The organism is Rhodanobacter sp. FW102-FHT14D06, assembly GCF_043950705.1.
GTDB lineage: Bacteria > Pseudomonadota > Gammaproteobacteria > Xanthomonadales > Rhodanobacteraceae > Rhodanobacter.
On the sequence record NZ_CP170722.1, the window covers coordinates 4,022,024 to 4,078,018 of the forward strand.

Annotated in this window: 56 protein-coding genes (2 of these 56 only partly in view); 22 read left to right on the forward strand and 34 right to left on the reverse strand. The window is 67.8% G+C overall.

Going from position 1 to position 55,995, the window contains the following annotated elements; genetic code table 11:
- The 11 genes from trpB to prmB all read right to left on the reverse strand — a co-directional run.
- Positions 1–747 carry the 5' portion of a tryptophan synthase subunit beta gene (gene trpB / locus ACFCQI_RS18270; protein ID WP_395119031.1) on the reverse strand. Its footprint begins 465 nt before the window's first position, so the window shows 747 of its 1,212 coding nt (coding positions 1–747); its start codon is at positions 745–747; the stop codon falls past the left edge of the window.
- A 58-nt stretch (positions 748–805) separates the two neighbouring features.
- Positions 806–1,810 (reverse strand): cupin-like domain-containing protein, encoded by a 1,005-nt coding sequence (locus ACFCQI_RS18275; RefSeq protein WP_395119033.1) that lies wholly within the window; start codon positions 1,808–1,810, stop codon positions 806–808.
- Positions 1,798–2,439, reverse strand: a complete 642-nt coding sequence (locus tag ACFCQI_RS18280) for a phosphoribosylanthranilate isomerase (protein WP_395119035.1) — start codon at positions 2,437–2,439, stop codon at positions 1,798–1,800. The genes ACFCQI_RS18275 and ACFCQI_RS18280 overlap by 13 nt, the downstream gene beginning before the upstream one ends.
- The gene (truA, locus tag ACFCQI_RS18285) at positions 2,436–3,218 is read right to left on the reverse strand and encodes a tRNA pseudouridine(38-40) synthase TruA (protein WP_395119037.1); all 783 of its coding nucleotides are present in this window, start codon (positions 3,216–3,218) and stop codon (positions 2,436–2,438) included. The genes ACFCQI_RS18280 and truA overlap by 4 nt, the downstream gene beginning before the upstream one ends.
- Before the next feature lie 120 nt (positions 3,219–3,338).
- On the reverse strand, positions 3,339–5,648 hold the full coding sequence (locus ACFCQI_RS18290; RefSeq protein WP_395119039.1) for a FimV/HubP family polar landmark protein: 2,310 nt from the start codon (positions 5,646–5,648) through the stop codon (positions 3,339–3,341).
- A gap of 171 nt (positions 5,649–5,819) precedes the next feature.
- Positions 5,820–6,116 carry a hypothetical protein gene (locus ACFCQI_RS18295; protein ID WP_395119041.1) on the reverse strand — a complete coding sequence of 99 codons (297 nt, stop codon included), beginning with the start codon at positions 6,114–6,116 and terminating at the stop codon, positions 5,820–5,822.
- A gap of 2 nt (positions 6,117–6,118) precedes the next feature.
- Positions 6,119–7,150 (reverse strand): aspartate-semialdehyde dehydrogenase, encoded by a 1,032-nt coding sequence (locus ACFCQI_RS18300; RefSeq protein WP_395119043.1) that lies wholly within the window; start codon positions 7,148–7,150, stop codon positions 6,119–6,121.
- Between the two features lie 34 nt (positions 7,151–7,184).
- On the reverse strand, positions 7,185–8,174 hold the full coding sequence (locus tag ACFCQI_RS18305; RefSeq protein WP_395119045.1) for a 2-hydroxyacid dehydrogenase: 990 nt from the start codon (positions 8,172–8,174) through the stop codon (positions 7,185–7,187).
- A 30-nt stretch (positions 8,175–8,204) separates the two neighbouring features.
- Positions 8,205–9,293, reverse strand: coding sequence for a chorismate synthase (gene aroC, locus ACFCQI_RS18310; protein WP_395119047.1), 1,089 nt, complete (start codon positions 9,291–9,293; stop codon positions 8,205–8,207).
- Between the two features lie 141 nt (positions 9,294–9,434).
- Positions 9,435–10,001 (reverse strand): GNAT family N-acetyltransferase, encoded by a 567-nt coding sequence (locus ACFCQI_RS18315; protein WP_395119049.1) that lies wholly within the window; start codon positions 9,999–10,001, stop codon positions 9,435–9,437.
- A gap of 1 nt (position 10,002) precedes the next feature.
- A complete protein-coding gene (prmB, locus tag ACFCQI_RS18320) occupies positions 10,003–10,929 on the reverse strand; it encodes a 50S ribosomal protein L3 N(5)-glutamine methyltransferase (protein WP_395119051.1) in 927 nt (308 codons plus the stop codon).
- A gap of 171 nt (positions 10,930–11,100) precedes the next feature.
- Between prmB and asd the strand changes: the two genes are divergently transcribed.
- Together asd and ACFCQI_RS18330 are read left to right on the forward strand one after the other, a co-directional pair.
- Entirely contained in the window at positions 11,101–11,970 is an 870-nt protein-coding gene (gene asd, locus ACFCQI_RS18325; RefSeq protein WP_395119053.1) for an archaetidylserine decarboxylase, read from the forward strand.
- 110 nt (positions 11,971–12,080) lie between these two features.
- Positions 12,081–12,527: a hypothetical protein gene (locus ACFCQI_RS18330; protein ID WP_395119055.1), complete on the forward strand. Its 447-nt coding sequence runs from the start codon at positions 12,081–12,083 to the stop codon at positions 12,525–12,527.
- 27 nt (positions 12,528–12,554) lie between these two features.
- Here the strand turns inward: ACFCQI_RS18330 and ACFCQI_RS18335 are convergent, their stop codons facing one another.
- Positions 12,555–14,039: a transglycosylase SLT domain-containing protein gene (locus ACFCQI_RS18335; protein WP_395119057.1), complete on the reverse strand. Its 1,485-nt coding sequence runs from the start codon at positions 14,037–14,039 to the stop codon at positions 12,555–12,557.
- A 128-nt stretch (positions 14,040–14,167) separates the two neighbouring features.
- On the opposite strand from ACFCQI_RS18335, the gene ACFCQI_RS18340 reads away from it, so the two are divergent.
- The 3 genes from ACFCQI_RS18340 to greB are packed head-to-tail and all read left to right on the forward strand — an operon-like array spanning position 14,168 to position 17,443.
- Positions 14,168–15,676, forward strand: a complete 1,509-nt coding sequence (locus tag ACFCQI_RS18340) for a helicase HerA-like domain-containing protein (RefSeq protein WP_395119059.1) — start codon at positions 14,168–14,170, stop codon at positions 15,674–15,676.
- Positions 15,677–15,686: 10 nt separating this feature from the next.
- The gene (locus tag ACFCQI_RS18345; RefSeq protein WP_395119061.1) at positions 15,687–16,937 is read left to right on the forward strand and encodes a hypothetical protein; all 1,251 of its coding nucleotides are present in this window, start codon (positions 15,687–15,689) and stop codon (positions 16,935–16,937) included.
- Positions 16,934–17,443 (forward strand): transcription elongation factor GreB, encoded by a 510-nt coding sequence (greB, locus tag ACFCQI_RS18350; RefSeq protein WP_395119063.1) that lies wholly within the window; start codon positions 16,934–16,936, stop codon positions 17,441–17,443. The genes ACFCQI_RS18345 and greB overlap by 4 nt, the downstream gene beginning before the upstream one ends.
- Positions 17,444–17,461: 18 nt before the next feature.
- Here the strand turns inward: greB and phnD are convergent, their stop codons facing one another.
- The 3 genes from phnD to rimO all read right to left on the reverse strand — a co-directional run bounded on the left by phnD (position 17,462) and on the right by rimO (position 20,806).
- Positions 17,462–18,457, reverse strand: coding sequence for a phosphate/phosphite/phosphonate ABC transporter substrate-binding protein (gene phnD / locus ACFCQI_RS18355; RefSeq protein ID WP_395119065.1), 996 nt, complete (start codon positions 18,455–18,457; stop codon positions 17,462–17,464).
- A 195-nt stretch (positions 18,458–18,652) separates the two neighbouring features.
- On the reverse strand, positions 18,653–19,462 hold the full coding sequence (locus ACFCQI_RS18360; protein ID WP_395119067.1) for a DUF3025 domain-containing protein: 810 nt from the start codon (positions 19,460–19,462) through the stop codon (positions 18,653–18,655).
- A 6-nt stretch (positions 19,463–19,468) separates the two neighbouring features.
- Positions 19,469–20,806 carry a 30S ribosomal protein S12 methylthiotransferase RimO gene (gene rimO / locus ACFCQI_RS18365; RefSeq protein WP_395119069.1) on the reverse strand — a complete coding sequence of 446 codons (1,338 nt, stop codon included), beginning with the start codon at positions 20,804–20,806 and terminating at the stop codon, positions 19,469–19,471.
- Positions 20,807–20,915: 109 nt separating this feature from the next.
- Here rimO and ACFCQI_RS18370 point away from each other — a divergent pair, with 109 nt between their 5' ends.
- From ACFCQI_RS18370 to pcp, 8 genes are read left to right on the forward strand one after another with little or no spacing between them, the layout of a single operon-like run.
- On the forward strand, positions 20,916–21,584 hold the full coding sequence (locus ACFCQI_RS18370; RefSeq protein WP_395119071.1) for a dienelactone hydrolase family protein: 669 nt from the start codon (positions 20,916–20,918) through the stop codon (positions 21,582–21,584).
- A complete protein-coding gene (locus tag ACFCQI_RS18375; RefSeq protein WP_395119073.1) occupies positions 21,581–22,000 on the forward strand; it encodes an HIT domain-containing protein in 420 nt (139 codons plus the stop codon). The genes ACFCQI_RS18370 and ACFCQI_RS18375 overlap by 4 nt, the downstream gene beginning before the upstream one ends.
- Position 22,001: 1 nt before the next feature.
- Positions 22,002–22,709, forward strand: coding sequence for a 5-oxoprolinase subunit PxpB (gene pxpB / locus ACFCQI_RS18380; RefSeq protein WP_395119075.1), 708 nt, complete (start codon positions 22,002–22,004; stop codon positions 22,707–22,709).
- Positions 22,706–23,686: a biotin-dependent carboxyltransferase family protein gene (locus ACFCQI_RS18385; protein ID WP_395119077.1), complete on the forward strand. Its 981-nt coding sequence runs from the start codon at positions 22,706–22,708 to the stop codon at positions 23,684–23,686. Before pxpB ends, ACFCQI_RS18385 begins: the two co-directional genes overlap by 4 nt.
- Before the next feature lie 10 nt (positions 23,687–23,696).
- Positions 23,697–24,461 (forward strand): LamB/YcsF family protein, encoded by a 765-nt coding sequence (locus tag ACFCQI_RS18390; protein WP_395119079.1) that lies wholly within the window; start codon positions 23,697–23,699, stop codon positions 24,459–24,461.
- Positions 24,458–25,147: a DUF969 domain-containing protein gene (locus ACFCQI_RS18395; RefSeq protein WP_395119081.1), complete on the forward strand. Its 690-nt coding sequence runs from the start codon at positions 24,458–24,460 to the stop codon at positions 25,145–25,147. Before ACFCQI_RS18390 ends, ACFCQI_RS18395 begins: the two co-directional genes overlap by 4 nt.
- Before the next feature lie 2 nt (positions 25,148–25,149).
- The gene (locus tag ACFCQI_RS18400) at positions 25,150–26,118 is read left to right on the forward strand and encodes a 5-oxoproline transporter, DUF979 family subunit (protein ID WP_395119083.1); all 969 of its coding nucleotides are present in this window, start codon (positions 25,150–25,152) and stop codon (positions 26,116–26,118) included.
- Between the two features lie 14 nt (positions 26,119–26,132).
- The gene (pcp, locus tag ACFCQI_RS18405; protein WP_395119085.1) at positions 26,133–26,789 is read left to right on the forward strand and encodes a pyroglutamyl-peptidase I; all 657 of its coding nucleotides are present in this window, start codon (positions 26,133–26,135) and stop codon (positions 26,787–26,789) included.
- Positions 26,790–26,855: 66 nt separating this feature from the next.
- Here the strand turns inward: pcp and ACFCQI_RS18410 are convergent, their stop codons facing one another.
- The 4 genes from ACFCQI_RS18410 to apbC form a co-directional block, all read right to left on the reverse strand.
- Positions 26,856–27,335, reverse strand: coding sequence for a hypothetical protein (locus ACFCQI_RS18410; protein WP_395119087.1), 480 nt, complete (start codon positions 27,333–27,335; stop codon positions 26,856–26,858).
- 94 nt (positions 27,336–27,429) lie between these two features.
- Positions 27,430–27,996, reverse strand: coding sequence for a dCTP deaminase (gene dcd / locus ACFCQI_RS18415; RefSeq protein WP_395119089.1), 567 nt, complete (start codon positions 27,994–27,996; stop codon positions 27,430–27,432).
- 177 nt (positions 27,997–28,173) lie between these two features.
- Complete coding sequence (locus ACFCQI_RS18420) at positions 28,174–28,716, reverse strand: NADPH-dependent FMN reductase (protein WP_395119091.1); 543 nt, start codon at positions 28,714–28,716, stop codon at positions 28,174–28,176.
- Positions 28,713–29,807: an iron-sulfur cluster carrier protein ApbC gene (gene apbC, locus ACFCQI_RS18425; protein ID WP_395119093.1), complete on the reverse strand. Its 1,095-nt coding sequence runs from the start codon at positions 29,805–29,807 to the stop codon at positions 28,713–28,715. The genes ACFCQI_RS18420 and apbC overlap by 4 nt, the downstream gene beginning before the upstream one ends.
- 171 nt (positions 29,808–29,978) lie before the next feature.
- Between apbC and ACFCQI_RS18430 the strand changes: the two genes are divergently transcribed.
- Positions 29,979–30,443 (forward strand): DUF2147 domain-containing protein, encoded by a 465-nt coding sequence (locus tag ACFCQI_RS18430; protein ID WP_395119095.1) that lies wholly within the window; start codon positions 29,979–29,981, stop codon positions 30,441–30,443.
- Between the two features lie 70 nt (positions 30,444–30,513).
- On the opposite strand, the gene ACFCQI_RS18435 is transcribed toward ACFCQI_RS18430, so the two are convergent.
- Genes ACFCQI_RS18435 through ACFCQI_RS18445 form a run of 3 tightly spaced genes read right to left on the reverse strand, consistent with a single transcriptional unit; the run spans position 30,514 to position 32,994 of the window.
- On the reverse strand, positions 30,514–31,305 hold the full coding sequence (locus ACFCQI_RS18435; protein ID WP_395119097.1) for a DeoR/GlpR family DNA-binding transcription regulator: 792 nt from the start codon (positions 31,303–31,305) through the stop codon (positions 30,514–30,516).
- Complete coding sequence (locus tag ACFCQI_RS18440; RefSeq protein WP_395119099.1) at positions 31,298–31,915, reverse strand: HAD family hydrolase; 618 nt, start codon at positions 31,913–31,915, stop codon at positions 31,298–31,300. Before ACFCQI_RS18440 ends, ACFCQI_RS18435 begins: the two co-directional genes overlap by 8 nt.
- Positions 31,912–32,994, reverse strand: a complete 1,083-nt coding sequence (locus ACFCQI_RS18445) for an MFS transporter (RefSeq protein WP_395121405.1) — start codon at positions 32,992–32,994, stop codon at positions 31,912–31,914. Before ACFCQI_RS18445 ends, ACFCQI_RS18440 begins: the two co-directional genes overlap by 4 nt.
- Positions 32,995–33,228: 234 nt before the next feature.
- Here ACFCQI_RS18445 and metG point away from each other — a divergent pair, with 234 nt between their 5' ends.
- A complete protein-coding gene (gene metG, locus ACFCQI_RS18450; RefSeq protein ID WP_395119102.1) occupies positions 33,229–35,355 on the forward strand; it encodes a methionine--tRNA ligase in 2,127 nt (708 codons plus the stop codon).
- An 86-nt stretch (positions 35,356–35,441) separates the two neighbouring features.
- Here the strand turns inward: metG and ACFCQI_RS18455 are convergent, their stop codons facing one another.
- On the reverse strand, positions 35,442–35,729 hold the full coding sequence (locus tag ACFCQI_RS18455; protein WP_395119104.1) for a hypothetical protein: 288 nt from the start codon (positions 35,727–35,729) through the stop codon (positions 35,442–35,444).
- Positions 35,730–35,800: 71 nt separating this feature from the next.
- On the opposite strand from ACFCQI_RS18455, the gene rsxB reads away from it, so the two are divergent.
- Both rsxB and nth read left to right on the forward strand, forming a co-directional pair.
- A complete protein-coding gene (rsxB, locus tag ACFCQI_RS18460) occupies positions 35,801–36,409 on the forward strand; it encodes an electron transport complex subunit RsxB (RefSeq protein WP_395119106.1) in 609 nt (202 codons plus the stop codon).
- Positions 36,406–37,044 (forward strand): endonuclease III, encoded by a 639-nt coding sequence (gene nth, locus ACFCQI_RS18465; protein WP_395119108.1) that lies wholly within the window; start codon positions 36,406–36,408, stop codon positions 37,042–37,044. Before rsxB ends, nth begins: the two co-directional genes overlap by 4 nt.
- A gap of 46 nt (positions 37,045–37,090) precedes the next feature.
- Here nth and ACFCQI_RS18470 read toward each other — a convergent pair whose 3' ends face one another.
- Entirely contained in the window at positions 37,091–37,984 is an 894-nt protein-coding gene (locus ACFCQI_RS18470) for a pseudouridine synthase (protein WP_395119110.1), read from the reverse strand.
- 83 nt (positions 37,985–38,067) lie between these two features.
- Between ACFCQI_RS18470 and ACFCQI_RS18475 the strand changes: the two genes are divergently transcribed.
- Both ACFCQI_RS18475 and ACFCQI_RS18480 read left to right on the forward strand, forming a co-directional pair.
- Positions 38,068–38,625: a YaeQ family protein gene (locus ACFCQI_RS18475; protein WP_395119112.1), complete on the forward strand. Its 558-nt coding sequence runs from the start codon at positions 38,068–38,070 to the stop codon at positions 38,623–38,625.
- A 209-nt stretch (positions 38,626–38,834) separates the two neighbouring features.
- A complete protein-coding gene (locus ACFCQI_RS18480) occupies positions 38,835–39,269 on the forward strand; it encodes an FKBP-type peptidyl-prolyl cis-trans isomerase (protein ID WP_395119114.1) in 435 nt (144 codons plus the stop codon).
- Positions 39,270–39,329: 60 nt separating this feature from the next.
- On the opposite strand, the gene ACFCQI_RS18485 is transcribed toward ACFCQI_RS18480, so the two are convergent.
- Together ACFCQI_RS18485 and ACFCQI_RS18490 are read right to left on the reverse strand one after the other, a co-directional pair.
- Positions 39,330–40,187: a PA4780 family RIO1-like protein kinase gene (locus ACFCQI_RS18485; protein WP_395119116.1), complete on the reverse strand. Its 858-nt coding sequence runs from the start codon at positions 40,185–40,187 to the stop codon at positions 39,330–39,332.
- 73 nt (positions 40,188–40,260) lie between these two features.
- Entirely contained in the window at positions 40,261–41,244 is a 984-nt protein-coding gene (locus tag ACFCQI_RS18490) for an LLM class flavin-dependent oxidoreductase (RefSeq protein WP_395119118.1), read from the reverse strand.
- A gap of 181 nt (positions 41,245–41,425) precedes the next feature.
- Between ACFCQI_RS18490 and ACFCQI_RS18495 the strand changes: the two genes are divergently transcribed.
- Positions 41,426–42,454, forward strand: a complete 1,029-nt coding sequence (locus ACFCQI_RS18495) for an HDOD domain-containing protein (RefSeq protein WP_395119120.1) — start codon at positions 41,426–41,428, stop codon at positions 42,452–42,454.
- Between the two features lie 194 nt (positions 42,455–42,648).
- Here the strand turns inward: ACFCQI_RS18495 and ACFCQI_RS18500 are convergent, their stop codons facing one another.
- The 8 genes from ACFCQI_RS18500 to ACFCQI_RS18535 form a co-directional block, all read right to left on the reverse strand.
- Positions 42,649–43,050: a hypothetical protein gene (locus ACFCQI_RS18500; RefSeq protein WP_395119122.1), complete on the reverse strand. Its 402-nt coding sequence runs from the start codon at positions 43,048–43,050 to the stop codon at positions 42,649–42,651.
- 36 nt (positions 43,051–43,086) lie between these two features.
- Entirely contained in the window at positions 43,087–43,857 is a 771-nt protein-coding gene (locus ACFCQI_RS18505; RefSeq protein ID WP_395119124.1) for a LytR/AlgR family response regulator transcription factor, read from the reverse strand.
- Positions 43,850–45,097 carry a sensor histidine kinase gene (locus ACFCQI_RS18510; RefSeq protein ID WP_395119126.1) on the reverse strand — a complete coding sequence of 416 codons (1,248 nt, stop codon included), beginning with the start codon at positions 45,095–45,097 and terminating at the stop codon, positions 43,850–43,852. Before ACFCQI_RS18510 ends, ACFCQI_RS18505 begins: the two co-directional genes overlap by 8 nt.
- Before the next feature lie 189 nt (positions 45,098–45,286).
- A complete protein-coding gene (locus ACFCQI_RS18515; protein ID WP_395119128.1) occupies positions 45,287–45,628 on the reverse strand; it encodes a hypothetical protein in 342 nt (113 codons plus the stop codon).
- 398 nt (positions 45,629–46,026) lie between these two features.
- Entirely contained in the window at positions 46,027–47,976 is a 1,950-nt protein-coding gene (locus tag ACFCQI_RS18520) for an RHS repeat-associated core domain-containing protein (RefSeq protein WP_395119130.1), read from the reverse strand.
- An 86-nt stretch (positions 47,977–48,062) separates the two neighbouring features.
- Positions 48,063–51,512, reverse strand: a complete 3,450-nt coding sequence (locus ACFCQI_RS18525) for a hypothetical protein (RefSeq protein WP_395119132.1) — start codon at positions 51,510–51,512, stop codon at positions 48,063–48,065.
- A 479-nt stretch (positions 51,513–51,991) separates the two neighbouring features.
- Positions 51,992–52,186: an oxidoreductase-like domain-containing protein gene (locus ACFCQI_RS18530; protein ID WP_395119134.1), complete on the reverse strand. Its 195-nt coding sequence runs from the start codon at positions 52,184–52,186 to the stop codon at positions 51,992–51,994.
- 117 nt (positions 52,187–52,303) lie between these two features.
- The gene (locus ACFCQI_RS18535) at positions 52,304–53,077 is read right to left on the reverse strand and encodes a class I SAM-dependent methyltransferase (RefSeq protein ID WP_395119136.1); all 774 of its coding nucleotides are present in this window, start codon (positions 53,075–53,077) and stop codon (positions 52,304–52,306) included.
- Between the two features lie 166 nt (positions 53,078–53,243).
- Here ACFCQI_RS18535 and ACFCQI_RS18540 point away from each other — a divergent pair, with 166 nt between their 5' ends.
- The gene (locus ACFCQI_RS18540; RefSeq protein WP_395119138.1) at positions 53,244–54,683 is read left to right on the forward strand and encodes a hypothetical protein; all 1,440 of its coding nucleotides are present in this window, start codon (positions 53,244–53,246) and stop codon (positions 54,681–54,683) included.
- A 4-nt stretch (positions 54,684–54,687) separates the two neighbouring features.
- Positions 54,688–55,995: the 5' portion of a transferrin receptor-like dimerization domain-containing protein gene (locus ACFCQI_RS18545; RefSeq protein ID WP_395119140.1), read on the forward strand. Its footprint extends 999 nt past the window's final position; the window shows 1,308 of its 2,307 coding nt (coding positions 1–1,308); it begins with the start codon at positions 54,688–54,690; the stop codon falls past the right edge of the window.

Consider the following 55,995-nt stretch of genomic DNA (forward strand, 5'->3'; position numbering starts at 1 on the left):
CAGGCCGATGGCATTGGAGCCGCCGCCGACGCAGGCGGTCAGCACGTCGGGCAGGCGGCCGTATTGCGCCAGCATCTGCGCGCGTGCCTCGCGCCCCACGACGGCATTGAAGTCGCGCACCATCTTCGGATACGGATGCGGACCGGCCACGGTGCCGATGATGTAGAAGGTGTCGGCCACGTTGGTGACCCAGTCGCGCATCGCCTCGTTCAACGCATCCTTCAACGTCTTCGAACCGGAAGTCACCGGCACCACCTCGGCGCCGAGCAGCTTCATGCGGTAGACGTTGATCTTCTGCCGCTCGATGTCGACCGCACCCATGTACACCACGCAGCGCATGCCGAAGCGCGCCGCCACCGTGGCCGTGGCCACGCCATGCTGGCCGGCGCCGGTTTCCGCGATGACGCGCTGCTTGCCCATGTGCCGCGCCACCAGCGCCTGGCCGATGGTGTTGTTGATCTTGTGCGCGCCGGTGTGGTTGAGGTCCTCGCGCTTGAACAGAATGCGCGCGCCGCCAACCTGCCGCGACAGCCGTTCGGCGTGGTAGATCGGGCTGGGCCGGCCGACGTAGTGCTGCAGGTCGCGATCCAGTTCCGCGAGGAAAGCCGGATCGGTGCTCAGCCGTTCGTAAGCCTCGCTCAACTCGGCCAACGGCGCCATCAGCGTCTCGGCGACATAGCTGCCGCCATACTCGCCGAAGCGGCCATGGGCGTCGGGGTAGAGGTTGAAGTCCGCAATCTTGCTCATGGGGTCACTCGGGGATGGACATGCCGCACTGCGGCAAGCGACCATCTTAGCGGATAGTTCACAGATAACGCCGGATGGTTTCCCGGAACTCGGCCAGTTGCCCCGGCGTGAGCGCGCCGAGTATCCCGCGCCGCTCGGCGGGGATGTGCGCGGCGGGGTCGTCGTCGCCGAAGACGTAGTGATCCAGCAGGCCTTTCCACGCCGCCCGCTCTGCCGGCGGCAACGCGCGGAACACGAGGATGCAGTGCATCAGGCAGCCCAGCGCCGTGGCCGGTGCGTCGCCCCCGGCCGGCACCGGTTTCCACCAGTAGTTCACCAGCGCATTGATCTGCTCCAGCGACTCGACGTGGTGCCACCACATCGGCGGGATGTAGATCGCGTCGCCGGGATGCAGTTCGGCCACCTGTGCCGCGGCCAGCGCATCTTTCAAGCGCGGATAACGCGGATCGTCGGGACGATCCAGCCGCGCCATGCCGATCGCTGCGCCGGTCGGCGCGAAATCCAGCGGGCCGACATAGAGATTGCGCACCTGCTCCGGGGCGAACAGGGTGAAGCGCCGCACCCCGCACGCCACACAGGCGACGTTGTGGTACTCGTCGAAATGCGCCGGCGTGGTGACCTTGTTGCCGATCCAGATGCGCGGCTGGATCGCCTTGTCGATGAAGGGAACCGCATGATCCTCCAGCAGTCCGGGCAGGCAGTCGGCGATCAGCGCGCTCTGCATCGCCAGCCCCGGCGGATTGTCCTGGCGACTGTAGGCCGCCAGCCGCTGCAGGCCCCGGGTGATCGAGACGCGGTGATGCGCGTAGTTGAAACCGTCGACATTCGCGTTGTAGCCGATCACGCCGCCCTCGCCTGCCGGCATCAGCAGCGCGTCGACCTCGCGGCCGTTGTCCAGCTTCGCCAGGCCTTGCGCAAAGGCGGTGTCCGACTGCCGCGACCACGCCACCATCGGCCAGTCGCGGCAGAGGCCGCGGATCACCAGCGGGCGGGCACGATCCACCAGGCCCGCGAGTTCGAGTGCTTGCCCGGCGCCGCGATATTCCTCGATCACTCCCGGCATGCCGCCTGCTCCGCGTCGGCCGCGCGCACCGCGCGGATGAAGGCTTCGAGCCGCGCCACGTCCTTGATCCCCGGTGCCGATTCCACTCCGCTGGCCACATCCACCGCCCACGGACGTGCCGCGCGCACCGCATCGCCCACGTTGCCGGCGTGCAGGCCACCGGCCAGGATCAGCGGCTGCGCCAGATTGCCGGGCAGCAACGACCAGTCGAACGCCTTGCCGCTGCCGCCCGCCTCGCCGGGTGCATGGCCGTCCAGCAACAGGCCGGCGGCGCGCGGGTAATCGAGCAGGCGCGGCAGCGCGGCAGCGCCATCGCCCATCGCGATCGCCTTGACGAAGGGGCGGTCGAACCGTGCGCACCAGTCGTCGCCCTCATCGCCATGGAACTGCAGCAGCGCGGGATCGACTTCATCGACCACCTGCCGCACCAGCGCCGCCGCGTCGTCCATGAACAGGGCCACCGTGGCGATGAACGGCGGCAGCGCCGCGACGATCTCGCGCGCACGCGCCAGCGTCACCTGCCGCTTGCTGCGCGCGGTGAACACCAGGCCGATCGCATCGGCGCCGAGCCGCGCGGCGAGCAGCGCATCCTCGACGCGGGTCATGCCACAGCATTTGATGCGGGTCACGGGCCGGCTCCCGTCAGGCAGACTTCGGTGGGCAGGCCCCAGTGCGCCTCGTAGCGCGGGCCGATGAAGGTCAGCCCCGAGGCCGGCGCAGTCGGTCCGGCCACCTGGCGGTCGCGGCCGGCGAGCAGTTCGGCCATCCATTCCACCGGCTGCTCGCCGCGACCGACCAGCAGCAGCGAACCCGCGATGTTGCGCACCATGTGGTGCAGGAAGGCATTGGCCTCGATCTCCAGCATGACGTGCTCGCCCTCGCGGCGAACGCTGATCTCGAGCACCGAGCGCCGCGGGTGCGGCGCCTGGCACGACAGCGCCCGGAATGCGCTGAAGTCGTGCTCGCCCAGCAAGGATTGCGCGGCTTCGTGCATGCGCTGCGCGTCCAGCGGCAGGCGCTCCCAGGTGACGTAGCGCGCGTCCAGCGCGGCGCGCACCGGCCGGTTGAGGATGTGGTAGCGATAACGGCGGCTGCGCGCGGAAAAGCGCGCGTGGAAGCTCTCCGGCACCGGTTGCGCCCACAACACGGCCACGCTGGCCGGCAGGTTCGAGCACGCGCCCAGCACCCAGCCGCGCAATTCGCGGCGTGCATCGGTATCGAAATGCACCACCTGGCAGCGGCCGTGGACGCCGGCGTCGGTGCGTCCTGCGCAACTGACCAGCACCGGATGGGCCGCCACTTTCGACAAGGCCTCCTCCACTGCGCCCTGCACGCTCGGCCCTTCGGTCAGGCGTTGCCAGCCGAAGAAATCGGTGCCGTCATACTCGATGCCGAGGGCGATGCGCATGGATGCCGCAGATCCGGAAGGAAGCGTCGAAGATTAGCAGGCAGGCACCGACGTCATGCCCGCCGAAAAGAAATCGGGCCGGCAAGGCCGGCCCGGTTCCGTCCCGTTCGCGATGCGATCTCAGCCCAGACCGTCGAGCAGCTTGCGCGCCACGTCGCGCTGCATCTGGCTGCCTTCCTTGAGCACTTCGCCCAGCATCGCGCGGGCGCCATCGGCATCGCCCATGTCGAGATAGGCGCGCGCCAGGTCGAGTTTGGTATCGACCGGATCGTCGCTGAACTCAGCCGACTCCGCGGCGGACGCGCCGGTTTCCGGCGCATCCCAGGAAGCCTTCGGCTCGGCGTGCGGCTTGACCACGGTAATGTCGTCCGCGGCCGCCGGCGGCGCCGTGCGCGAACCACCGGCTGCGGGCTGGGTCAGGTCGAAATCGAAGCTGTACTCGGTGACTTTCTTCGTGCCGGTCGGCAGCGCCGGCGGCAGCGGGGAAACCACGGTGGGTGCGTCGCTGTCGTCGGCGTAGTCGTCGATGTCGAACGCCTGCGTCGCCTCGGACTCGACGTCGGCAGGCTCCGCATGATGGTCGAACAACGGATGCCCCGGCGCGAGATCCTCGCCCATGTGCACCACGTCCTGCCACTCGTCCTGTTCCGGGTCGGTGATGTGGGCGTGCATCGCTTCGGCCGCGGCCTCGAAACGCTCCACGTCGCGGCGCGAGTAGTACAGCGTGACCAGTTCCAGATGCAGGTAGATGTCGTCCGGATGCTCGGCCAGCTGGTCGAGCAGTTGCTCCTGGTCGGTATCGCCATCGGCCAGCAGATCGTCGTCGCCCTCGCCTGCCGGCGGCGTGGCGCCGAAACGATCGGCCAGCGAGGCTCCCCCCGTCTTGGCGGCGGCCGCAGGCTTGCGGCGGCGACCGAGAACGGCAAGCAGAATCAACACGATGACCGCGCCGGCCGCTGCGGCCCAGGCCCAAGTCTGCATGTACCAGGGTTGCTCGACCACGCGTGCCGGGGCGGGCGCGGGCGCGGGTGCGGACGCAGGTTCGGCCGCAACCGTGGCCGCAGCAGCCGGTGTCGCACTGGCAGTAGCCAGCGAGGCCGAACCGGCCGGCGCGAACGCGGTGCCTGCCGCTGCCACCGATGCCGAGGTCGCCGCGCCGGAGGAGGCCGAGGCCACCGGGCTCTCGCTGGCCTCGGCGCTGCTGCCGGCGCTGGCCACCGCCGGCGCGAGCGCTGCGGGTTCCGCTACCGTGCTCGCAGCCACGGGAGCGGTTGCCGGCGCGCCGGTGCCCTTGCGTGCAGCGGCCAGCTTGGCCTGCAACTCGGCGATCTCGCTGTCCTTCAGCGACAGCAGGTGTTCGTTCTTGGCGTTGATGTCGGTGAGGTCTTTCAGCCGCGCCTTCAGGTCGCCGCTCTGCTGCTTCAGGCTGGCCACGCTTTCGCGGGAGCGCAGCAATTCCTCGCGCAGGCTGGCAGCCGACTGGTCGGTCTTGCCGGATGACTGCCCGCCGCCGACGGTGCCGGCCTGCGGAGGCACCAGCGCCAGCCGGTCCTCGTTGTCGGCCGCGCCGGTGGTGGGCGAGCCGGAGGAGGAAGCGCGCGTTGCCGCATCGGCCACCACCGCGGGCTTGCCCGGCGTGCCGGCGCGCCAGTCGCTGTTCTGCCGGCTCACCTCGGCGGCCGCCGCGGCCAGGCTCATGGCCTGCGCCTCGGAGGCGCTGGGCACGCGCAACACCGCGCCGCTCTTGAGCGCGTTGATGTTGTCGCGATAGAAGGCGTCCGGATTGGCCTGCTGCAGGGCCAGCATCATCTGGCGCACGTCGACGCCGGTCGGCGTCACGCTGCGGGCGATGCCCGACAGCGTCTGGCCGCTCTGCACCGGACCGAGACGGCCGTTCTCGACGGCAGCGGGAGCCGGTGTGCGGGTAGCCGCCGCCGCTTGCGGCGCCGGGGCGGGAGCGCGCTGCGCAGGGCGCGGCGCCGGGCTGGCCGGGCGCGGCGCCGCCACTGGCGCCGGCGCGGGGGTTGCCGCGACCGGGTGCGAGCCGGGTGGATCGAGCAGGATCGCGTACTCGCGCACGCTGGGGCCGTCCTTGCCGTCCACTTCAATGAGGAGGTCGAGATAGGGATCGTTCACCGGTTCGCTGCTGGTGATGCGGATCACCGGGTGCGCGCCGGTGGCAACGCTGAAGTGCAGCGGAATGTCGGTGCGCCCGCCGACGATGCCGGCCCGGGCAAACTGCTCGCTGGAGGCCAGTTTCACCTTGAGACCCTGCAACTCGGCCGGACTGGCCGGGTGCAGCGGAATCTCGGCCAGCAGCGGCTGTCCCAATGCCGATTTGACCTGGACCTGGCCCATGTCCACGGCCAGGAGCTGGCTGCTCCCCAGCGCCAGCGCCACCAGCATCGACAATTTCAACGAACGATTCATGCATGTTCCCCCGAGCGATCCCTGACGCTTTACTTGTTGAAAAGATGCCGCCACCAGGGCGGCGGCCGCGTCACCGTGCCGCCACTTTAGTTACAAGAAGCGCAATCAACAATAGCCGCGGCGAATACTTGCGACACATTGCTGCTGCCGGTTCTTGCCCCGGACACCCCGTCATGGGTGGTCATCGGGCGCCGCGGCCCGCACCTGCAACAACTGGCGGCGCAACTCGGCGATCTGCGCGTCCTGCTGCTCCAGGCGCCGGCTGGCGCGCTGGCTGGCCGATTCCTGACGGGCCACCTCCTGCTGCAGGCGCTTCACCTCGACCTGATTGCGTTGCATCCGCTGCCGTACGGCCGGCAGTGCCGGGACGGCCGTCGAGCCGGCGCGGGCCGGTCCGGCCGGCGGCGCGGCCCAGGCCGACGCGGTGAGCAGGATGCCGATGGCGGCAAGAGACGGCAGGACGCGCATGGTCAGAGATAATCCTCGATCAGCAACTCGGCAATCTGCACCGCATTCAAGGCCGCACCCTTGCGGATGTTGTCCGAGACGACCCACAGGTCCAGCCCGCGCTCATGCGAGATGTCCTCGCGGATGCGCCCGACGAACACGCCATCGGTCCCGGCCGCCTGCGCCACCGGGGTCGGGTAGCCGGCCGGCTTGCGCTCGTCCATCAGCACCACGCCCGGCGCCTGGCGCAGCAGTTCGCGCGCCTCCTCGGCGGTGATCTTGTCGCTGGTCTCGATGTGCACCGCCTCGGAATGGCCATAGAACACCGGCACGCGCACCGCGGTCGGGTTCACCTGGATCGACTCGTCCTCCAGGATCTTGCGGGTCTCCCACACCAGCTTCATCTCCTCCTTGGTGTAGCCGTTGGGCTGGAAGTCGTCGATCTGCGGGATCACATTGAACGCGATCTGGACCGGGAATTTCTTGCCCGGTTCCACGCTTTGGAAATTCAGCAGGGCCGCGGTCTGTCGACCCAGCTCCTCCATGCCGCTGCGGCCGGCACCGGAGACGGACTGGTAGGTGGCCACGTTGATCCGCTCGATCTGCGCCGCGCGGTGGATCGGCGCCAGCGCGACCAGCATCTGCATGGTCGAGCAATTCGGGTTGGCGATGATGCCGCGGTTGGTGTACTGGGCGATCGCGTGCGGGTTGACCTCGCTGATCACCAGCGGGATGTCGTCCTGATAGCGGAACTCGGAAGTGTTGTCGATCACCACCGCGCCGGCCGCTGCCGCGCGCGGCGCGTGTTCGCGGCTGACCGAGCCGCCGGCGGAGAAGAACGCGATGTCGACGCCGGCGAAGTCGTAGGTATCCAGCAACTGCACGGTGACCTGCTTCCCGCCGAAGCTGACCTTGCCACCGGCTGATCGCTCGCTGGCCAGCGGCACCAGCTCGCTGACCGGAAACTCGCGCTCGGCGAGGATGGCCAGCAGGGCTTCGCCGACGGCACCGGTGGCGCCGACCATGGCGACCTTGTAACTGCTCTTGTGACTCATGGAATGGGTTGCTCTGGAAGTGGAGGCGTGCCGGTCACAGCACGTTCGGGTTGAGGAGGTTGGGTGGTCGTCCTGCGTGCGGACCATGGCCGAACAACGCGAGCACATTGTCCACCGCCACCGATGTCATCGCGCGGCGGGTATCGGTCGTGGCGCTGGCGATATGGGGGCTGAGCACCACGTTGTCGAGCGTGAGCAGCGCCGGATGCAGCTTCGGTTCGCCCTCGAACACGTCCAGCGCCGCGCCGGCCAGGCGCCGGTCGCGCAACGCCGCGGCCAGCGCGGCGTCGTCGACAATGCCGCCGCGGGCGATGTTGACCAGCATCGCGGTCGGCTTCATCAGGGCCAGCTCGGCCGCGCCGATGGCGTGTCGGGTGCGCGGCGTCAGCGGCAAGGCCAGCACCAGGAAATCGGACTCGCCCAGCAACTGCGCCTTGTCCACGTGGCGTGCGTTGCAGGCGCGCTCGACCGCCTCGGGCAGCGGCGAGCGGTTGTGGTAGATCACCGGCATGCCGAAGCCGACCGCGCGATGGGCGATGGCCTGGCCGATGCGGCCCATGCCGAGGATGCCCAGGGTGCGACCGCGCACGTCGCTGCCCAGCCACGCCTTGAACTCGGTGGCATGCCAGTGGCCGGCACGCAGCCAGCGCTCGGCCGCAGTCATGCGCCGGGCCGCGCCCAGCAGCAGCGCCCAGGCGAAGTCGGCCACGCTCTCGTTGAGCACGTCGGCGGTGTTGGACACCGCGATGCCGGCAGCGCTCATCGCGTCGACGTCGATGTTGTCGTAGCCCACTGCAAGGTTGGCCACGATACGCAGGCGCTCGGCCGCACCGATTTCGGCCGCGCCGATGCGGTCCTTGAGGCCGACGATCACCGCATCCTGCCCTGCCAGCCGGGCGGCCAGTTCGGCAGGACTGAACTTGCGTTCGGTCTCCTCCACGGTCACCTGGAAATGCGGCTCCAGCCGGGCGATGACACCGGGGAAAGTGGGGCGGGACACCCAGACGCGCGGCTTGTCGGTCATCGAACGGGTTCCGGTGGCGGTGGCTCGGCCTCAGGCGATGCGTGGCGCGACCGGCCCCACGTCGCCGCATTGCGCCCGATGGCGCAAGGCGTGATCCATCAGCACCAGCGCCATCATCGCCTCGGCGATGGGCGTGGCACGGATGCCGACGCAGGGGTCGTGACGCCCCTTGGTGACCACGTCCACCGGCTCGCCGGCCAGGTTCACGCTGCGGCCGGGGATCAGGATGCTGGAGGTGGGCTTCAACGCGATCGAGGCGGTCACCGCCTGTCCCGTGCTGATGCCACCGAGAATGCCACCGGCGTGATTGGACGTAAAGCCGTCCAAACGCATTTCATCGCGATGTACGCTCCCGCGTTGGGCGACGGCGGCGAAACCATCGCCGACCTCCACGCCCTTGACTGCGTTGATCGACATCAGCGCACTGGCCAGGTCGCCGTCCAGCTTGCCGTAGACCGGCTCGCCCCAGCCAGGAGGCACGCCCTCGGCGACCACGTTGACGCGCGCGCCGACCGAATCGCCGGACTTGCGCAGCTTGTTGATGTAGTCCTCCAGCGCCGGCACCTGCGATGCATCGGGCCAGAAGAACGGGTTCTGCTCCACCGCGCTCCAGTCGAACGCACCGGGCACGACCTCGCCGATCTGCGCCAGGTAGCCGCGCACGTGCACGCCATGGCGTTCGGCCAGCCATTTCTTAGCCACGACGGCAGCGGCCACGCGCATGGTGGTCTCGCGCGCCGAGGAGCGCCCGCCGCCGCGCGGGTCGCGGATGCCGTACTTCTGCCAGTAGGTGTAGTCGGCGTGGCCGGGGCGGAAGGTCTGCTCGATCTCGCCGTAGTCTTTGCTGCGCTGGTCGGTGTTGCGGATCAGCAGCGCGACCGGCGTGCCGGTGGTCTTGCCCTGGTACACGCCGGAAAGAATCTCCACCTCGTCCGCCTCGTGCCGCTGCGAGGTGTAGCGGCTGCGGCCGGTGGCGCGGCGCTCGAGGTCGGTGCGGAACTCTTCCGAGGCGATGGCCAGCCCCGGAGGGCAGCCGTCGATCACGCAGCCGATCGCCGGCCCGTGGCTTTCGCCGAAGGTGGTGACGGTGAACAGCTTGCCGAAGGAATTGCTTGACATCGCGCGTCCGGGATCAAAGCCCAGAGCATACCGGCACCACCCCTCTTGTAGGAGCCCGCTCGTGGGCGATGCCTTTTTAATCTTGCGAATCCCGAATCCCCAATCCCGGCTCTCGACAGACGAATGTCTGGTCATCCCGGTTCAAGAACATCGTCCGCGAGCGGGCTCCTGCCGTGGCGCCGCTGGCCACTCGCGGGAGAGCATGGCGAAGATCATGTCGTCCACCCATTCGCTGTGCAGCCACAGGCTTTCGCAGTGATGGGCTTCCTGGCGCATGCCCAGCGAACGCAGCAGGGCGAGGCAGGCCTGGTTGCGCGGGTCGACCGAGGCGTGGATGCGGTGCCGACGCCACGGGCCGAATACCTGCCCGAACAGGGCGCGCACGGCCTCGCCGGCGTAGCCACGGCCCTGCCCGGCCGGCGCGAGGCTGATGCCGAACTCGACCGATTCCATCGCATCCTCGGGCAGGTTCACGCCAAGATCGCCGATCAGCCGGCCGTCCTCGCGCAGGCGGATCGCGCGCTGGAACCAGCCGGCGGGAGTGGCTGCGGGCGATTGTCGCTCGATGAAGGCACGCGCGGCGGCGAGATCGGCTGGCCGCCAACCCTGGTAGCGCGCCACCACGGGGTCGCTGCGCAGGGCGAACAGCGCCGCGGCGTCTTCAGCGCGCAACGGGTCGATCCGCAGTCGCGCCGTGACCAGTTCCATGTCAGCCCGGGCGGCGTGCGACAGCCGCGGCGTGAATCGCCGCCGCGTGCTCGACCAGGTCGCGCCGCTCCAGCGCGAACACGCCCATCGGGCCAACCTTGAACTCGATCCACACGAACGGGACCTCGGGCAGCAGCGCGGACAGCGCGTGCTCGCTCTCGCCCACCTCGACGATCAGCAGGCCGTCCTCGGTCAAATGACCAGCCGCCTCGTCCAGCATGCGCAGGCACAGGTCCAGGCCGTCTGCGCCGGAGGTCAGGCCCAGCTTGGGCTCGTGCGCGTATTCGCCCGGCAGCGCCGCGTACTCGTCCTCGGTGACGTAGGGCGGGTTGGAGACGATCAGGTCGTACTTGCGCCCGGCCACGCCGGCGAACAGATCCGACTGGATCGCCTCGACGCGGCCCTCGACGTGCTGGAACGCGATGTTCTCGCGCGCCAGCGACAGCGCCTCGTCGCTGATGTCGACGATGTCGACCTGCCATTCGGGGTTGTACTCGGCCATCGCGATGCCGATGCAACCCGAGCCGGTGCACAGGTCCAGCGCGCGCTCGACGTGGCGCTCGTCCAGCCACGGCGTGAAGCCCGTCTCGATCAGCTCGGCGATCGGCGAGCGCGGCACCAGCGCGCGGCGGTCGCTCTTGAACTTCAGCCCGGCGAACCAGGTCTCGCCGACCAGGTAGGCCACCGGCAGGCGCTCGTTGACGCGGCGCTCGATCAGCGCCAGCACGTTCGCGCGCTCTTCCGCGGTGAGCCGGCCGGCGCCGTAGGCCGGCGGAATGTCCGGCGGCAGATGCAGGCTGGCCAGCACGAGATGCGTGGCCTCGTCGATCGGGTTGTCGTGGCTGTGCCCGAAAGTCAGCCCGGCGGCCGAGAAGCGGCTGGCGCCGTAACGGATGAAGTCGATGATGGTGGCGAGATCGGCAGTCACGGTGGCGCCCGGAGCGGAATGGCCCGCAAGTATAGGGGCGAGGAGTGAGTGGAGAGGAGTGAGTGGAGAGGAGTGAGAAAAGAGAGGAACGCATGGGATCGCCGGCAGCTGCCTTGGCTTTCTCTCACTTCTCACTCCTCTCCACTCACTCCTCGCCCCTATACTGCCCGGATGACTTTCAAGGTATTCCTCCAATACGTCCTTCCGCACCGCTTCCTGTCCCGCCTGGTCTACTGGGCCACGCGCTGGACGTTTGCGCCGTGGAAGAACTGGCTGATCGCCACCATCGTGCGCAACTACGACGTGGACATGACCGAGGCCGCGCAGTCCGACCCGCTGGCCTACCAGCATTTCAATGCGTTCTTCACGCGCAAGCTGAAACCCGGCGCGCGCCAGGCGGATGCCGATCCGGCCACCCTGCTCTCGCCCGCCGACGGGCGCATCAGCCAGGCCGGGCACATCGTCGACGGGCGGATTTTCCAGGCGAAGGGGCAGGATTACACCGCCGCCGAACTGCTCGGCGGCGACCAGGCCGCCGCCGCGCCGTACCGCAACGGCAGCTTCGTGACGGTCTATCTGTCGCCGCGCGACTACCATCGGGTGCACATGCCGATGAAGGGAACGCTGCGCGAAACCGTGCATGTGCCGGGGCGCATCTTCAGCGTGGCGCCATTCGCGGTGGAGGCGATCCCGCGGCTGTTCGCGCGCAACGAGCGGCTGGTCTGCCATTTCGACGGCGAACGCGGCCCCTTCGTGGTGGTGATGGTCGGCGCGATCCTGGTCTCGTCGGTGGCCACGGTCTGGGACGGCCTGGTGATCCCGCCGTACGCCTCGTCGATCCGCCGCAAATCGTTTGCCGGGCAGGACATCACGCTGGAACGCTTCGCCGAGATGGCGCGCTTCAACATGGGTTCGACCGTGATCGTGTTGTTGCCGCCGGGCAGCGCGACGGTCGATCCGCTGCCGCCGCAACAGCACGTTCGCGTGGGCCAGCGGATCGGCCAGATCAGGGTGGCAGGCGGCCACTTTCCCGAAAACTGACGTTGCGCGTCATTTTGTGACGCTATGCGCGCAAATTCCGGGGGTGGCCGGTTAACCTCCTCGCGACGGACCGGCCAACATGCCGTGCCGAACCTGTGCCGAGGGGAACCATGCAGATACTCACTCCATTCTTTGCGGTGGTGCGTTCGCGCCAGCTTGGCCGCCAGTTCCGCGATGTCGAACGCAGCATCCGGACCCTGCCCAAGCGCAGCCGCGATCGGCTGAGCATGCTCACCCTGCGCGAGATCGGCCAGGCCTCGCGCTGTGATTTCCCGCACCTGTACGGCACCACGCCGGAATCGCGCTACCTGCCGTGGGGACAAGGCACCGACCTGGGCTACGAACGTGCACGTTCGAACAACGCCGAGGTCGCGCTGCGCGGCATCGCGCTGTGGCTGGCGGTCGCCTATCACGAGACCAAGACCGCCACCCAGCCCAACCTGCAGGCCCAGCACCGGCAGTTGCTGCAGTTGCTGCGCGAGCTCAAGGAGCTCCACGGCGGCGGCAGCCGCAGCGATACCTCGGACAGCTGGATGCAGGAGAGCGCCGTCGCCTGACCGCGCGGCGGCGCCCCACCCCGCGCCTCAACGGCAGACCGGCACCTTCAGATGCTGGCCCACCCGGATGCGGTGGTGCTGGAGATCGTTGATCTCGGAAATCTCCTGCACACTGGAACAATGCAGTTTGCGCACGATGCTGATCAAGGTGTCGCCGCGGCGCACGCGATACGTGGTCGTTCTCTGCGCACCCGCCTTCGCCGGCGCCTGCGCCGGATCGGGTACCACCGGCACCGTCGCACGGTGCAGGTCCGCCGCGAGGATCGGCCACGGACCATCGACGCAACGGGCGGCATAGGCACGCTCCAGTCGTTTGGGCACCCGCAGCGTGGCGCCGACCGGCTGGCTGGTATCGGGGTCGAGCCGCGGATTGAGGTTGCGCAGGGTGCGGAACCAGCCCTCCTCCATGCCATCGGCCGAACCCAGGCAGACGGTGAGCTCATCAAGCGACGCGGCGCGCTTGAGCGTGATGCTGCCGGGGTCGCCGTCGATCTTCGGGAAGCGCAGGTTGTAGCTGTCCGGATGCAGGAACAGCCACGCCGCCGCCAGCACCGCCGGCACGTAGTCGCGCGTCTCGGGCGACATCTGGTCGTAGATGCGCGGGTCGTAGAAACTCACCGACGGGTCGTCGCCCACCGCTCGGCGCATGCGGCCTTCGCCGCCGTTGTAGGCGCCGATGACGAGCTCCAGGTTGTTGTTGAAGATGCGCAACTGCTCGTTGAGGTATTCGGCATTGGCCCGCGCCGAGGCGGCCGGGTCGAAGCGCATGTCGAAGCCGTTGTCCACGCCCAGCCCGAAACGCATGCCGGTGGAATACATGAACTGCAGCGGGCCGGAGGCGCCGGAGCGCGACACCGCGTGCACCTTGCCGCCGGATTCCTGGGCCACCATGCCGAACAGCAGCGCCTCGGGCAGGTCGGCCTTCTGGTAGGCCGGCCACATATCGTGGCGCAGGTACTGGTAATTGACCCAGGCGTCCATCAGGTAAGGCCGGCGCTGGGTCAGCCACATCTCCAGCGCTGCCTTCACCGGCCCGTTCATCGCGATCAGCTGCGACAGCTTCTGTCCGTGCAGCAGCGTCACGCTGCGCTGCGCCTGCGGCAGGCTGGCCGCACCGGCATGACCGGTGGCCAGCGCCGCCTGCGACGACTCGACATCCCCGGACAGATCCGGGAGGTCGTCGAAATCGCCATCTTTCAGGCGCAGCAGGCGGTCGAATACGGAAAAGAAGCGCTGCGGATCGCAGCCGGCGGTCACCGCACATTTCGCTGACGACTGCTTCAGCAAGTCGAGCGACTGGCGCAGGCTCAGTGCCGACGCATCGCTGTCGCCTTCGCGCGCCTGCTGCAAGGCGGTCTCGTAGCCCTTGCTGGCCTGGTTCAACTGGCCGTACAGCGCATCGGCCGGCGTCGGGGTCCTCTCGCCGCCGCTGCTGGCGCAGCCGCCCAGCAAGGTGCAGGCCAGCACAAGCGACGCGAGGTGCCGCGGGCGAAAGACGTGGGGCAACGACATGAAGAACTTCACCTGCAAAAAGCATTCACCATAGCCGGCCGCGAAGCCGGACTCAACGCACGGCGTCACAACCGCGAGCCACGCGTCGGGTTGGCTACAATCGCGTCACCACCAATGGAAGGACCGCCATGACTGACATCCTGATCGGCCGCAACGACAGCACCAGCGTCAGCCTGGACCCGCACTACGGCAATCGCCACGGCATGATCGCCGGCGCCACCGGCACCGGCAAATCCGTGTCGCTGATGGTGCTGGCCGAAGGCTTCTCGCGGCTGGGCGTGCCGTGCTTCCTGGCCGATGCCAAGGGCGACCTGGCCGGCCTGGCGATGGCCGCGGGCGAGCCGGGCGACAAGCTCAAGGCGCGCCTGGAAAAGCTAAAGCTCGCGGACTGGAAGGCGCAGGCGAACCCGGTAGTGTTCTGGGACATCTACGGCAAGCTCGGCCACCCGGTGCGCGCCACCGTCAGCGAGATGGGTCCGACCCTGCTCGGCCGCGTGCTGGAATTGAACGACACCCAGGAAGGCGTGCTCGAAGTGGTGTTCAAGGCCGCCGACGACCAGGGCTGGCTGCTGCTGGACCTGGCCGACCTGCGCGCCCTGCTCACCTACGCCGCCGAGAACGCCAAGGCACTGTCCACCCAGTACGGGCTGATCAGCACGACCAGCATCGCGGCGATCCAGCGCGCGCTGCTGAAACTCGAGGGCGACGGCGCCGACCAGTTCTTCGGCGAGCCGGCACTGGAACTGGCCGACCTGATGCGCCAGGACATGAGCGGTCGCGGCATCATCAACGTGCTGGCCGCCGACCAGCTGATCATGAAGCCGCGGCTGTACTCCACCTTCCTGCTGTGGCTGCTGTCCGAACTGTTCGAGCAATTGCCCGAAGTGGGCGATCTCGACCAGCCGAAGATGGTGTTCTTCTTCGACGAGGCGCACCTGCTGTTCGACGACGCCTCGCCGGCGTTGCTGCAGCGGGTGGAACAGGTGGTGCGGCTGATCCGCTCCAAGGGCGTCGGTGTGTACTTCTGCTCGCAGAACCCCGACGACGTGCCCGGCGTGATCCTCGGCCAGCTCGGCAACCGCATCCAGCATGCGCTGCGCGCGTTCACCCCGCGCGACCAGAAGGCGGTCAAGGCGGCGGCGGAAACTTTCGTCGCCAACCCGAAACTCGACGTCACCGAGGCGATCACCAAGCTGGCCGTGGGCGAGGCGCTGGCCTCGACGCTGGCCCACGGCGGCGTGCCCACGCCGGTGGAACAGGTGCTGGTGACCACGCCGTGCTGCCGCATCGGCGCGATCACCGAGGCCGAGCGCGGCACCATCCGCCAGCGCTCGCCGGTGGGCGCGAAATACGACACCACGGTCAATCGCGAATCGGCCGCCGAGATGCTGGCCAAGCGCGCCGAGGACAAGGCCGCCAATGCCGCCACCGTGGCGGCCGACGCGCCGGCCAATGGCTCGGCGAAGGAAGCGGACGGCGGCTGGGGCGGCGCCGTGCATGACGCCCTGTTCGGCACCAAGCGCCGCCAGGGCATGATCGAGACGATGGGCAAGCAGATGGTGCGCACCGCGGGCAGCCAGCTCGGCCGACAGATCCTGCGCGGCGTGCTGGGCGGCATCTTTGGCGGCAAGCGCTGAGGCGCCGCCGATGCCGCGCGTCGAAATCGTCGCCACCGATACGCCGTTCGCGCAGCGCCTGCGGGACGGTTTCGGCTATCCGCTGCGCGGCGCCGCACTGGCCACCTGCGTGGCGCTGGCGCTGGCCCACTACGTCGGCCTGCTGCCGGGCTATGTCGGTGCGCTGGCCAGCGCGCTGGTCTGGGCCGCCACCTGGCGTTATGCCGCGGACTGCATGCAGCACACCGCCAACGGCTACGCCGACCCGCCGGACGTGGGCAGTGACGGCAACAGCGCCAGCGGCTGGGGACTGACCGCGATTCACCTGCTGGTGGTCGCCTTGTGCGTGGTCTCCATCGTGTTCTTCCCGCGCCTGCTGTGGCCGGTGCTGCTCCTGGCGGCGCTGGTGCTGCCGGCGATCGACATGTCGCTGGCGTTCGACGGCAACCTCGCGCTGGCCATCAATCCGCTCAACTGGTTGCGCATCATCGGCGGTTTCGGCGGCGCGTATCTGGTCCCCGTGGCGATCAACCTGCTGCTCGGCGTGCTGATCGTGGTCGCCTCGGTCACCACTGCGCGGCTGCCGCGACTGCTCGCCTTGCCGCTGTTCGCGTTCGCCTACACCTACCTGATCGTGCTCGCCTTTCATCTCATGGGCGCGATGATCCACCAGCGCCACGAGCGTTTCGGCATGGTTCCGGAAGCGCCGGAGCTGGCCAAGGCTTCCGGGCAGGACGCCGACGAACGACTGGTGGATGCCGCGCGCCAGCAGGCAACCGACGATCCGCAGGCCGCGTTGCGCCAACTTGCCGCGCGACTGCGCGAGCGCGCGGCGCCACCCGCCGTGCACCAGTTCTACCGCGAGCTGCTGCACCGGCAGGGCCTGCGCGACGACCTGCTGGTGCACGGCCAGATCTGGATTGCCGCGCTGATCGCCCAGGGCGAATCGCGGCGCGCCCTCGGCGTGCTGCAGGAATGCTGCGGCATCGACGCCAGCTTCATCCCGGACGACCCGCAGACCTGCGGCGCCCTGGCCGACCTGGCCGTGCGGATGGGCATGAGCCGCCTCGCGATCCATCTCGGCCAGGGTTATGTCGCGCACTGGCCACGCGACCCGCAGGCGCCGCACTACGGCCTGCTGGCCGCACGCGCACTGGCCGCCCATGCCGACCAGCACGCCGACGCGGCAGCGCTGCTCGACCGGCTCGTCGCGGCCTGGCCCGAGCACCCGCTGCGCGGCGAGATCGACGCGCAGCGACGACAACTGGCCAGCCCGGCATGAGCCGCTGGCGCCCGCCCTCGCCCGGCTCCACCGCGATCATCACCCGCGACGGCTTCGAACGGCTCAAGGCCGAACTCGACCACCTGTGGCACGTGTTGCGCCCGGAAGTGGTGAAGGCCCTCGCCGCGGCAGCCGCCGAAGGCGATCGCTCGGAGAACGCCGAATACACCTATCGCAAGAAACAGCTCGGCGAAATCGACCGCCGCGCGCGTTACCTCAGCAAACGCATTCCCGCACTGAAAGTTGCCGAGGGCGTGCCGGGCGATCGCCGCGCCGTGTTTTTCGGCGCCTGCATCGGGCTGGAGAACGTGGACAGCGGCGAAGTCCACCGCTACCGCATCGTGGGCCCGGACGAGACTGACGCCAGGCGCGGCTGGATCAGCATCGACTCGCCGCTCGCACGCGCCGTGCTGAAAAAACGCGTCGACGACGAATTCTCCGCCGAGCTGCCGGGCGGGCGGGCGGAGTTCGTGGTGCTTTCGGTGGATTACGGGCAGGAAGCCTGACGCGGGCCAGTCGACCGCTCAATGCGGCCGCAGCAGTTTCAATGCATGCTGGTGGTCGCGTTCGATCTGCGCCAGCCGCGCCTGCCGTGCCTGCGGGCTGATCCACCGGCCCTGCTCGGCCTGCTGCCGCAGCAAGGTGTATTGCATGTCGACGAAGGGCTGCAGCACGTGGTTGGTCTCCGCCGCGAAACCGCCCAGGTCCGGAATCCGCGCCAGCCGCTCGCGCTGGCGCTCGCCGACCTCGCCGGGCGCCTTGCCGTAGGCCAGCAGGAATGCCGTGAGCTTGTGGCGCAGCGATTCGGGCATGCCGTCGCGGATCACCAGCACGCCGGAGGGAATCAGCCGCGAGCGCCAGATCACCCGCAGTTGCGCTGCCTCGCGCGGAAAGTTGCGCCGGAACAGGTCCATGTCCGGGTTGTTGCTGCTGGCCACGTCCACTTCGCGGTTGACCACGGCGAGCAGGTTGCTCTGATGATCGCCCACCCGCACGTTGGCGAAGAAGGTGTCCGAATTGAGCCCGCGCGGCGCGAACACGTAGGCTTCCGGCGCGGTATAGCCGGTGACCGAAAGCTGTTCGCTGCGCGCATAACGCCAGCCGTGGCTGGTCGTGGCGAGCAGGTCGTTCAGATCGCGGATGGGGCTGTCGCTGCGCACCACCAGCATGGCGACGTTGCCGTTGACGCCATCGTTGCGCACGAACTGGGCGAACACCTGCATGTGCTGCTGCGTCACCGCCTCCACCGCGAGCTTGCCGGAGAGAAAGGCCACGTCCACCCGCTGCGCGCCGATGGCGTCGGACAGGCCGGCGTAGCTGCTCACCGACACGGTGGTCACGGGGTGGTCCAACTGCTTGTGCAAGTCGTCCAGCAGCGGCCGCCATTGCTCCAGCGACTCGGCCGCGCTGCCGATCGGCAGGATGCCGAAGCGGATCGGCTCCATCGGTGTCGCTGCCTGCGCCGTCCCCGCACCGGCGCACGCGAGCAGCACACCCTGGGTGAGCAGGGCTGCAAGCATCCACGTCACGCCACGCCCGAGACGCCCCTGGCGTCGTCGCAAACCCGCGATATTCAATGCCCTGCTCCCTCGAACCCCGTGCTCCCCGATTGCTCGTATATAGTCGCGATCGGTCGATCCGGCAAGCACGGGGAGGGCTTCGGCGTCGCGGAAGATGCCGGCCCGGATGCGGATGCAGGGTTTCCGGGCGATCGGTCAACCTCTGGCCAGCGGCGGCGGGTAACTCCGCCCGGCCCGCACCGGCCGAAAGCACGCCGCCTCGCGCACGAAAGCCTCCTGCTCGTTGTCCGGATGCCAGCCGGGCACGCCGGCCAGCGGCAAGGGGCGCAGTTCCAGCGGATCGCCGAGCACATCGCCGTTGCCGATGGCCTGCGCGCAGGCTTCGAGGACCTCGCCCGGTGACAACCGCGGCCCGGCGACCACCAGCGCCTTGCCCACCAGCAGTTGCGCCGGTGTCAGCGCGTGTTCGAGCAAGGCGTGGCCGAACACCTCGACATGGATGCGCCCGTCGAACCACGCCTCCCGCTCGCGCCAGAACAGGCCATGCCAGTCATGCGCATTCCACAGCGCCAGCAGCGCCGGATCGCGCAGCGCGACCACGACACCGGCCTCGTCGAAATGGGTCAGTGCGCATTGCGCACGCGAGCGCTGCCTGGTGCCCATGCGGGCGATTTCGGCCACCTGCCGCGCGTTGAGCGCGCGCTTGAGCGCACAGTGGCGCAGCCAGGCGAGTGCGTTGAACAGGTCGTGCCAGTTGCGTTCGCGGGTAGCGATCGCGCCGTGTTCGGCAATGCGCTGTTCGTAGTGCAGGCCGTCGGCCAGCAGTTCACGGGTCTGCGCCACGAAGCGTTCGTGCATGCCGGCGGGGCGGGCGGCATTGAGCGCATCGATGGATGGCCAGTCGCGGCCCTCGACCAACCGGGCGTGCTCGCGCCACGCGGCCAGCGGCATCCGACCGAACACTTGCGGGTCGACCGCACCGCGCGCCGGCGCCACATAGCGCATGGCGCGTCACACGATCTTGAGCGCGGGATGCGCCAGGCGCGCGTGCAGGTCGTGTTCGCTGGCCGCCTCGACCACCACGTCCACGAACTGGCCCGGCTTCAGCTGCTGGCCGTCGGCGATCAGCACGCAGCCGTCGATCTCCGGCGCATCGGCGGCCGAGCGAGCCACCGCGCCGTCGACGCCGGCCTCGTCCACCAGCACCTTGAGCGTGCGGCCGATCTTGCGCTGCAGTTTGGCGGCGGAGATTTCCGCCTGCACCGCCATGAACTGTTCGAGGCGATCCTCCTTCAGCTCCTCGGACACCGCGCCGGGCAGCTCGTTGGCCTTGGCGCCGTCCACCGGCGAATAGGCGAACGCGCCCACGCGGTCCAGTTCGGCCTCGCGCAGGAAGTCCAGCAGCTCCTCGAACTCGGCATCGGTCTCGCCGGGGAAACCGACGATGAAGGTGCTGCGGATGGTCAGCTCCGGCACCAGCTCGCGCCAGTTCCGGATGCGCTCCAGCGTCTTGTCGATGTTGCCGGGGCGCTTCATCAATTTCAGGATGCGCGGGCTGGCGTGCTGGAACGGGATGTCGAGGTAGGGCAGGATTTTTCCCCCCGCCATCAGCGGCATCAGCTCGTCCACGTGCGGGTACGGGTAGACGTAGTGCAGGCGCGTCCACGCGCCGAGTTCGGACAGGCCTTCGCACAGCTCGGTCATGCGGGTGCGGTAGTTCTTCCCGCGCCACGGGCGCTCGGCGTACTTCACGTCGACGCCATAGGCGCTGGTGTCCTGCGAGATCACCAGCAGTTCCTTCACGCCGCCCCTGACCAGTTTCTCGGCCTCCACCAGCACCTCGTCGACCGGCCGCGAGACCAGGTTGCCGCGCATCGAGGGGATGATGCAGAAGCTGCAGCGGTGGTTGCAGCCCTCGGAAATCTTGAGGTACGCGTAGTGCTTCGGCGTCAGCTTCACGCCGGTGTCCGGCACGATGTCGAGGAACTTGTTGCGCGTGGGCGGCAACACCTCGTGCACCGCGCTCATCACGCTGGCGTAATCCTGCGGGCCGCTGATCGAGAGCACGTCCGGATATGCCTCGCGGATCAGCTCGGCGCGCTTGCCCAGGCAGCCGGTGACGATCACCTTGCCGTTCTCGTTGAGCGCGGTGCCGATCGAGTCCAGCGACTCCTGCACCGCCGCGTCGATGAAGCCGCAGGTGTTCACCACCACCGCGTCGGCCTCGCCGTAGCTGGGCACGATCTGGTAGCCCTCCACCTTGAGCTGGGTGAGGATGCGCTCGGAATCCACCAGCGCCTTGGGGCAACCGAGACTGACGAAGCCGATCTTCTGGGTGGGCTGGGGCATGGCGGACGGCTACCGTGGCAGGGCGCGAAAACGATTGATTATACGTGACGGCCACGCCCTCGCCGCTGCGGTTACCATCGCCGCATCGGCAACTGATCGAGGCAGAGCCATGGGCCAGGACATCACCATCCCCACCGGCGGCACCCATTGCATCGGCGCCTACATGGCCACCGCCGAGGGCAAGCCCAAGGGCGGCCTGGTGGTGATCCAGGAAATCTACGGCGTCACCGCGCACATCCGCCGGGTGGTCGACCACTTCGCCGCGCTCGGCTATACCGCGATCGCGCCCGCGTTCTTCGACCACCTGGAAAGCGGCGTGGAACTGGCCTATGACCAGGTGGGCACCAACAAGGGCCGCAACCTGGTCAACGAGCTGGGGCTGGAGCGTGCCGTCGAGGACGTCGCCAGCGCCGCCGAGGCCATTTCCTCGGCGGGGAAAATCGGCACGGTCGGCTACTGCTGGGGCGGCACCGTCGCCCTGCTCGCCGCGCTGCGCCTGGGGCTGCCGTCGGTGAGCTACTACGGCGCGCGCAACCTGCCGTTCCTGCACGAGGTGCCCAGGGCGCCGGTGATGTTCCATTTCGGCGAGAAGGATCAGAACATCACGCCGGAGATGGTGGAGAAACATCGCGTGGCGCTGCCGCAGATGGAACTGTTCACCTACCCGGCGGACCACGCGTTCAACCGCGATGGCAGCAAGGCGTATCACGAAGCCAGCGCCAAACTGGCGCTGCAGCGCACGCTGGCCTTCTTCGACAAGCACCTGGCCAACGCATGAGCGAGGCGTTCACCCTCGACCCGCGGCTGGCCGCCGACACCCGCCTGCTCGCCTCGCTGCCGCTGTGCGACGTGCGCCTGATGGATGACGCGCGCTACGGCTGGCTGGTGCTGGTGCCGCGCCGCGACGGCCTGGTCGAGATCGCCGACCTGGACGAGGGCGAACAGGCCACGCTGTGGCACGAAGTCAACCGCGCCGCCGCCGCCCTGCGTGCGGCGATGCCGTGCGACAAGCTCAACCTGGGCGCGCTGGGCAACATCGTGCGGCAGTTGCACGTGCACGTGGTGGCGCGTCGCGAGGGCGATGCCGGCTGGCCCGGCCCGGTGTGGGGCCACGGCCAGCGCGAGCCCTGCGCCGAAGTCGTGCTGCACGAGCGGATGACCGCGCTGCGGCAAGCACTCGCGGCGCCCGGCTAGCGTGCCGGCCGACGCGATCCAGTTCGAGCCGCTGGCCGAGGATGCGCTGCTGCTGCGCTTCGGCGACCGCATCGAGCCGGTGCTCAACGACCGCGTGCACGCCGCCGTGGCCGCGCTGCGGGATCTGCCTTCGCTGGAATGCGTGCCAGCCTATGCCAGCGTGCTGTTGCGATTCGCGCCGGCGGCGTGGCAAGGCGACGAGGCGGCGAGTGCGCACCAGCGCGTGGAACGGGCCGCGCGCATCGCGCTGGAAACCCGCCACGCGCCGGCCGGCGCTGGCCGCATACACGAAATCCCCGTGTGCTACGGCGGCCCGCACGGCCCGGATCTGGATGAACTGGCGCAGCACCTGGGCCTGTCCGGGACGGTGGTGGTGGCTCGCCACGTCGGCGTCGACTACCGCGTGGCGATGCTCGGCTTCGCGCCCGGCTTCCCCTACCTGCTGGGGCTCGATCCCACGCTGGCGATGCCGCGCCGACGCGACCCGCGCACCCGCGTGCCTGCCGGCAGCGTGGCGATCGGCGGCGCGCAGACCGGCATCTATCCGGCCGAACTGCCCGGCGGCTGGCATCTGATCGGGCGCACGCCGCTGCGCCTGTTCGACGCCGACGCAAGCGAACCTTCGCTGCTGGCCGCCGGCGACCGCGTGCGCTTCCGCGCGATCGACGCGGAGGAATTCGCCGACCTCGATGCGGCGCGGCGCCGATGAGCGTGCGCGTGCTCAAGCCCGGCCTGCTCGGCACGCTGCAGGATCGCGGCCGCCCCGGCCATGCAGCGATCGGCGTGGGCCGCGCCGGCGCGATGGACCTGCCGGCCTGGCGCCTGGCCAACGCGCTGGTCGGCAACCGCGGCGACGAGGCGGCGCTCGAATGCACCCTGCTCGGCCCGACCCTGCGCTTCGAACACGCGGCGTGGATCGCGATCACCGGTGCGCCGATCGCCGCCCGGGCCGGCGACACCGACTTGCCGACCTGGACAGCCTGCTGGCTGCCCGCCGGCAGCGTGCTGCAACTGGGCCGCATGGCCGCCGGCTGCCGCAGCTACCTGGCCGTGCGCGGGGGTTTCGACGTGGCCGCCGTGCTGGGCAGCCGCAGCAGCGACCTGCACGCCGGGCTCGGCCGCGCGCTGCGAACCGGCGACACGCTGCCGGTCGGCGCCACCGCCAGCAGCGCGGCGCCGGCGAACCATCCCCACGCCCTGCCATGGCGACTCGACCCGCGGCCATGGTTCGACTTCGCGCAAACGCCGCTCATGCTGCTGCCCGGCAGCCACCACGCGCAACTCGACGAGGCGTCGCGGCAAGCACTGCACATCGGCACTTTCCGCGTCGCCAGCGACAGCAACCGCACCGCCAGCCGTCTGGACGGCGCACGCCTGCAGTTGCGCGCGCCGCTGGAACTGATCTCCGAGGCAACCCTGCCCGGCACGATGCAACTGCCGCCGTCCGGCCAGCCGATCGTGCTGATGGCCGAGGCGCCGGTGACCGGCGGCTATCCGCGCATCGGCCAGCTTGCCGCGGCGGATCTTCCGCGCCTGGCGCAACGCCGGCCGGGCGATCCCGTATGCTTTCGCCGTGGCACACTGGAACAGGCTGCCGATCGCCTGCGGCGCCGCGAGCAGGCGCTCGACGCCCTGTGCCGGCAGATCGCGCGACGACTGCAACACGACGGACTCCTCCCCGCATGACTGGCCTTGCATGACGCGCATCGACCTCAATGGCGACCTCGGCGAATCGTTCGGCGCCTGGCGAATGGGCGAGGACGCTGCGCTGCTCGATGTGGTCAGCTCGGCCAACCTCGCCTGCGGCTTCCACGCCGGCGACTTCATGACCATGCAGCAGACCGTGGCCGCCGCGATGGAGCGCGGCGTGGCGATCGGCGCCCACGTCTCGCTGCCCGACCTGCAGGGCTTCGGCCGCCGCGAGATGCGCGTGACACCCGCCGAGGTGCACGCGATGACGCTGTACCAGCTCGGCGCGCTGCACGGCTTCGCTCACGCCGCCGGCACCCGGCTGAGCCACGTCAAGCCGCATGGCGCGCTGTACAACATGGCGGCACGCGATCGCGCGCTGGCCGATGCGATCGCCGCGGCGGTGTGCCAGTTCGACCCGCGCCTGCGGCTGTTCGGCCTGAGCGGATCGGCACTGGTCGACGCCGGCGCGGCGCAGGGCCTGGCGGTGGCCGCCGAGGCATTCGCCGACCGTCGCTACCGGCCGGATGGCACGCTGCAACCGCGCAGCGAAGCCGGTGCGGTGATCGACGATGCCGGACTGGCCACTGCGCAGGCCTTGCAGATCGCGCTCGACGGCACCGTCACCGCCATCGACGGCAGCACCATCGCCATGCGCGCCGACACGCTGTGCCTGCACGGCGACGGCGTACATGCCGCACGCCTGGCGCGCAGCCTGCGCGCCGGGCTGGAAGCGGCCGGGGTGACCATCACGGCAACAGGTGAGGCATGAACTACTGGCCCCTGCTCGGCGTGGCGGTGATCGTGATCGGCTTCGCGCTGCGCTTCAACGCGGTGCCGGTCGTGGTGGTGGCGGCCCTGGTCAGCGGACTGCTGGCGGGCCTGTCGGTGGCCGACCTGCTCGCCCTGCTGGGCAACAGTTTCGTGTCTCAGCGCATGCTGCTGCTGTTCGTGCTGACCTTGCCGGCGATCGGCCTGCTCGAGCGCGCCGGCCTGCGCGAACACGCCCAGCGCTGGATGGCGCGATTGCAGAACCTGACCCTGGCGCGGCTGCTGATCGGCTACCTGCTGCTGCGCCAGTTGCTGGCCACGATGGGCCTGACCGGCGTGGCCGGCGCGGCGCAGACCGTGCGCCCGCTGCTGGCGCCGATGGGCGAGGCCGCGGCGCAGAAGATCCTGCCCGAGCTGGACCAGGACGATCGCGAGGAGCTGCGCGCGGTCGCTGCGGCCACCGACAACATCGGCCGCTTCTTCGGCGAGGACGTGTTCATCGCGCTGGGCGCGGTGCTGCTGATCCAGGCCTTCTACACCCAGCATGGCATCGAGCTGAGTCCGCTGGCGATCGCCTTGTGGGCCCTGCCCACGGCAGTGGCCGCGTTCGTCATCCAGTCGGTACGCATCTGGCTGTATCAGCGCCGGCTGCAACGACGCGCCGCCCGCCGCGAGCGGGGCGCCTGAGCATGCTGCGGATCGAACACGCGTACTGGCTGATCGCCGCCTTCCTGCTCTACAGCGGCTGGCGCAATTTGCGCGACGGCCACCGCTGGCATGCCGCCTTCTGGATCGTGCTGGGCTTGCTGTTCGGCGCCGGGGATTTCATCCTGGCGCAGTCGGCGGCCGGCAACGCCCTGCCCGCGCAGATCGCCGGCATCGGCGTGATCGCACTGGCCTGCCTGGCGCCGCGGCTGCGCCGCCAGGCGCATCCGGAAAACCGCAGCGCCGAACAACGCCTGCAGTCGGCGATCGAACTCGGCCACCGGCTGTTCGGGCCAGCCCTGCTGATTCCGCTGGTGACCCTGCTGGTGGCGTTGTTCGGCGGCTACCTGGTGATCGGGCAGTTCGCACTGTTCGCCCAGTCGCAGATGACGCTGACCGGGCTGGCGCTGGCCTGCGTGATCGCCCTGCTGGCCGCCGCAAGGGTGGCGCGCACGCCGGTGCACGAAGGTGTGGCCGAGGGCCGGCGACTGCTCGATGCGATCGGCTGGGCCGCCTTGCTGCCGCTGCTGCTCGCGGCGCTTGGCCAGGTGTTCACGCGGAGCGGCGTGGGCGCGGCGATCGCCGAGATCGCCACCGATTTCCTGCCCACCGGCAACGCCACCGCGGCACTGGCGGTGTTCGCGCTGGGCATGGTGCTGTTCACCGTCATCATGGGCAACGCGTTTGCCGCCTTTCCGGTGATGATGGCCGGCATCGGCCTGCCGCTGCTGATCCAGCAGCACGGCGCGCACCCGGCGATCCTCGGCGCGATGGGCATGCTGTGCGGCTACTGCGGCACCCTGCTGACGCCGATGGCGGCCGACTTCAACCTGGTGCCGGCGGCGCTGCTGGAATTGCGCAACCCCTACGGCGTGATCAAGGCGCAGGCCTGGAGCGCGCTGTGGATCTTCGCCAGCACGTTCACCATGATGTGGCTGCTGGTGTTTCGATGAACGCGCGAGGCCCGATGAGCAAAACCCTGCCACGTATCCTGTTGACCGGCTTCGACCCGTTCGGCGGCGAGACGGTCAACCCCTCGTGGGAAGCCGCGCGCGCCCTGCACGGACGGCGCATCGGCGGGCACCGGGTGGTGGCGCGGCAAATCCCGACCGAGTTCGCCGCCTCGCTGCGCCTGCTCAAGGCCGCCCTGCGGGAAACGACGCCGGCGATCGTGCTGGGCGTGGGCCAGGCTGGCGGGCGCGCGCAGTTGTCGCTGGAACGCGTGGCGATCAACCTGCAGGATGCGCGGATTCCCGACAACGCCGGCGCCCAACCGATCGACGAACCGGTGATCCCCGGCGCGCCCGCGGCCTACTTCAGCACCCTGCCGCTGAAGGCGATGCTGGCGGCCCTGCACGAGGCCGGACTGCCCGCCGCGATCTCGCACACGGCCGGCACCTACGTGTGCAACCACCTCGCCTACGCGGCGCTGCACTGGAGCGCGCCCAAGCGCCGCGTGCGCGCCGGCTTCATCCACATCCCGTGGCTGCCGCTGCAGGCCGCATCGCGGCCCGGCGCGCCCAGCATGGCACTGGACGACATGGTGCGCGGCCTGGAGATCGCGCTGCGGGTGGCGGCCGTCACGCACGCCGACCTGCGCCTCGGCGGCGGCACGATCGCCTGATCGCCGTTCGACAAAAAGCCCGCGGCTCGCGCCACGGGCTTTTCGCGGTGCCGCGGTCGCGGCGGTTCAGTGCTGCTGCGAGGGCTCGTAGCCGCCGCCGTCGCTGGACGGCTGCGCGCGCTGCTGGTGGTCCTCCAGCTTGCGCGCCTTGACGTCGACCGGGCTGATCTGGGTGAGGCGGCCCTTGTGGTCGAAGAAATACGCGGCAAAGCCGTAGTCGATCGACATGCGGGCCAGATACTGCAGATGCTTCTTGCCGACCTTGGCCTCGTCACTGTCGATCAACAGCACTTTCGCGGGCAGCTTGCCCTGGTCGCGCAGGTAGGCGAAGTGACTGCCGGCGTCGAGCGCCGAGAGCACCGCGCCATCGATCAGGAATTGCCCGTCCTTGTACGCCTGCATGGTCAGGCTGAATTCGCCCTTCATCGACGCCGCCAGGTGCTGCTCGTTCTTGACCTGGTTGCGGTGGCAACCGGCCAGCAGCAACACGCTGCCCAGCACGATCGCGGCGGACATGCGGACAAGCAGGGTGGACATTCGGCTCATGCAGCTCTCCCGGAAGGCGTCGTGGCAACGGTGAAGTCTAGCAGTCCGTGGCGCCGACGGCGGTTGCCGCGCGCCGCCGTTCAGGCAGGCGAGGTCAGGTACGCGGCAGGGTCACGCCCTGCTGGCCCTGGTACTTGCCGCCACGGTCCTTGTAGCTGGTCTCGCACTCCTCGTCGGACTCGAAGAACAGCATCTGCGCCACGCCCTCGTTGGCGTAGATCTTCGCCGGCAGCGGCGTGGTGTTGGAGAACTCGAGCGTCACGTGCCCCTCCCACTCCGGTTCCAGCGGCGTCACGTTGACGATGATGCCGCAGCGCGCGTAGGTGCTCTTGCCCAGGCACACCACCAGCACGTTGCGCGGGATGCGGAAGTACTCCACCGTGCGCGCCAGCGCGAACGAGTTGGGCGGGATGATGCACACGTCCGAGGCCACGTCGACAAAACTGTTCGGGTCGAATGCCTTGGGATCGACGATGGTCGAGTTGATGTTGGTGAAGATCTTGAACTCGCGCGCACAACGCACGTCGTAGCCGTAGCTGGAGGTGCCGTAGGAAACGATGCGCCCGCTGTCGTTCTGCTTGACCTGGCCCGGCTCGAACGGCTCGATCATGCCCTGGCCCTGGGCCATGCGGCGGATCCACTTGTCGGATTTGATGCTCACGCGCTCTCCGGTCGATTGCGGGCAGCCCGAACCAACCGGGCGCAAAGCGGCAAAAATACATGGTCGGGGTACCGCCACGCCAGCCGGCTGGCCTTCGTCACCCGTAGGAGCCCGCTCGCGGGCGATACTCTTGCGAACCCCGAATCCCGGCCAGGAGCATCGCCCGCCAGCGGGCTCCTACGGGCGGGGTGGAAGCTCGGCCAGGAGGTCCAGCGCTTCCTGCAATTCCGCGCAGCGTTCCGCGCTGGCCAGCACCTGCGCCGCGGTGCAGCCGGCGCCCGGCAATGCCACCGGCACGGGCCGTGCCGTCAGCAACCGGGCCGACATGGTGAACAGGATCTCGGCCAGTGCCTCCTGCGCATGGTGCGAACCGCGCGCGGCCGTGTTCAACAGCAACACCGGCTTGCCGGGAAACTCCAGGCTGCCGACCAGCCAGTCGAGCAGGTTCTTGAACGCGCCGGGCACGCCGTGGGCGTATTCGGGACAGGCGATCAGCAACGCATCCGCGGCGCCGACTGCTTCGCGCAACGCCAGCACCGATGGCGGCAACGGATCGACCTCGTCATCCGGATTGAACAGCGGCAGCGCGCCCGGCGTGTCGTGCAACACCAGTTCGAGCGGTGCCGTGGCCAATTGGCACGCGGCTTCCAGCGCGGCGCGATTCGACGATACCCGGCGCAAGCTGCCGCACAGGCACAGCACGCGCCGCGCCACCCTCATGCCGCGGGCACGCCCTGCACCACGATCTTGCCCAGGCCCAGCGACTTGTTGCGCGGCTGGCGCGACAGCCGGCCGGCGGTATTGCGGGCGATCTCGCGGTAGCGGGCAGCAAGGTCGGAATCGGGGATCGCCGCCACCGTGGGGTTGCCGCCATCGGTCTGCTCGCGGATGCGGATGTCCAGCGGCAGCGAGCCGAGGTAGGCCGCGCCGTACTGCGTGGCCATGCGCTCGCCGCCGCCTTCACCGAAGATGTTCTCCTCGTGGCCGCAGTTGGAGCAGACATGGGTGGCCATGTTCTCCACCACGCCCAGCACCGGCACCTCGACCTTCTCGAACATCTTCAGCGCCTTGCGCGCGTCCAGCAGGGCGATGTCCTGCGGCGTGGTGACGATGACCGCGCCAGCCACCGGCACTTTCTGCGACAGCGTGAGCTGGATATCGCCGGTGCCCGGAGGCAGGTCGATGACCAGGTAGTCGAGCTGTTCCCAGCGGGTGTCGGTGATCAGCTGCATCATCGCCTGGGTCACCATCGGGCCGCGCCAGATCATCGGCGTGTCCTCTTCGACGAGGAAGCCGATCGACATCACCGGCATGCCGTGCGCCTGCATCGGCAGGATGCTCTTGCCATCGGGCGAGGCGGGCTTGCCGTGCACGCCGAGCATGGTGGGCTGGCTGGGGCCGTAGATGTCCGCGTCCATCACGCCCACCTTCGCGCCCTCGGCCTGCAGCGCCAGCGCCAGGTTGGCCGACACGGTGGACTTGCCCACGCCGCCCTTGCCCGAGGCGACCACGATGATGTTCTTCACGTTCGGCAGCGGCCCCAGCGTGCCCTGCACCTTGTGCACGTGGATGCGGCTGGTGATCGACACCGTCGCCGACTCGATGCCCGGATCGGCCTGCAACGCCTCGCGCACCCGCGCGGTGATCGCTCCGATCGCGCTGGCGGCGGGATAACCAAGCTGCAGGTCCACCGAAACCCGGCCGCCGTCGACGCCCACGGCGCGCACGGCCTCGCCCAGCGGGGCACCGGTGTGGGTGTCGATCAGCCCGCCCAGGATCTGGCGGACCAGGGCTTCATTCACCTGCGTCATGTCGGTTCGGTCGTCGAGAGAGACGCCCATTATGCCAGCGCGCCGCAGACGGCCGGCTGACACAGATCAGCGCCTCACCGGCGCACCGGCAGCCATGGCGCAATGCAGCTTGACGACCTCGCCGAACCTCGCCAGTCTCGATTCCATACGCTTTCGTACGGGAGAGACGCCATGAAGTCAGCACGACGCTTTGCCTTCGCCACCTGCCTGCTGCTCGCCGCCGGTTCGGCACTGGCCGCCAACGACACCCCCGTGGGCAACTGGAAAACCATCGACGACGAAAGCGGCCAGGCCAAGTCGATCGTGCAGATCACCGACGAGAATGGCGAGCTGAAGGCCACCATCGTCAAGCTGCTCAACCGCAGCCCGTCGGATATCGCCCGCGACGGCGAGGTGGCGCTGTGCAAGAAGTGCGACGGCGAGCGCAAGGACAAGCCGATCGAAGGCATGAACATCATGTGGGGCGTGCACCAGGATGGCGACGTCTGGAGCGGCGGTCACATCCTCGACCCGAAGACCGGCAAGGTCTACAAGGTGAAGCTGTCGATGCTCGACGGCGGCCAGAAGCTCAACGTGCGCGGCTACATCGGCTTTTCCTGGGTCGGCCGCTCGCAGCAGTGGGAACGCCAGCCCTGACCTCGCCATGCCGTAGTTGAAAACGCCCCGGATCCGTCACGTGATCCGGGGCGTTTTCATGTGGCGAAGCTCAGCCTGCCGCGGCCCGATGCACGCTGACGCCACGCGCGCTGAACACGGCGCGCAGCGAACGTCCCACAGCATGCTCTACCACCAGGTGCTGTACGTCGGTGATCGGGGCGATCCGGTGCGTGGCCGCGGCGCCCAGCTTTTCACTGGTGGCCACCACCACGGTCTCGCCGCTGGCCTCGATCATCGCCCGCTTCAGCAGCGATTCCTCGCTGTCGAAACCCCACAGGCCGCTGTCCGCATCGATCGCACAGGCACCGGGAAAACACAGGTCGGCGCGGATGCGGCGCAACTCCTCCAGCGTCTGCGCGCCGACGGCGCCGCCGATCCGCGGATCGACGCGGCCGCCCAGCAGCAGGATCTCGAAGCCCTCCCGCTCGACCAGCGCCAGCGCGATGTCCGGTGCGTTGGTGATCACCGTGAGGCCCAGGCGCTCGGGTAATGCGGCGGCAATCGCGGCATTGGTGGAACCGGCGTCGATTAGTAATACCTGCCCCTCGCGCACCAGACTCACCGCCGTGCGCGCCAGGGTCAGCTTGCGCCCGACCTGCTCGCCCCGCCGCTGCTTCAACGGGGCGACCGCCGCCGACACCGGCAGGGCGCCACCGTAGACGCGCCTGCACAAGCCCTGCGCCGCCAGTTCGCGCAAGTCGCGGCGGATCGAATCCTCGGACGCGGAAAACTCCACCGCCAGCTCGGCAGCCACCACCCGGCCGCGGCTGCGCAGGCGTTGCAGGATGCCTTGCTGGCGCTCCTGCGGCAGCATCTCGATGGGAGACTGCGGCTTAGCCATGCGGCAGGACTCCCGCCTCGTCGAGTTGAGTACGCAGGCACGTCGCGTCATGGAACAGCAGGCCGTGCATGCCCAGCCGGCAGGCGGCCGCGACATTGCGCGGCGCGTCGTCGATGTAGATCGTACGGGCCGGCTGCAGGCCGAAGCGCGCCAGCATCCGCCGGAAAATTTCGGGATCGGGCTTGACCAGCCGCTCCTCGCCGGACACCACGATGCCGGCAAACCACTGCAGGAAATCGAAGCGCCGCCGCGCCACCGGAAAGGTCTCCTGCGACCAGTTTGTCAGCGCATACAGCGGCACGCCGCTCCTGCGCAACTCGTCGAGCACCGCCACGCTGCCGGCGATCGGACCGCCGAGCATTTCATGCCAGCGCACGTGATAGGCCTCGATCCACGCGGCGTGCTGCGGTTGCTGCGCAATCAGCATGGCGGTGGCCTCGGCCCAGTTGCGCCCGGCATCCTGCTGTTCGTTCCACTCGGGGCTGCATACCTCGGCCAGGAAGCGCTCGACCGCGGCGGCATCGTCCGACAACTGGCGGAACAGGTAACGCGGGTTCCAGTCGATCAGCACGCCGCCGAGATCGAATACCACAGTATCGAAGCGACTCACGAGCGCACCAGCCGTGCCGATGCGGCGACCAGCAACAGCAGCCCAGCGACAATCGTCAACGCCACGGCCAGGTTGCTGGCCTGGGCCAGGAAGCCGATCACCGCCGGACCGCTGAGCAGGCCCGCGTAGCCCAGCGTGGTCACCGCGGCGATGGCGAGGCCGGGCGAGATGCCCGGCAACCGACCGGCCGCACCGAACATCACCGGCACGATGTTGGCGGCGCCCAGGCCCACCAGCACGAAACCGAACAGTGCCGTCGCCGGCCACGGCAGCAGCGTGGCGAGCAGGAAGCCGGCCGCCGCCACGCATGCACCCGTGCGCACCGTCCGCATCGGGCCAAAACGCGCGATCGCGCGATCACCGCTCAACCGGCCCAGCGCCATCGCCACCGAGAACGCGGCATAGCCGATGCCTGCCGACGCCGCCGCCAGCCCGCGGAAATCGCGCAGGAACACGGCACTCCAGTCCAGCATCGAACCCTCGGCGAGAAAACTGATGAAGCACAACAGGCCCAGCACCAGCACGATGCCGCGCGGCATGGGGAACGGCACCGGATGCGCGCCGCTGTCCGCCACCTCGTCAAGCAGGCGCGGCCATTGCGTCAGCACGATCACCGCCAGCAGCAACGACACGACCAGCGCGCTGGCCGTCAGCGACACGCCCAGCGCGAGCATCACGCTCACGCCCGCCGCGCCGACCAGGCCACCGACGCTGAACAGGCCATGGAAACCCGACATCAACGGCCGCCCCGCGCGGCGCTCCACCCCCACCGCATGCGCGTTCATCGCCACGTCCACCGTACCCAGCGCCACGCCGAAATACAACAAGGCCCCCGCCAGTGCCAACGTGCCGGGCGCCAGCGCCAGCAACGGCAGCGCCAGGCAAAGCATCAACCCGCCCACCCCGATCACGCGGCGACTGCCGAAGCGATGGGTGAGCCACCCCACCACCGGCATCGCCACCATCGAGCCACCGCCGAATGCCAGCAGCACCAGCCCCAGCTCGGCATCGTCCAGGCCCAGCCGCGTCTTGGCGTAGGGCACCATGGGCGCCCACGCCGCCATGCCGATGCCGGACATGAGGAAGATCAGGCGCGTGGCGAGGATCGCCGGCGAAAGCTCATCGCGGTGCTTCGCCAGCAGGAAATCATCACTCGTGTGCACGACAGACTCGCGTAACCTAATGCGCATAAATATACAAAATCATGCATAAACGTACAATGACCCGGGCCGCCGGCGCACCACCGACGCTCGCTCAATGGCGCTGGACGGCCGTGGCATAATGCGCGGCCACCATCGGAAACGCATGCCGTCATGAGTCGTCGCCTGCTCGTCACCCACGCCCTGCCCTACGCGAACGGTCCGCTGCACCTGGGCCACATGCTGGGCTACATCCAGGCCGACATCTGGGTGCGTGCGCAGCGGATGATGGGCAACGAGGTGCATTTCGTGGCGGCGGACGACGCGCACGGCACGCCGATCATGCTGGCCGCCGAGAAGGCCGGGATGACGCCGGAGGCCTTCATCGCGGGCATCCGGGCAGGTCATGAAGCCGATTTCGGCGATTTCCACTTCAGCTTCGACCACTACCACACGACCCACTCGGACGAGAATCGCGAGCTGGCCTCGCTGATCTACACGCGCCTGCGCGACAGCGGCTGCATCGCCAGGCGCAACATCCAGCAGCTGTTCGATCCCGAGAAGCAGATGTTCCTGCCGGACCGCTACATCAAGGGCACCTGCCCGAAATGCGGCACGCCGGAGCAGTACGGCGACAACTGCGAAAACTGCGGCGCCACCTATGCGCCCACCGACCTGATCAACCCGTATTCGGTGATGTCCGGCGCCACCCCGGTGCTGCGCGATTCGGAGCACTACTTCTTCGAGCTGGGCAAGTTCGAATCGCTGCTGCGCGACTGGTTCGCCGGCAAGTTCACCGAAGGCAAGCCGGTGGCCGACAGCGGCGTCGCCGCCAAGCTGCGCGAATGGCTGGATGGCGGCCTGAAGGACTGGGACATCTCGCGTGACGCGCCCTACTTCGGCTTCCCGATCCCCGACGCGCCGGGCAAGTTCTTCTACGTGTGGCTGGATGCGCCGGTCGGCTACCTGGCCAGCTTCAAGGCGCTGTGCGACAGGACCGGCCTGAAGTTCGACGACTTCCTCGGCCCCGACAGCACCGCCGAGATGCATCACTTCATCGGCAAGGACATCATCAACTTCCACGGCCTGTTCTGGCCGGCGATGCTGCATGGCGCGGGTTTCCGCACGCCCACCGCGTTGCACGTCAACGGCTACCTGACGGTGAACGGAGCCAAGATGTCCAAGTCGCGCGGCACCTTCATCCAGGCGCGCACCTATCTCGACGCCGGCATCCACCCGGAATTCCTGCGCTACAACTTCGCCACCATGCTCAGCGCGGCGCCGGTCGACGTGGACCTCGATCTGAAGGCATTCGAGGAACGGGTCAACTCGCACCTGATCGGCAAGTGGGTGAACATCGCCAGCCGCACCGCCGGCTTCGTGCAGAAGTTTTTCGACGGCAGGCTGGCCGACCGTTTCGAGGCGGAGGAAGCGGCGCTGTGGCAGACCCTGCTGTCGCACTACGACGGCGTCGACGCGTTGTACGACACCGGCGAGTTCGCCGAGGTGACTCGTCGTTTCGTCGCCATCGCCGACCTGGTCAACGGCTACATCGCCACCAGGGCGCCGTGGCTGATCGCCAAGGACGACGCCCGCCGCGCCGAACTGCAGCAGGTCTGCACGCTGGCCCTGCACGGCTTCCGCCTGCTGTCCGGCTTGCTCAAGCCAGTGCTGCCGGCCACCGTGGCAGCCGCCGAACAATTCCTCGCCGCCCCCATCGCCAGCTTCGACGACGCCCGCCGCGAACTGCACGGCCACCGCGTCAACACCTTCGAGCCGCTGCTGGCCCGCCTCGATGCCAAGCGCATCGAGGCGATGGTCGAGGCCTCCAGGGAATCGCTTGGCGCATCCGTTCCCGCCGCGCCGGCTGCCCCGGCGAAGAAATCCATGAACGACAAGTCGAAATCTGCCGTGACGAACCCCGAATCCGGGATCCACCGTCCCGAGCCTGTCGAAGGGGCGAATCCCGGCCTCATCTCCATCGACGACTTCGCCAAGCTCGACCTGCGCATCGGCAAGGTCACCACCTGCGAATTCGTGGAAGGCTCGGACAAGCTGCTGCGCTTCGAACTGGACGCCGGCGAACTCGGCAAGCGGCAGATCTTCTCCGGCATCCGCGCCGCCTACGCCGAACCGGAAAAACTGGTCGGCCGCAACGTGGTGTTCATCGCCAACCTGGCCCCGCGCAAGATGCGCTTCGGCCTGTCCGAAGGCATGATCCTGTCCGCCGGCGACGGCGGCAGCGACCTGTTTCTTCTCGATGCCGACCAGGGCGCCAGGCCCGGCGCCAGCGTGCGCTGACACGCAGGGCGGGCACTGCCCGCCTTACGGCGAGCGACCCGCAGGAGCGCACGCGGTGCGCTCCCGCCCTCGATCCAGCGGACCGTTCACTGCCTCGTGTAGGTCACGAAGAAGCCGACCAGGTCGCCGTTCTCGTTGTACGGCGCCATGTCCACGTAGCGGTAGCCGCGCGCGGCGTAGTCGGCGTGGGATTTCGTGAGCTGGTTCGCCATGTGCTTCTTGCGGAAACCCAGCGTGGCGTCGACGAAGACGGTCACCGTGTCGGCGGTGGCGCTCGATTGCGCCTGCGCCGTGCCGGCATGGGTCAGGAGGATCGAGCCGCCGGCACCGAGCACGGCAGCCAGCAACAGGGAGGCGAGGAACGACGGTTTCATGGCGACACTCCAACAAGTGATCGGCAATTGCGGGACAATGGGCGTCGATTATCGCCCACCCCGCACCGCGCATGAGTGATCCCATCGCCGTCCTGGCCGACCGCATCGACGCGCTGCTGCCGCAGACGCAGTGCGAGCAATGCGGCTACCACGGCTGCCGGCCGTATGCCGAGGCGATCGCGCGTGGCGAGGCGGCGATCAACCGCTGCCCGCCCGGCGGCGCGGCGGGCATCGCGAAACTGGCGAACTTGCTGGGCCAGCCACCGCTGCCGCTGGACCCCGCCTGCGGCATCGAGAAGCCACGCATGCTTGCGCGCATCGTGGAAGCCGATTGCATCGGCTGCACCAAATGCATCCAGGCCTGCCCGGTCGACGCCATCATCGGCGCGCCGAAACTGATGCACACCGTGCTCGCCGACGATTGCACCGGTTGCGAGCTGTGCGTGCCGGCGTGCCCGGTGGATTGCATCGAACTGGTGCCGATGCCGATGGGGCAGATCGATCAGGCGCACGCGGATGCCGCACGCACGCACTTCCAGCGCCGCGGCGCCCGGCTGGCGCGCGAACGCGCCGAGCGTGACGCCGAGCTGGCCGCACGCAAGGCCGCGGTGGATACCGCCGCGTCGACCAATCCGGTGCTGGCGGCGCTGGCACGCGCGAAGGCGAAGAAATCCTCATGAAGCGCGCCGACGTGGTGGAACTGTTCACGCGCCTGCGCGAACTCGACCCGCATCCGACCACCGAGCTGCTGTACGGCACTCCGTTCGAGTTGCTGGTGGCGGTGGTGCTGTCGGCGCAGGCCACCGACGTTGGCGTGAACAAGGCAACCCGCAAGCTCTTTCCGGTGGCGAACACGCCGCAGGCCATCCTCGACCTCGGCGAGGATGGGCTGAAGCGCTACATCAGCACGATCGGCCTGTTCAACGCCAAGGCCAAGAACGTGATCGCGCTGTGCCGGCTGCTGATCGAGCAGCACGGCGGCGAGGTGCCGCGTACCCGCGAGGCGCTGGAAGCGCTGCCCGGCGTGGGCCGCAAGACCGCCAACGTGGTGCTCAATACCGCCTTCGGCGAGCCGACCATCGCGGTCGACACGCACATCTTCCGCGTCGCCAACCGCACCGGGTTGGCGCCCGGCAAGGACGTGCGCACGGTGGAGGACAAGCTGGTCAAGGTGATCCCGGCCGAGTTCAGGCAGGACGCCCACCACTGGCTGATCCTGCACGGGCGCTACGTGTGCAAGGCGCGCAAGCCGGATTGCCCGCACTGCGTGATCCGCGATCTGTGTCGTTACAAGCACAAGACGCCGGCGGAGTAGTTCCCGGTCGAACGCGCGCGGCACTGCCCGCCGCCTTTCATCCCGATCACGCGCCATCGTCGAGCGTCAACTTGCTGCGGAACCGACGCGGTTCGCCCGACAACGGATCGACGAACGCCAACTCCCGCGCCAGCAACTTCAGCGGCCGCCGATGATCGTCCGCGGCCGCCTCCGTCAGCTCGGGATAGAACGCATCGTTGCGGATCGGCGCACCGAGCGCCGCCATGTGGACCCGCAACTGATGCTTGCGCCCGGTCACCGGATGCAGCGCATAGCGCCAGTCGGTGTCGCCGCGCTCGATCACCTCGATGCGCGTCTCGCTGTTGGGCTCACCCTCGACCTCGGCCATGCGGAAGAACGGCTCGCCCTGCACGATGCGCGTACGCCGGTAGAGCGGAAAAACCCCTGCCGGCAAGGCCGGGGCGAACGCCTCGTAGCACTTGTCGATGCGCCGCTCGCGAAACAGGGCCTGATAAGCCGCGCGGCTGGCGGGATTCGCCGAAAACAGCACCAGTCCGGCGGTGGCGCGGTCGATCCGGTGCAGCGGCACGAGCTGCGGATTGTCGAGCCGGCGGATCAATCGCCGCAGCAGGGTCTGCTCGACAAAACCTCCGGCCGGAGTCACCGGCAGGAAGTGCGGCTTGTCCGCCACCACCAGGTGTTCATCCGCGTGCAATACCGTCTCGACGAACGGTATCTCCGCCTCGTCCGCCACCTCGCGGTAGTAGTGGAGGCGCATTCCCGCGCGGTACGGCACCTGCGCGTCGATCGCCACGCCATCCCCGTCCAGCACGCGGCCGCGCGCGATCCGATCCAGCCATTGCGCGCGACTGATCGCGGGAAAGTGCGCGCACAGCGCGTCGAGCGCGCTTCGCCAGGGCCCTGGCGGCAGGTGCACCGTGCTGGCGCCGCGGTCAGGACGGAAAGGAACGTTCGGCATGATCGGGCCAGTCTAGCCGCAGGTCGGCGGCAGGTCGGCGCCATGCCGCGTACAATGGTCGGCTGTTGTCCTCCGGCATGCGCATGGCACTCAACTCCACCATCTACAAGGTCGAACTGCAGATCAGCGACATGGACCGGCATTACTACGCCACCCATGCGCTGACCCTGGCGCGCCACCCGTCGGAAACCGAGGAGCGCCTGATGGTGCGGCTGCTCGCGTTCGCCATGCATGCGGACGAGCGGCTGGAGTTCGGCAAGGGCCTCAGCGACGAGGACGAGCCGGCGCTGTGGCGCAAGGCGTATACCGACGAGATCGAGTTGTGGATCGACGTGGGCCAGCCCGACGAGACGCGCGTCCGCAAGGCCTGCGGCCGTGCGCGCCAGGTGGTGGTGATCAATTACGGCGGCAACGCGGCGGAGCTCTGGTGGAACCGCCACGCCGCCACGCTGGCTCGCCACCGCAATCTCAGCGTGCTGGACATCAGCGCCGACACCGTCGCCGCACTGGTCACCCTGCTGCAGCGGGGCATGCGCCTGCAGGTGCTGATCCAGGACGGCCAGCTGCAACTGATGAACGATGCCGACGCGGTGGCGGTCGATCCGCAGATCCGCATGGCGAGCGCCGAAGCGGTGAGCTGACCGGCATGTCGGCTGCTGGTCCGCTATCGCCGGCACGGCGGCAGCCTGACCCGTGCGAGCTCACCGCGGCAGGCACGCGCCGGTCGATTGCCGGATAATCGCGGCTCCCTCAAGAAAAACCCGACCCGGTTCTCGCCCCGACGAAAGTCGGAATGCCAAACCCGAGACTTGATCGGGACATCCGCTGCCCCTTGCCCAGGAGTCTTTCCATGCGCTGGTTGCTTTCCCTGTTCGCCCTGATTTCGCTCGCCGCCTGCTCGGCGCCGGCGCCGCAACAAACCCGCGGCAGCGTGGACCAGCTCACCGTCGTCGACAGCAAAATCGGCACCGGCACCGAGGCTGTGGCGGGCATGAAGATCACCGTGCACTACACCGGCTGGCTGTATGACGAAACCGCCGGCAACAAGCACGGCAGCCAGTTCGACAGCTCGCGCGATCATGGCGAGCCGTTCTCCTTCGTGCTCGGCGCCGGCAACGTCATCGCCGGCTGGGACCAGGGCGTGGCCGGCATGCGCGTGGGCGGCAAGCGCACCCTGCTGATCCCCGCCGCGCTGGGCTACGGCGCGCGCGGCGCCGGCGACGACATCCCGCCGAACGCCTCGCTGGTGTTCGACGTTGAGCTTTTGGACGTCCAGAAGCCCTGAGGCGGCTCGGCCACCGGCGGGCAGCGCCCGCCATCGTGATTGGCGACCCACCGGGCGCTCCTACAATTCCCGCTCCGCCGCTTCCCTGCCCTGCTGGCGGATGATCGCTTCCTCGCGGGCGTCGATGATCGACTGCATCACGCTGTCGACGTCGGCGATGTGCTCGTCGAACTCGAACCGGCCGGTCAGTTCGGTATCGGGATGCAGCTCGCCCAGTTCGTACAGCGCCCACATCTCCTCGCCGTAGTGGGTGTCCAGCAGCTCGGGCGCGAAGCGCGACAGGCTGATGGTGATATTGCCCACGTCACGCCGCAGCATCGTGCGCGCGCTGTTGTTGCCCGCCGCGCTGACCGCCTGCGGCAGGTCGATGATGACCGGGCCGTGCGGGCCGACCAGCACGTTGTACTCGGACAGGTCGCCATGGATCAGCCCCACGCACAGCATGCGGGCCACCTGCTGCATCAGGAAGCGGTGATACGCGCGCGCCTCGTCGGCGGACAGTTCGACCTCGCCGAGCCGCGGCGCGGAATGGCCGTCCGCATCGGTGACCAGTTCCATCACCAGCACGCCGTTGAAGTAGCCGTACGGCCGCGGCACGCGCACGCCGGCGGCGGCCAGCTGGTACAGGGCGTCGACCTCGGCATTCTTCCATGCCTCCTCGGCCTCGCGGCGGCCGAACTTCGTCGCCTTGCCCATCGCCCGCGCCTGTCGGCTGCCGCGTACCTTGCGCCCTTCCTGGTATTGCACGCGCGCCTGGAAGCTGCGCTGGGCCATGTCCTTGTAGACCTTGGCGCAGCGCACCTCGTCGCCGCAGCGCACGACATACACCGAGGCTTCCTTGCCGCTCTTGAGCGGCCTGAGCACCTGGTCGATCATGCCGTCGTCGATCAGCTCCTGCAGGCCCTTGGGGGTTTTCATCGGTGGCGTGGCTTCAATGCGTCGACGGGGGAACGCCCATTATGGCCGACGCCGACCGCATCCGTGGCGAAGCTCATGCCTCGCGTGCCGCCGCGGCGATCTCGAACGAATGTCGTCGCGCCGCGTGCTCGAAGATGTTGGCGGTCAGCATCAACTCGTCCGGCCGGTGGCGGGCCACGAAGGCCGCGATGCCCTCCTTCACCGTGACCGCATCGCCGACCACCGCGCAGGCCAGCGCGCGCTCGACCATCAGCTTCTCCGGCGGCGTCCAGTACGCCTCGATGTCGTCGATCGGCAGCGGGATCAGGCCGGGCTTGCCGCGACGCAGGTTGATGAAGCTCTGCTGCTGGGTGGTGAACAATCGCCGCGCCTCGGCGTCGCTGTCGGCGGCGACCACGTTGATGCCGAGCATCGCATACGGCTGCTGCAACCGCGCCGAGGGCACGAAGTTGCGCCGATACAACGCCAGCGCCTCGTCCATCGCATCCGGCGCGAAGTGCGAGGCGAACGCGAACGGCAACCCCATCTGCGCCGCCAGCCGCGCACTGAACAGGCTCGACCCCAGCAGCCACACCGGCACCTCGATGCCGGCGCCGGGCACCGCGCGCACCGGCTGGCCGGGCTGCGCCGGCTCGAAATAGCCAAGCAGCTCCAGCACGTCCTGCGGGAACGCGTCGGCGCTGTCGAAGTAGCGGCGCAGCGCCCGCGCCGTGGGCTGGTCGGTGCCCGGCGCACGCCCCAGGCCCAGGTCGATGCGGCCCGGATGCAGCGAGGCCAGCGTGCCGAACGCCTCGGCCACCTGCAACGGCGCGTGGTTGGGCAGCATGATGCCGCCGGCGCCCACGCGGATCGTCGAGGTGCCGGCGGCGACATGACCGATCAGCACGGCGGTGGCCGCGCTGGCGATGCCGGGCATGTTGTGGTGCTCGGCCAGCCAGTAGCGCCGGTAGCCGAGCCGTTCTCCCAGCTGCGCCAGGTCCAGCGTGTTGCGGAAGGCCTGGCCCGCGTCGCTGCCTTCGGTGATCGGGGCCAGGTCGAGGATGGAAAATGGAATCATGGCGCAATCCCGGATGACGGAAGCACCCTATCTGGGGGCGAACCGGTTCATTGCCAGCCACAGCCACGCGCGGCGGCCGTCGGCTCAACTTTCCCGGCGCGCAGCCGCTAACGGGAGCGAACCATCGACGACACGGCGCGACAGAGGGGCAGTCCCCATGGTGGGAAACATGTGGCGGCGCGTGTTTTCGCGACGCAAGGCAAAGGCCAGTCCGCAGCGCGCCAGCAAGGCGCGGTCGCCGGCCCCTGCCGCCGTCCCGTCGCCCGCCGTCGCCCACGCCGCGACGGAAACGCCGTCGCTGGCCTTGATCGACGAGCGCTTCCACCGGCTCGTGCTCGGCCTGCCGCCGCCCCGCCAGGATGACCCGCTGCCGGCCGAAGCGGCCCTGCTGCGGCGACTGGAGCTGCTCGGCGCTCGCTTCGACCTGCGCAGCCTGCCGCGCCTGCCGACCGTGCTGCCGCAACTGCTGCGCACCCTCAAGAGCGACGAGGCTGCAGGCGCCGAACTGGCCAAGCTGGTCGGCCGCGACCCGCTGATGGTGGGCGAGGTCATGCGCGCCACCAGCACCGTGTTCTACCGTTCGGCACAACCGATCAGCAGCCTGCAACAGGCGGTGGTGCTGCTCGGCCAGGACGGCCTGCGCCGGGTGATCACCCTGCACGTGATGAAGCCGATCCTGCAGGGCAACACCGGCAGCATGGGCCACGCGGCAGGCGGGCGCCTGTGGGGCCACGCGGAACGCTGCGCGCATGCCTGCGCGTGGCTGGGGCGCACCACCGGCTGCGATGCGTTCGAGGCCTATCTGGCCGGGATCGTGCGCCATGCCGGTACGGGCGCGGTGGTGCGCCTGCTGGATCAACTGCTGCCCGGGGCGCCGCCACCGCCGTTGTCGGCGGGCTTCGTGCGGCACTGCGCGATGCTGGCCGCGCAACTCTCGCTGCAGGCTGCCCGCCAATGGGGGCTGCCGGCGCGCGTGCTCGGCGCCCTGGCCGAGTGCCAGGGCGAGGTCAGCGCAGCCAGCTCCCCGCTGGGCCGCGCGCTGGCGGTGGCCGACAGTCTGGCCAGCCTGAGCCTGCTGGTGGAAAACGGCGAGTTCCCCGCCGATGCGGACCTGGCGCACAGCTGGCCGGGCGTCATGCCGCCGGCCGTGCTCGCACGCTGCCAGCGCGACCTCGGCCAGCACTTCGCCGCCGGCCTGGCCACGGCCTGATCGGCGACGGCAACGACTCCCGTTTGGTCGAGGAAACGCCTAGACTTGCCGCCACCACCATCGTCCACATCGAGGAGCCGCGCATGAGCAAGGGCATGGATTCGAAGAAGAGCGAAAAGAAGAAGCCGGAGAAAACGCTGAAGGAAAAGCGCGCCGCCAAGCAAGAAAAAAAGAAGGACAAGTAGCTCCGCCGCTCACCAGCCGGCAAGCGGCGAACGCGATGCGGAAAGCATGTTGCATTCCGCGCCGACGCCGCCGTCACCGGCACCCACGCAAAGCATGAAACGTGCGGGCAGGCCCGCTACGTCCCGGCTTGCTCCGCTCGCCAGCACGAACTGCCGTGCGCCGGACTGCTCGCAGGCCGGCGCCTTGGTTGCGTGCGCGGCCGGCGTCGGGCACGCCAGCAAACGGTAATGGCAACGCCCGCTGGCGCTGCGCACGCAGGTGATGTCGGCGATGTCGGCGACAATCCGCGTACGGCTGTAAAGCACGTCGACGCCGTTGACGCTGGCGCGCGTGGCGTGCGACTGGCTGCCGTAGCCCTCCACCCCGGCCAGCGAGAGCACCAGCCAGATCAGCGCGATGAGATAGTGCATGGCCGTCCTCCCGACAAACCGTTGCGAACGCGGCAGTTACATGTTGCGAAACAGGGTCATGAACGGCGCGCTCACGCTGAGCGTTTCCGGCCGCTCGCGCAGGCGCACGATGCCCTTGCCGGTGTCGTCGCGGGTGACGGCGGCGACCGCCTTCATGTTGATCACGGTGCCGCGGTGGATCTGCTTGAACACGGTCGGGTCGAGCACCTCCAGCAGTTCGCGGATCGGCGTGCGCAGCAGCGCCTCGCCCTCGGCGGTGACCACGGTGGTGTACTTGTTGTCCGCGCGGAAATAGGCGACGTCGTCGAGCAGGATCAGCCGCGTCTCCCGCCCCGTGCTGGCGGTGACCCAGCTCAGCGGCGGTTGCTGGCGCGCCGGCCCCAGCCGGCTGCCGATCTGCCGGACCAGGTCGGCCAGCGAGGCAGTGTCGGACCGATCCGCGCCCACGCGCGACTGCACGCGCTCCACGGTGGCGCGCAACCGTTCCGGGACGACCGGCTTGAGCAGATAGTCGATCGCGCCGCGCTCGAAGGCGTCGATGGCGTACTGGTCATACGCGGTGACGAACACCACCTGGGTCGCCGGGCACGCTTCGGCCGCGGCGGTGGCGACTTCGAGGCCGGTGAGGCCGGGCATGCGGATGTCGAGGAAGGCCACTTCGGGCCGATGCTCGACGATCGCCTCCAGCGCGCTGGCGCCGTCCTCGCACTCGGCGACGATGTCCAGCTGCGGCCATGCCGTCTCCAGCGCGGCACGCAGCGACTGGCGCAGCAAGACCTCGTCTTCGGCGATCACACCCTTAGCCATGGGCCTGCTCCTCGCTGTAGTGCTCCGGCACGTTGATGGTGGCGGCGACGCCCTGCGGGAAATTCGCCGCGATGGCCAGGCTGGCCTGGCCGGCATAGATCAGTTTCAGCCGTTCGCGCGCGTTCTTCAGGCCGATGCCCACGCCGCTTTCCTGCGCGCCGAAACCCTTGCCGTCGTCGGCCACGGTCACCGCCACGCGGCCATCCTGCCGGCGCGCGAAGATCCACACCGTGCCGTCGCCGGGCCGCGGCTCCAGGCCGTGCTTGATCGCGTTTTCCACCAGGGTCTGCAGCAGCATCGGCGGCAGCGGCGTGGCCAGCAGTTCGTCCGGCACGTCGATCTGCACGTTCAGGCGTGCGCCCATGCGGATCTTCATGATCGCCAGGTAGGCGCGCGAGCGCTCCAGTTCCTCGCCCAGGCTGGCGAGCGCGCGGTCGGCGCGCGGCAGCGAGTGACGCAGGTACTGGATCAGGTGGCCCAGCATCGCATCCGCCCCGGCCGGGTCGCTGCGCACCAGCACCTGCGCACTGGCCAGCGTGTTGTACAGGAAGTGCGGCTCCACCTGCGCCTGCAGCAGGCTGAGCCTGGCGATCGCCAGCTCCTTCTCGGTCGCCGTCTGCGCCGCCGCCGCCTGCTCGCCGCGGCGGCGGCTGGCCACGCCGAGCGTCACCGCGCGGGCGATCGCCTCGAGATTCTCCAGGTTGACGCCGTCGTCTACCTGCAGCCAGTCGCTCCACGGCGCGCTGCACGGCTCGCAGACCAGGCTGAAGCTGCTGCTGCCTTCGCCACGATTGACCGTGGCCAGGACGCGGTTGCGCTGGCTGACGATCCAGCGCATCGGATTCCAGCGCCCCAGCTGCGCCAGGTCATAGGGGTCGGCGTAGACCGCGGTCGCGCGAATCTGCAGGTGGTTGCGCGTGCGGTCCACCTGCTCCACGCCCGGCAGTTCGCGAATCGCGGCATCCAGCAGTTCGAACGCCTCCTCCGCCTCGAACGGCGCCTCGATCTGCCGCCGTTGCCGGGTGGCCAGCGTCGCCGAGGTCAGCTTGCCCGCGATCATGCGCACCCGCACCAGGTGCGAATGCGCGCGGATCACCACGAACACGATCACCACCAGCCCCAGCAACTGCACCAGGCTGCCCAACCCCGACCAGATCCAGCTCACGGACAACGTCGCCAGCAGCACCAGCAGGTACCAGGCCACGATCAATCGGAGGTAGAAAAACAGGCTTCGAAACACGGCAACCGTCCACGCTGGGGAGACCGCCAACGAGACTAGCGGCCCCGCCGCGGAAAATCGCGCGGCTTGCGACGAAACCGGCCACGAGGCGACGAAACGGGGCGGTGGGCGGACGAAGGCTCTAGGTCCCTACGCGATCCCAGGGACATCTACGCCGGGTTGGAGTGTCGGCAAGGTCGAGCCATGCCGTCAGCTTGCGACAGCGAGCGGCCAAAGGATCGCACTGCTGACGACGTAGATGCCCAAGAGCACAGCGGCAATCCAGCCAATCACGCGGACGAAGCCGGGCGCAGCCGGGTTTGGCTGTCGGTACTTGCCGTGAGGCCCGAACCACAGACACGCACAAAACAATCCCCAAGGAAGAAACACCAGAGGTCCCATCGCGGCAAAACAAAAGATATCAAGCCCCGGCTTGTGCAGCGCGACGATTGCTGCGAGCAAAATTGCCAGCGCACCGACGGCGATCGAAAGAAGGAGCCAACGGTAGCCGGTCAGTTTGCATGCGAGCGATGTGGCAATTCGAGGGGTCATGGTGATTCAAGAGGGGCTGCAATGAGACCGGGAGTTCACGCAAAGAACGGACACCACTATCTAACGACCACCTCTTTACCATCCTCAATAGCTTTAACGACGTGCCAGCTTTTTTTTTCATTTTTCTGGACAAAAAGATCAACCCTGTCCAGTCTCCTACTTCCGTAAACAAAAACTGAAAAATGCGCTTGACTCATAGCTCCCGCGCTAGAAATCCTGTATCTACTTATGTCTGGATAAACGTTCCTGATTATCCCGACTTCAGCACTGACTTCTTGGCTATTTTTAATCCAAATCAACCCAACCCTGTAAGGATCGCTATGGGTGACGTATACCCATCCGGAAAGAAAACCAGCCATAGCCAACATAATTATCCACGGAAATAATCTTTTCATAAATTAAAAATAGTGTGTCAACACAATGCCTCCGGAAGCCTCAAGGTCCCCACCGGCCTCCGGTCTAGAAAATGAAGGGCCGTTCAAACCGCCGCCGCCATATTGGTGAAAATTTCCAGCAGCGTCGACATTGACGCCACCTTCCGCAGACAAATCGACACCTATGCCATTATACGAAGCTCCTGCCTTAGAAAACAAACCTATTGCATTCGAACCTGATTTTGCGCACGGATCAGTTTCCTTATTTTTTGGCTCAGCCTTTGGGTCAAGCGAGAGACCCCCACCTACGCCAACCCCTCCAGAAAATGAAATTGACGATACATGCCAACCTTCACCAGTAATTTCAAAACCTCCACCAACCAAATCAAAAAAGGAACCTGACAGAGCCCACAGGCCATACGGATCAACGCCCGTCAGTGGGTTATTGGCCACATAGGCATACGTATTAACCCCACCCATCAACCCAATCGGATCACTCTCCACATACCGCCCATGCAAACTGTCGTAGTCCCGGAATCCGTTGTGCCATAGCTCCGTCTCGGCATCGTAATACTGCCCCGGAAAGCCCAGGTTGAGCGTCACGCTGGCGATCGTGACGTTCCGCGTGAACGCCAGGTTCTGCGCTCGCCACACGATGTTCTGGCTGGCATCGGTCATCACCTGTGGCCGCCCCACCTGGTCATCGTGGATCGCATAGGCCTGTTGGTTCGCCATACGCCCGATCAACCGCCCGTTGAGCCAGACGTAGTCGATCCACGCGCCGCTGTCGTTTTCCGCCAGCAGACTGCCGCTCTGGTCGGGCGCGAACCAAGTCGTTCCCGCTGTACCCGTTTTGCGTAGTCGCTGCCCTTCGGGGTTCACGTAGTAGGCCATGTCGCCCGCACTGTCCAGCCGATCGAAGGCGTTGTAGTGGTACGTGGCAGCCCCATTGACCGTCGTGGTATTGCCTAGCGCATCGTAGCCGTAGGAGATGCCGCCGGCACTGGCCAGTCGGTTGCTGGTGGTGCTGACCGTGTCGACGGTGCCGCTCTGCATCAGCCGGTTGCCGTTGGCGTCGTACTGGAAGCTCTCGTTGTCGGCGCCGGAGTACACCGACACCAGCCGCGACTGCTCGTCGTAGCCGAAATCCTGGCTCAGCGTGCCATCAAGCGCGTTGTCGATGCCCGTAAGACGATTGGCCACGTCGTAGCTGAAGCCCAAGCTTTCCACCCCCGGCACGCCGATGCCGGTCAGCCGGCCATCGGTGTCGTAGCCCAGCGCGGTGACCAGCCCGTTGCTCGCGGTCCAGCCGGCCATGCCGGCGTCCATGGGACGATAGGTGATGGCAGTGGCCCCGTTGACCGTGGTGCTGCCCATCGTGAGCGTCAGGCCAGAGACTACGCCGTGGCTATAGGCGTAATGGGCCTGGTTGCCGTCCGGGTAGGTCACGGTGCTGACATGGCCCATTGCGTCGTGACCGTAGTCGATTGCATAGGTGGTGCTGCCGAGGGTGAACGACCGGCTGGTGATCCACCCCTCCGGTGTGTAGCCATAACTCGTGCTGCCGGTGGCATCGCTATCCGAGCACAACCGGCCGATGCCATTCGTGCAGCTATCGTAGGTGAAGGTTTGTGTCAGCCCACCGGCGCTGACGCTGACGAGCCGGTTGAGGCTGTCGTAACCATAGGTGGTCGGGACGTTGTTGGCGCGGGTCAGGCTGGTGCGCCGGCCATAGGCGTCGTAGCCATAGGTGGTAGTGCCGGTGTCAGGGCTGGACAGGCCCAACAGTTGGCCCAGACCGTCGTAGTTGTAGGCGGTGACCAAGCCGCGCGGGTCGGTCACGGCGACCACGTGATCCCCTGCGTCGTAGGCGTACTTCGTCACCATCGGGCTGGCCAAGGCAGCTTGGCTCATCAGGAGCCCGCCAAGCAACAAGGCGGCGCACGACAATCGATAACCCTGAGCAGCTTCCATGCGAGACATCCTCCGCCCGGCGAAGCGAGCTTCAGCTCCATCGCGCGGCATAGCCGCCGATGGTCGAACAAGGTGACGGGGCAGCATCAGTTTGACCCCGCCATGGTTGCCGTCAACGTGCAAGTGGAGCTGGACACGTTGGCACCTGCCGCGTTGAAGAAGTCCACGCGCAGCTGATACTGCATCCCCACCACATCAATGCGGTAACTGTAGGTTCCACTGGTGTACTGGCTTATCGGGTTGGTGCCCAGTGCCACTGGCGAACTGGCCGGATTGCTCACGGTACCGCCCGACGTAGAGTCGCCACTTGGCGGGCCTTGCTGGACCCAGGTGAATTGCACCGTGCTCGCCGTAGCAGGCACGGCACCCGAGGCGACCACCACACCGCCATTCCCCACGCCCGGCTTGGTGGTGAACACCTTCCAGGTGTTGCCGCCCGTGATTTCAAAGCCGATTGAAACCGACGCCGACGTCTGCATCGGGATGACGTAGTTCACCGAATACGCTTGCCCGTTGATTGCGATGGGCACGGGGATGGTGACTGTTGTATTTCGTGGCGCGCTCCACGCGCTGCAGCCACCAGCATTGCAAGCCTGGACTTCGTAACCGTAAGTGCCGTCGCCCTGCCCACTGACGTTCCAACTGGTCGCAGCGGAGTTCTGCACGACTGTCCAACTACCGCCATTGACCTGTTCTCGCAAACCGTAGCTGGCTGCCCCGCTCACGGCGCCCCAGCTCACGGCGTAGTTGCCTGTGCTGCTGGTGGCCGGCACGCTGAGCGATGGCGTGGCGGGAAGTGGCGGCAGCGTCACCACCACCGTACCGGTCGCGCTCCATGGACCACAGCCGACGGCGTTGCAAGCCTGCACCGCATAACCGTAGCTCCCGCTACCCTCGCCACTGGCGCTCCAACTGGTCGCAGCCGAGCTCTGCACGGTCGACCAGCTCCCTACATTGAACTGTTGCCGCAGCTGGTAACTGCTGGCGGTACTGACCGTGGTCCAGCTGAGCGCATAGGCTCCGGTGGCGCTGCTGCCCGGCACCGTCAGGATCGGCGCCGCGCCGGGGGCCGTGGGGATGGACACGGTGATTGCCTGCGTGGCGCTCCAGGGACCACAGCCGGTGGCATTGCAGGCCTGGACGCGGTAACCATAGGTTCCGTTCGTCTTCCCGCTGGCGCTCCATCCGTTTGCCGCAGAACGTTGCACGATGGCCCATGACCCTCCGTTGAGCTGCTCCTGCAGCTCATAGTCAGCTGCTCCGCTGACCGTCGTCCAGCTCACCGAGTAATTGCCGTTGGTGCTGCTTGAGGGCAGGCTCAACGAGGGCGCGGTAGCCGGCATCGCCGGGCTTGCACCGCCGGATTCGGTCTTCTGCGTGACGCGGTCGAGCGCATCGTACTGGTACGAAGTGACATGGCCCGCCGCATCGGTCATCGACAATACGTTGCCGTTGCCGTCATAGCTGTAGGTCGTCACTTGGCCGTGATTGCCTTGCACCTGATACGGTCGCGCCAGCGCATCGTAGACGACATGCCGCGAGGAACTCGTCACGCCGCCACGACTCACGACGTCGCTGGTGACATCGTTGTTGGCATCGTAGCCAAAGGTTTCGAGCGCCGTTCCATCCTTGTCGTTGTGCGTGATGCTGGTGACGCGCATCTCGGGATCGCGATTCCACGCCGTGATTTCTCCGTCGGGTGCAGTCAATTGGGACAGCAAGCCGAAGCCGTCGTAAGCGTATGTCCAGGTCGTCGCGACGCCATTCGGGTGCGTAGTCCGGGATGCAACCCGACCGCGCGCATCGTAGACAAAATCGGTGGCATCACCGTTCGCACCCACCACATGCCCCGGTTCGCCCAACCCGTTGTAGTTGCTGTAGGAGGTGGTCTGGCCCAAGCCATTCGCGACCGTCGCCAAGTTGCCCAACGCATCGTATGTGTACGTGGTGCTGTCGCTCCCGTTCGGCGACGGTTGTGTCACGACCCGGGTGTGGACCATCCCGTTGGGATAAAGCGTGTAGGCGTAGCTCGTCGTCAGCGTCTGGCCCGCTACGCCGTTGCCGGACAGATTGGTGACCGCCACCGACGCCAAGCGGTTCTGGGCGTTGTAGGTGTACGCCGTCTTCGACCAGCCTTCGACCGTGACGGTCGACAGTCGATTGAGTTGGGGGTTCGGATCCCACGTGTAGTCCGTGGTGCGCGCGAGCGCGGTGCCGTAAGCCTCAGTCTCCGTCAGCAACTGGCCGTTGGCGGCGTAAGTGTAGGTGTGGACGTTGCCGTTGTTGTCGACGGTCTGCGACGGATTGCCGTTCGCGTCGTAGCTCATGGACTTGATCGTCGAACCGCAATCGGCGACAGCGTCATTGCTGACCGAACTGAGTTCTCCCGAAGGGCCACCATAAACCTTGGTGGTCACATGCCCCAATGGATTGGTCACCGTCGCGGTGGGATGACCGCCGGCGTCGACGCCATAAGCGATTGAAGTGGACTGTGAATTGTCCGCCAGATAAGTGCCATTGGCCCATCCGGCGGTATCACCAGTACTCAGCCTTGTGTAGGAGGTATACGCGTATGGGGCGCCGTTGTAGTCAATTTCGCTCAGCAGATCATTGTTGTTGAGGTATTTGTAGGTTATGTCTGTTTCCGGAGAACCAGGCAGGGCCACGCTGTTCAGCTCCGCGCCATAACCATAGACGTAACTATTTCCATCGGGATCAGTCACGGTCAAGTTTGAAGTCAGGGTTCCAGTGCTCTGCGAAGCAAGGGTGATGTACTGCCCATTCGTATGCGTCACCCGGCCACCGGAGAAGGTCCAGCCGATGCCCGATACGTCCTTCAGCGACTGGATGGCCCCGCTTGCGTCATAAATTTCGGTCAGCGCATGCTCGTCATGCACGGTATACGTGCCATCCGCATTATGCGTAAGAGTTGCAACTCCGTTGCCCCCATTTTCCGTGAATGTCGCGATATCCTGCAGCCCGCCGTAGAAGACCATGGTCAAGCCATCCGGGGTATACACCGTAAACTGCTGGCAAAAGCCCGTATTCGGGTTACCTCCCGTCAATTGACACGAATTGTCCAACCAGTAGCTGAAGCTGTTGGTCCACTGCCGATATCCGGTAGCAGACGAGATGTAGTAGCGTTCGTACCGTAGCCCCATTTCCACGGGCACTGAGAAATCTGTATACGACTCGATTTTTGTTCCTGTTTTTGGAAGGATCGGATCGGCATTTTTGTCGCAAGGATCTTTATTGTCGGCCGGAACGGCCGACACTGTCTGGCTGCGCGTGATGTACGCATTGCCTGTATAGGCATTCCAGTTTCCGGTGGACGGCATCATGACGCCATTCGGAGGCGCTGGCGCAGTTACTGTCACTTCCGGGAGATTGGTGACGCTTTTGGGTACCTGCGCCGTGACGTACGACGTAGGGTAATTAACAACCCCGTTGATCTGCTTGGCCGGCTGACCCTGAGCCTGGGCGCCTGCCGCGCCCGAAAAGCCTGCAAGCAGGCCAGCCAGAATCAGCGGAAGCACGGGGCGCCTCGCCGCAACCGTTCTCGTGGTCCGGGCGCTGATGCCCTCGATGCAGCAGCCCAAGAGGTCGATGCCGCCGATGCGACCGGCAATCAATGCGGAAGGAGAAGATAGCGAAGAGAGACATAAATTTTCTCTCGTCAGACTCTTCCTCGGCGAACGCATTTCCCCATGAAACGAAAGTTCAGTGCTCGATTCCCCGGCACCACAATGATTGATCGACACCGTCCCTGACATCGGCAGCCCCCTCGGTTCGCCAGAATGCGCTCGATGCAACGCGCCCGCTCTGCGCAGTCTCGATCTGGTTCCGTCGCAAGTTCAACAAGCAGGTTCTTGCGACTGCAACCAGCAGACATGCGAGCTACCAATGGCGCGAGTGGAACATGAGCAATCGGGGGCAACCCCACCCATCCGGGTATCAGCGCCAAGCCGCGGCTGGCATGAACAGGGACGCTTGCGCCTTCTGGTCTAAGACGTATTCACGGCTGCGGCCGCCGGCGCGCGAGCCATGCCGCGAGGGCCTGTTCGTAGCGTTCGAGCGCCTCGTCATGCACGTCGTACACGCAGCGCACGCAGCCCTCGCCGCAGCAGTCGGTGGCGTCTGGTTCGGGCGGGCGCTGCGGCATGGGGTCGGCGGGATCGTCGTCTGGCGGTTCGGGTTCGCTGGGGATCATGGCATCACTGCGGACGTGGCGGCGCGGCAGCGGCACCCCTCCGAGGGTGCCGACTGCAACGGCGAAGTCCAAGCCTGCCCCCGCTCGCGCGCTACGCGCAACCCCGCGCGACCGTGATTACTTCGCCGGCTTGCGGAACCGATAGATGAACTGGTCGGTGTGGCCGCGTATCGACTTGTCGAACACCTTGGTGGTGTGCGTGTCGGCCGGATTGCGCAAGGCGTTGCTTTCGCCGTCGAAGACGAAGCCGGCGGCCTCGACCTCGCGCTTGACGACCTCCGGGTCGATGCGGTGCAAGGTGTCGGTGTCGGCCAGGCTGGAGCCGGCGGGGGCCACGTGGTCGATCACCACGAACAGGCCGCCGGGCTTGAGCGCATCGTAGACCTGCTTGTCGAAGCTGGCCATGTCGACCGGGCCCATGAACGGGTCGTGGTAGTCGTGGTAGTTCTGCGAGGTGAATACCAGGTCCACCGGCATCGGCACGCTCAGCTTGGCCGCCGGCTGCTGCAGCACGCTCACGTTGGCGTAGTGCGGCGTGGCCGCCAGCTTCTGCCAGTTGGCCAGGCTCTTGGCGGAGTACTTGCCCATCTCGTCCGGCCAGACGGTATAGACGTGGCCCGTGGGCCCGACGATGGCGCTGAACGCCCGCGTCCAGTAGCCGCTGCCGGGCACCAGTTCGAGCACGTTCTGGCCGGGCTTGACCTCGGCGAAGGTCATGACAAGCGCCAGCTTGCGGCGCGCATCCTCGTGGCGGTCCGCCGCGCGCGCCGGATCGTCGACGCCTTTCTGCACGGCAGCGGTGATCGCGCCGCTGTGCAGGTCGGCAACCTGGGCGGTCGCCACGGCGGGGAGCGGGAGGGTCAGCAGGAGGGCAAGCATGGCGTGGCGCATGGCGTACTCCATCGGCAGGCGGGGCTCCCGATTGTGCTCCGCTTTGATCGTGATGACACTGTGTCGACAGGCACAGGCATGCGATGGTGCTTGCGGTAACGTGCACGGGTTGCGGTTCCACCGCCGCGGGATGGCCACGCAAACCCACCGCCTCACGGGAGGTTCCATGCGCTGTACCAGCATTCTGTTCGCCGCCGCCTGTGCCGCGATCGCCGGCCTGCCCGGCTCCGGCCATGCGCAATCGCCGGCGCACTGGCAGGCCAGGCAACTCAAGGCGTCGCAGGAATCCGAGGCGATCATGCGCGACGCCGACAAGCGCAATGGCCTGCTGGCCCAGTTCCAGGTGATGCGCTACGCCTCCGTCGGCAACAACGACCCTGCTTTCCAGGTCATTTTCAGCCAGTACCTGAGCTGGTATCAGACCTTCATCGGCGATTACCCGGACGCGGCGACCAGCTTCTCGATCAGGCAGGGAGCGTTGCCCGACGACCGCCCCTTGCCACTGGACGACGGGGTCCACCACGCCGAGTCTGCCCTGACGGCGATCGCGCGGCTGGCGAAAGGGCGCCGGGCGGTGTTCTTCAACGAGGCGCACAACATCCCGCTCACCCGCAGCCTGACGGTGCAGATGCTGGCGCGACTGCGCGCCGAGGGTTACGACTATTTCGCGGCCGAGACGGTCTACCAGACCGACAAGGGGCTGCAGGCGCGCGGATACCCGACCAAGGACAGCGGCTTCTACACGCAGGAACCGGTCTGCGCGGAAATGGTGCGCACCGCGTTGCGGCTCGGCTACAAGGTGGTCGGCTACGAGGCGCTGTCCGATGCCTCCGGCGACGCACGCGAAGCGGAGCAGGCGCGCAACCTGTACCGACAGGTGTTCAAGGACCATCCCGACGCGCGCGTGGTGGTCAACGCCGGCTACGCGCACATCCAGGAATCCGGCGCCTACCTGGGCGGTGCCTCGATGGCCCAGCACCTGCGGCGGCTGATCGACATCGACCCGCTCACCGTCGAGCAGACCATGCTGTACGACCACCCCGATGTCGGCGGCAATCATCCGTACTACGAGCCGGTCATGAAGAAGTTGCAACCGACCGGCCCCATCGTGTTCGTGGACGACGCCGGCAAACCGTGGTCGTTGCGGCCGGGCTACGACGTCAGCGTGTGGTTTGCGCCGATATCCATGCGCCGCGGCCGCCCGACCTGGCTCAGCCTGGGCGGCGAACGCAAGCCGTATTACGTGGATGGCGAACGCTGCAACCAGCATTTTCCCTGCATGGTGGAGGCGCGTTACGCCAGCGAAGGCAACGACGCCATCCCGGCCGATCGCGTGGTGCTCGATCCGGTGCCGCTCAACGCCGTGCCAAGCGACCGCGTGCGCAGCGGCGGCGCGGCGCCCGCCAGCGAGCTCTACCTGCGGCCCGGCAAGTACCGCGTGGTCTACAGCGGCGAGAACAACGCCACGCTGTTTTCGCAGAACGTCACGATCAGGGACCGCAACCCGCGGCCACCGCCCTCCCAGCCCCCGGCAGCCACTGCCGGGCCCGTGTCCACGCCGGTTCGCGGCGATGTGGCGCAACCCTCCGTCGACCAGGGGAACTGATTCCATGACCCACCACAGAATGCGCGTACTGCTTGCCACGGCGTGCGCGCTTGCGACCTTCGCCGCCATCGGAGCGGAACCCGCCGCCCCATCGCAAGCCGGCCTGCTCGGCTTCACGCCCGCGCACGCCACCACCCAACTCGACCTGGAACGACGTTTCGACGCCCAGCTCGACCCGGCCGAGCTGCGCGACTGGTTGAAGCAGATGGCATCGGCGCCGAACCAGGTCGGCTCGCCGCACGACAAGGCGAATGCCGAGTTCATGCTGGAGCAGTTCCGCGCCTGGGGCTGGGATGCGCACATCGAGACGTTCGAGGTGTTGTATCCAACGCCGAAGAAAGTCGCGCTGGAACTGCTCGGGCCGCAGCCGTTCACCGCCACCCTGCACGAGCCGCCGGTCGCCGGCGATGCCACTTCGGCGCTGCCCGGCGCGCTGCCGCCATACAACGTCTACGGCGGCGACGGCGATGTCACCGCACCACTGGTCTACGCCAACTACGGCATGCCGGACGACTACAAGGAGCTGGCCCGCCGCGGCATCGACGTGCGCGGCAAGATCGTGATTACCCGCTACGGCGGCGGCTGGCGCGGGCTCAAGCCGAAGCTGGCGCAGGAGCATGGCGCGGTCGGCTGCCTGATCTATTCCGACCCGCACGATGACGGCTACGCCCAGGGCGACACCTGGCCCGAAGGCGGCTGGCGCCCGCCCGAAGGCGTGCAGCGCGGCTCGGTCGCCGACATGCAGCAATATCCCGGCGATCCGCTGACCCCCGGCATCGGCTCCACGCCAGGCGCCAAGCGGCTGGCGATCAAGGACGCGAAGACCCTGCTGAAGATTCCGGTGCTGCCGATCTCCTACGCCGACGCCACGCCGCTGCTGAAGTCGCTGGGCGGCCCGGTGGCGCCTGCAGCCTGGCGCGGCGCACTGCCGCTGACCTACCACGTGGGCCCGAGCACGGCCAAGGCGCACCTGACCGTGCTGTCGGACTGGAACCGCAAGCCGATCTACGACGTGATCGCGAAGATCGAGGGCGCCCGCGCGCCGGACCAGTGGATCATCCGCGGCAACCACCACGACGGCTGGGTGTTCGGCGCATGGGACCCGCTGGCCGGCAACGTGGCCCTGATGGCCGAGGCCAAGGCCATCGGCGGCCTGCTCAAGCAGGGTTGGCGGCCGCAGCGCACCCTGGTCTACGCCAGCTGGGACGGCGAGGAACCGGGCCTGCTCGGTTCCACCGAATGGGCCGAGGCGCACGCGAAGGAGCTGCAGGCCAAGGCCGTGCTCTACATCAACTCGGATACCAACGGCCGC

Coding starts and splice junctions, on each gene's coding strand:
- ACFCQI_RS18275 (WP_395119033.1), bottom strand. CDS start 1,810: ATGCCGGGAGTGATCGAGGAATATCGCGGCGCCGGGCAAGCACTCGAA.
- truA (WP_395119037.1), bottom strand. CDS start 3,218: ATGCGCATCGCCCTCGGCATCGAGTATGACGGCACCGATTTCTTCGGC.
- ACFCQI_RS18290 (WP_395119039.1), bottom strand. CDS start 5,648: ATGAATCGTTCGTTGAAATTGTCGATGCTGGTGGCGCTGGCGCTGGGG.
- ACFCQI_RS18295 (WP_395119041.1), bottom strand. CDS start 6,116: ATGCGCGTCCTGCCGTCTCTTGCCGCCATCGGCATCCTGCTCACCGCG.
- ACFCQI_RS18300 (WP_395119043.1), bottom strand. CDS start 7,150: ATGAGTCACAAGAGCAGTTACAAGGTCGCCATGGTCGGCGCCACCGGT.
- ACFCQI_RS18305 (WP_395119045.1), bottom strand. CDS start 8,174: ATGACCGACAAGCCGCGCGTCTGGGTGTCCCGCCCCACTTTCCCCGGT.
- aroC (WP_395119047.1), bottom strand. CDS start 9,293: ATGTCAAGCAATTCCTTCGGCAAGCTGTTCACCGTCACCACCTTCGGC.
- ACFCQI_RS18315 (WP_395119049.1), bottom strand. CDS start 10,001: ATGGAACTGGTCACGGCGCGACTGCGGATCGACCCGTTGCGCGCTGAA.
- asd (WP_395119053.1), top strand. CDS start 11,101: ATGACTTTCAAGGTATTCCTCCAATACGTCCTTCCGCACCGCTTCCTG.
- ACFCQI_RS18330 (WP_395119055.1), top strand. CDS start 12,081: ATGCAGATACTCACTCCATTCTTTGCGGTGGTGCGTTCGCGCCAGCTT.
- ACFCQI_RS18335 (WP_395119057.1), bottom strand. CDS start 14,039: ATGTCGTTGCCCCACGTCTTTCGCCCGCGGCACCTCGCGTCGCTTGTG.
- ACFCQI_RS18340 (WP_395119059.1), top strand. CDS start 14,168: ATGACTGACATCCTGATCGGCCGCAACGACAGCACCAGCGTCAGCCTG.
- ACFCQI_RS18345 (WP_395119061.1), top strand. CDS start 15,687: ATGCCGCGCGTCGAAATCGTCGCCACCGATACGCCGTTCGCGCAGCGC.
- greB (WP_395119063.1), top strand. CDS start 16,934: ATGAGCCGCTGGCGCCCGCCCTCGCCCGGCTCCACCGCGATCATCACC.
- phnD (WP_395119065.1), bottom strand. CDS start 18,457: ATGCTTGCAGCCCTGCTCACCCAGGGTGTGCTGCTCGCGTGCGCCGGT.
- ACFCQI_RS18360 (WP_395119067.1), bottom strand. CDS start 19,462: ATGCGCTATGTGGCGCCGGCGCGCGGTGCGGTCGACCCGCAAGTGTTC.
- rimO (WP_395119069.1), bottom strand. CDS start 20,806: ATGCCCCAGCCCACCCAGAAGATCGGCTTCGTCAGTCTCGGTTGCCCC.
- ACFCQI_RS18370 (WP_395119071.1), top strand. CDS start 20,916: ATGGGCCAGGACATCACCATCCCCACCGGCGGCACCCATTGCATCGGC.
- ACFCQI_RS18375 (WP_395119073.1), top strand. CDS start 21,581: ATGAGCGAGGCGTTCACCCTCGACCCGCGGCTGGCCGCCGACACCCGC.
- ACFCQI_RS18385 (WP_395119077.1), top strand. CDS start 22,706: ATGAGCGTGCGCGTGCTCAAGCCCGGCCTGCTCGGCACGCTGCAGGAT.
- ACFCQI_RS18390 (WP_395119079.1), top strand. CDS start 23,697: ATGACGCGCATCGACCTCAATGGCGACCTCGGCGAATCGTTCGGCGCC.
- ACFCQI_RS18395 (WP_395119081.1), top strand. CDS start 24,458: ATGAACTACTGGCCCCTGCTCGGCGTGGCGGTGATCGTGATCGGCTTC.
- ACFCQI_RS18400 (WP_395119083.1), top strand. CDS start 25,150: ATGCTGCGGATCGAACACGCGTACTGGCTGATCGCCGCCTTCCTGCTC.
- pcp (WP_395119085.1), top strand. CDS start 26,133: ATGAGCAAAACCCTGCCACGTATCCTGTTGACCGGCTTCGACCCGTTC.
- ACFCQI_RS18410 (WP_395119087.1), bottom strand. CDS start 27,335: ATGAGCCGAATGTCCACCCTGCTTGTCCGCATGTCCGCCGCGATCGTG.
- ACFCQI_RS18420 (WP_395119091.1), bottom strand. CDS start 28,716: ATGAGGGTGGCGCGGCGCGTGCTGTGCCTGTGCGGCAGCTTGCGCCGG.
- apbC (WP_395119093.1), bottom strand. CDS start 29,807: ATGACGCAGGTGAATGAAGCCCTGGTCCGCCAGATCCTGGGCGGGCTG.
- ACFCQI_RS18430 (WP_395119095.1), top strand. CDS start 29,979: ATGAAGTCAGCACGACGCTTTGCCTTCGCCACCTGCCTGCTGCTCGCC.
- ACFCQI_RS18435 (WP_395119097.1), bottom strand. CDS start 31,305: ATGGCTAAGCCGCAGTCTCCCATCGAGATGCTGCCGCAGGAGCGCCAG.
- ACFCQI_RS18445 (WP_395121405.1), bottom strand. CDS start 32,994: ATGTCCGGCATCGGCATGGCGGCGTGGGCGCCCATGGTGCCCTACGCC.
- metG (WP_395119102.1), top strand. CDS start 33,229: ATGAGTCGTCGCCTGCTCGTCACCCACGCCCTGCCCTACGCGAACGGT.
- ACFCQI_RS18455 (WP_395119104.1), bottom strand. CDS start 35,729: ATGAAACCGTCGTTCCTCGCCTCCCTGTTGCTGGCTGCCGTGCTCGGT.
- rsxB (WP_395119106.1), top strand. CDS start 35,801: ATGAGTGATCCCATCGCCGTCCTGGCCGACCGCATCGACGCGCTGCTG.
- nth (WP_395119108.1), top strand. CDS start 36,406: ATGAAGCGCGCCGACGTGGTGGAACTGTTCACGCGCCTGCGCGAACTC.
- ACFCQI_RS18470 (WP_395119110.1), bottom strand. CDS start 37,984: ATGCCGAACGTTCCTTTCCGTCCTGACCGCGGCGCCAGCACGGTGCAC.
- ACFCQI_RS18475 (WP_395119112.1), top strand. CDS start 38,068: ATGGCACTCAACTCCACCATCTACAAGGTCGAACTGCAGATCAGCGAC.
- ACFCQI_RS18480 (WP_395119114.1), top strand. CDS start 38,835: ATGCGCTGGTTGCTTTCCCTGTTCGCCCTGATTTCGCTCGCCGCCTGC.
- ACFCQI_RS18485 (WP_395119116.1), bottom strand. CDS start 40,187: ATGAAAACCCCCAAGGGCCTGCAGGAGCTGATCGACGACGGCATGATC.
- ACFCQI_RS18490 (WP_395119118.1), bottom strand. CDS start 41,244: ATGATTCCATTTTCCATCCTCGACCTGGCCCCGATCACCGAAGGCAGC.
- ACFCQI_RS18500 (WP_395119122.1), bottom strand. CDS start 43,050: ATGCACTATCTCATCGCGCTGATCTGGCTGGTGCTCTCGCTGGCCGGG.
- ACFCQI_RS18505 (WP_395119124.1), bottom strand. CDS start 43,857: ATGGCTAAGGGTGTGATCGCCGAAGACGAGGTCTTGCTGCGCCAGTCG.
- ACFCQI_RS18515 (WP_395119128.1), bottom strand. CDS start 45,628: ATGACCCCTCGAATTGCCACATCGCTCGCATGCAAACTGACCGGCTAC.
- ACFCQI_RS18520 (WP_395119130.1), bottom strand. CDS start 47,976: ATGGAAGCTGCTCAGGGTTATCGATTGTCGTGCGCCGCCTTGTTGCTT.
- ACFCQI_RS18530 (WP_395119134.1), bottom strand. CDS start 52,186: ATGATCCCCAGCGAACCCGAACCGCCAGACGACGATCCCGCCGACCCC.
- ACFCQI_RS18535 (WP_395119136.1), bottom strand. CDS start 53,077: ATGCGCCACGCCATGCTTGCCCTCCTGCTGACCCTCCCGCTCCCCGCC.
- ACFCQI_RS18540 (WP_395119138.1), top strand. CDS start 53,244: ATGCGCTGTACCAGCATTCTGTTCGCCGCCGCCTGTGCCGCGATCGCC.